This is a genomic window from Ornithinibacillus liuyingii, from assembly GCF_055550225.1.
Genome location: NZ_JBPWOS010000014.1, coordinates 57,672 through 114,863 on the forward strand (window position 1 = coordinate 57,672; position 57,192 = coordinate 114,863).

Annotated in this window: 53 protein-coding genes, 1 pseudogene and 1 other annotated feature (1 of these 55 cut by a window edge); of the genes and pseudogenes, 25 read left to right on the forward strand and 29 right to left on the reverse strand. The window is 37.7% G+C overall.

The window, feature by feature from the left end; all coding sequences use genetic code 11:
- On the reverse strand, positions 1–538 hold the 5' portion of the coding sequence (locus ACSKT4_RS17025) for a class I SAM-dependent methyltransferase (protein ID WP_186869648.1). 137 nt of this gene lie to the left of the window's left edge; the window shows 538 of its 675 coding nt (coding positions 1–538); the start codon lies at positions 536–538; its stop codon lies beyond the left edge, outside the window.
- Positions 539–610: 72 nt separating this feature from the next.
- The gene (cspD, locus tag ACSKT4_RS17030; RefSeq protein ID WP_186869647.1) at positions 611–808 is read right to left on the reverse strand and encodes a cold-shock protein CspD; all 198 of its coding nucleotides are present in this window, start codon (positions 806–808) and stop codon (positions 611–613) included.
- A 393-nt stretch (positions 809–1,201) separates the two neighbouring features.
- Between cspD and trhO the strand changes: the two genes are divergently transcribed.
- A complete protein-coding gene (gene trhO / locus ACSKT4_RS17035; protein ID WP_186869646.1) occupies positions 1,202–2,170 on the forward strand; it encodes an oxygen-dependent tRNA uridine(34) hydroxylase TrhO in 969 nt (322 codons plus the stop codon).
- 88 nt (positions 2,171–2,258) lie between these two features.
- Entirely contained in the window at positions 2,259–2,735 is a 477-nt protein-coding gene (locus ACSKT4_RS17040) for a glutathione peroxidase (RefSeq protein ID WP_186869645.1), read from the forward strand.
- Positions 2,736–2,769: 34 nt separating this feature from the next.
- On the opposite strand, the gene ACSKT4_RS17045 is transcribed toward ACSKT4_RS17040, so the two are convergent.
- The 9 genes from ACSKT4_RS17045 to ACSKT4_RS17085 all read right to left on the reverse strand — a co-directional run bounded on the left by ACSKT4_RS17045 (position 2,770) and on the right by ACSKT4_RS17085 (position 13,715).
- A complete protein-coding gene (locus ACSKT4_RS17045) occupies positions 2,770–3,492 on the reverse strand; it encodes an amino acid ABC transporter ATP-binding protein (RefSeq protein WP_186869644.1) in 723 nt (240 codons plus the stop codon).
- Positions 3,485–4,144, reverse strand: coding sequence for an amino acid ABC transporter permease (locus ACSKT4_RS17050; protein WP_186869643.1), 660 nt, complete (start codon positions 4,142–4,144; stop codon positions 3,485–3,487). The genes ACSKT4_RS17045 and ACSKT4_RS17050 overlap by 8 nt, the downstream gene beginning before the upstream one ends.
- A 30-nt stretch (positions 4,145–4,174) precedes the next feature.
- A complete protein-coding gene (locus tag ACSKT4_RS17055) occupies positions 4,175–4,942 on the reverse strand; it encodes an ABC transporter substrate-binding protein (RefSeq protein WP_211742373.1) in 768 nt (255 codons plus the stop codon).
- Between the two features lie 66 nt (positions 4,943–5,008).
- Positions 5,009–6,166 carry a M20 family metallopeptidase gene (locus tag ACSKT4_RS17060; RefSeq protein WP_186869642.1) on the reverse strand — a complete coding sequence of 386 codons (1,158 nt, stop codon included), beginning with the start codon at positions 6,164–6,166 and terminating at the stop codon, positions 5,009–5,011.
- Between the two features lie 899 nt (positions 6,167–7,065).
- Positions 7,066–8,505 (reverse strand): proline--tRNA ligase, encoded by a 1,440-nt coding sequence (gene proS, locus ACSKT4_RS17065; protein WP_186869641.1) that lies wholly within the window; start codon positions 8,503–8,505, stop codon positions 7,066–7,068.
- A 228-nt stretch (positions 8,506–8,733) separates the two neighbouring features.
- Positions 8,734–8,963: a binding site (T-box leader), on the reverse strand.
- Between the two features lie 251 nt (positions 8,964–9,214).
- Positions 9,215–10,723 carry a PASTA domain-containing protein gene (locus ACSKT4_RS17070; RefSeq protein ID WP_186869640.1) on the reverse strand — a complete coding sequence of 503 codons (1,509 nt, stop codon included), beginning with the start codon at positions 10,721–10,723 and terminating at the stop codon, positions 9,215–9,217.
- Entirely contained in the window at positions 10,716–11,387 is a 672-nt protein-coding gene (locus ACSKT4_RS17075; RefSeq protein WP_211742349.1) for an ABC transporter ATP-binding protein, read from the reverse strand. The genes ACSKT4_RS17070 and ACSKT4_RS17075 overlap by 8 nt, the downstream gene beginning before the upstream one ends.
- 15 nt (positions 11,388–11,402) lie before the next feature.
- Positions 11,403–12,866: an ABC transporter permease gene (locus tag ACSKT4_RS17080; RefSeq protein ID WP_465823689.1), complete on the reverse strand. Its 1,464-nt coding sequence runs from the start codon at positions 12,864–12,866 to the stop codon at positions 11,403–11,405.
- A 363-nt stretch (positions 12,867–13,229) separates the two neighbouring features.
- On the reverse strand, positions 13,230–13,715 hold the full coding sequence (locus tag ACSKT4_RS17085; protein ID WP_186869638.1) for a DUF456 domain-containing protein: 486 nt from the start codon (positions 13,713–13,715) through the stop codon (positions 13,230–13,232).
- 247 nt (positions 13,716–13,962) lie between these two features.
- On the opposite strand from ACSKT4_RS17085, the gene ACSKT4_RS17090 reads away from it, so the two are divergent.
- Together ACSKT4_RS17090 and ACSKT4_RS17095 are read left to right on the forward strand one after the other, a co-directional pair.
- Complete coding sequence (locus ACSKT4_RS17090) at positions 13,963–14,535, forward strand: M15 family metallopeptidase (RefSeq protein WP_186869637.1); 573 nt, start codon at positions 13,963–13,965, stop codon at positions 14,533–14,535.
- 100 nt (positions 14,536–14,635) lie between these two features.
- Positions 14,636–15,607 (forward strand): ring-cleaving dioxygenase, encoded by a 972-nt coding sequence (locus ACSKT4_RS17095; RefSeq protein ID WP_186869636.1) that lies wholly within the window; start codon positions 14,636–14,638, stop codon positions 15,605–15,607.
- 278 nt (positions 15,608–15,885) lie between these two features.
- Here ACSKT4_RS17095 and ytzI read toward each other — a convergent pair whose 3' ends face one another.
- The gene (gene ytzI / locus ACSKT4_RS17100; protein WP_186869635.1) at positions 15,886–16,062 is read right to left on the reverse strand and encodes a YtzI protein; all 177 of its coding nucleotides are present in this window, start codon (positions 16,060–16,062) and stop codon (positions 15,886–15,888) included.
- Positions 16,063–16,426: 364 nt separating this feature from the next.
- Here ytzI and ehuB point away from each other — a divergent pair, with 364 nt between their 5' ends.
- From ehuB to ehuA, 4 genes are read left to right on the forward strand one after another with little or no spacing between them, the layout of a single operon-like run.
- Positions 16,427–17,287 (forward strand): ectoine/hydroxyectoine ABC transporter substrate-binding protein EhuB, encoded by an 861-nt coding sequence (gene ehuB, locus ACSKT4_RS17105; RefSeq protein WP_186869634.1) that lies wholly within the window; start codon positions 16,427–16,429, stop codon positions 17,285–17,287.
- A gap of 50 nt (positions 17,288–17,337) precedes the next feature.
- The gene (gene ehuC, locus ACSKT4_RS17110) at positions 17,338–18,030 is read left to right on the forward strand and encodes an ectoine/hydroxyectoine ABC transporter permease subunit EhuC (RefSeq protein WP_186869633.1); all 693 of its coding nucleotides are present in this window, start codon (positions 17,338–17,340) and stop codon (positions 18,028–18,030) included.
- On the forward strand, positions 18,027–18,740 hold the full coding sequence (gene ehuD / locus ACSKT4_RS17115; protein WP_186869632.1) for an ectoine/hydroxyectoine ABC transporter permease subunit EhuD: 714 nt from the start codon (positions 18,027–18,029) through the stop codon (positions 18,738–18,740). Before ehuC ends, ehuD begins: the two co-directional genes overlap by 4 nt.
- Complete coding sequence (gene ehuA / locus ACSKT4_RS17120) at positions 18,740–19,558, forward strand: ectoine/hydroxyectoine ABC transporter ATP-binding protein EhuA (RefSeq protein WP_222619011.1); 819 nt, start codon at positions 18,740–18,742, stop codon at positions 19,556–19,558. Before ehuD ends, ehuA begins: the two co-directional genes overlap by 1 nt.
- A gap of 49 nt (positions 19,559–19,607) precedes the next feature.
- On the opposite strand, the gene murB is transcribed toward ehuA, so the two are convergent.
- The 3 genes from murB to ACSKT4_RS17135 form a co-directional block, all read right to left on the reverse strand.
- Positions 19,608–20,522, reverse strand: a complete 915-nt coding sequence (gene murB, locus ACSKT4_RS17125; protein WP_436262597.1) for a UDP-N-acetylmuramate dehydrogenase — start codon at positions 20,520–20,522, stop codon at positions 19,608–19,610.
- A gap of 227 nt (positions 20,523–20,749) precedes the next feature.
- Positions 20,750–21,115: a YbaN family protein gene (locus tag ACSKT4_RS17130; protein WP_186869630.1), complete on the reverse strand. Its 366-nt coding sequence runs from the start codon at positions 21,113–21,115 to the stop codon at positions 20,750–20,752.
- Between the two features lie 72 nt (positions 21,116–21,187).
- Positions 21,188–22,006: a histidinol-phosphatase HisJ family protein gene (locus ACSKT4_RS17135; protein ID WP_186869629.1), complete on the reverse strand. Its 819-nt coding sequence runs from the start codon at positions 22,004–22,006 to the stop codon at positions 21,188–21,190.
- A 115-nt stretch (positions 22,007–22,121) separates the two neighbouring features.
- On the opposite strand from ACSKT4_RS17135, the gene hisZ reads away from it, so the two are divergent.
- The 10 genes from hisZ (at position 22,122) to ACSKT4_RS17185 (ending at position 35,503) form a co-directional block, all read left to right on the forward strand.
- The gene (gene hisZ / locus ACSKT4_RS17140; protein ID WP_186869628.1) at positions 22,122–23,348 is read left to right on the forward strand and encodes an ATP phosphoribosyltransferase regulatory subunit; all 1,227 of its coding nucleotides are present in this window, start codon (positions 22,122–22,124) and stop codon (positions 23,346–23,348) included.
- Positions 23,336–23,962 (forward strand): ATP phosphoribosyltransferase, encoded by a 627-nt coding sequence (gene hisG, locus ACSKT4_RS17145; protein WP_186869627.1) that lies wholly within the window; start codon positions 23,336–23,338, stop codon positions 23,960–23,962. Before hisZ ends, hisG begins: the two co-directional genes overlap by 13 nt.
- A gap of 1 nt (position 23,963) precedes the next feature.
- A complete protein-coding gene (hisD, locus tag ACSKT4_RS17150; RefSeq protein ID WP_186869626.1) occupies positions 23,964–25,247 on the forward strand; it encodes a histidinol dehydrogenase in 1,284 nt (427 codons plus the stop codon).
- Positions 25,244–25,828, forward strand: a complete 585-nt coding sequence (gene hisB, locus ACSKT4_RS17155) for an imidazoleglycerol-phosphate dehydratase HisB (RefSeq protein ID WP_186869625.1) — start codon at positions 25,244–25,246, stop codon at positions 25,826–25,828. The genes hisD and hisB overlap by 4 nt, the downstream gene beginning before the upstream one ends.
- Before the next feature lie 14 nt (positions 25,829–25,842).
- Positions 25,843–26,448, forward strand: coding sequence for an imidazole glycerol phosphate synthase subunit HisH (hisH, locus tag ACSKT4_RS17160; RefSeq protein WP_186869624.1), 606 nt, complete (start codon positions 25,843–25,845; stop codon positions 26,446–26,448).
- Complete coding sequence (gene hisA, locus ACSKT4_RS17165) at positions 26,445–27,167, forward strand: 1-(5-phosphoribosyl)-5-[(5-phosphoribosylamino)methylideneamino]imidazole-4-carboxamide isomerase (protein WP_186869623.1); 723 nt, start codon at positions 26,445–26,447, stop codon at positions 27,165–27,167. Before hisH ends, hisA begins: the two co-directional genes overlap by 4 nt.
- Positions 27,157–27,921: an imidazole glycerol phosphate synthase subunit HisF gene (hisF, locus tag ACSKT4_RS17170; RefSeq protein WP_186869622.1), complete on the forward strand. Its 765-nt coding sequence runs from the start codon at positions 27,157–27,159 to the stop codon at positions 27,919–27,921. The genes hisA and hisF overlap by 11 nt, the downstream gene beginning before the upstream one ends.
- Entirely contained in the window at positions 27,921–28,553 is a 633-nt protein-coding gene (hisIE, locus tag ACSKT4_RS17175) for a bifunctional phosphoribosyl-AMP cyclohydrolase/phosphoribosyl-ATP diphosphatase HisIE (protein ID WP_465823690.1), read from the forward strand. Before hisF ends, hisIE begins: the two co-directional genes overlap by 1 nt.
- 1 nt (position 28,554) lies before the next feature.
- Positions 28,555–29,628 carry a histidinol-phosphate transaminase gene (hisC, locus tag ACSKT4_RS17180; RefSeq protein WP_465823691.1) on the forward strand — a complete coding sequence of 358 codons (1,074 nt, stop codon included), beginning with the start codon at positions 28,555–28,557 and terminating at the stop codon, positions 29,626–29,628.
- Positions 29,629–30,028: 400 nt separating this feature from the next.
- Complete coding sequence (locus ACSKT4_RS17185; protein WP_465823692.1) at positions 30,029–35,503, forward strand: DUF8202 domain-containing protein; 5,475 nt, start codon at positions 30,029–30,031, stop codon at positions 35,501–35,503.
- Positions 35,504–35,817: 314 nt separating this feature from the next.
- On the opposite strand, the gene ACSKT4_RS17190 is transcribed toward ACSKT4_RS17185, so the two are convergent.
- The 8 genes and pseudogenes from ACSKT4_RS17190 to fni form a co-directional block, all read right to left on the reverse strand.
- A complete protein-coding gene (locus ACSKT4_RS17190) occupies positions 35,818–36,504 on the reverse strand; it encodes a SurA N-terminal domain-containing protein (RefSeq protein WP_465823693.1) in 687 nt (228 codons plus the stop codon).
- A 166-nt stretch (positions 36,505–36,670) separates the two neighbouring features.
- Positions 36,671–37,612, reverse strand: coding sequence for a siderophore ABC transporter substrate-binding protein (locus ACSKT4_RS17195; RefSeq protein WP_186869617.1), 942 nt, complete (start codon positions 37,610–37,612; stop codon positions 36,671–36,673).
- A gap of 380 nt (positions 37,613–37,992) precedes the next feature.
- The gene (locus ACSKT4_RS17200; protein ID WP_186869616.1) at positions 37,993–38,748 is read right to left on the reverse strand and encodes an iron ABC transporter ATP-binding protein; all 756 of its coding nucleotides are present in this window, start codon (positions 38,746–38,748) and stop codon (positions 37,993–37,995) included.
- Entirely contained in the window at positions 38,742–39,692 is a 951-nt protein-coding gene (locus ACSKT4_RS17205; RefSeq protein WP_186869615.1) for an iron chelate uptake ABC transporter family permease subunit, read from the reverse strand. Before ACSKT4_RS17205 ends, ACSKT4_RS17200 begins: the two co-directional genes overlap by 7 nt.
- The gene (locus ACSKT4_RS17210) at positions 39,682–40,635 is read right to left on the reverse strand and encodes an ABC transporter permease (protein WP_186869614.1); all 954 of its coding nucleotides are present in this window, start codon (positions 40,633–40,635) and stop codon (positions 39,682–39,684) included. The genes ACSKT4_RS17205 and ACSKT4_RS17210 overlap by 11 nt, the downstream gene beginning before the upstream one ends.
- A gap of 193 nt (positions 40,636–40,828) precedes the next feature.
- The gene (locus ACSKT4_RS17215) at positions 40,829–41,548 is read right to left on the reverse strand and encodes a DsbA family oxidoreductase (protein ID WP_186869613.1); all 720 of its coding nucleotides are present in this window, start codon (positions 41,546–41,548) and stop codon (positions 40,829–40,831) included.
- Between the two features lie 77 nt (positions 41,549–41,625).
- Positions 41,626–42,468: pseudogene (locus tag ACSKT4_RS17220) on the reverse strand (MBL fold metallo-hydrolase).
- A 212-nt stretch (positions 42,469–42,680) separates the two neighbouring features.
- Positions 42,681–43,739 carry a type 2 isopentenyl-diphosphate Delta-isomerase gene (gene fni, locus ACSKT4_RS17225; protein ID WP_186869611.1) on the reverse strand — a complete coding sequence of 353 codons (1,059 nt, stop codon included), beginning with the start codon at positions 43,737–43,739 and terminating at the stop codon, positions 42,681–42,683.
- A gap of 139 nt (positions 43,740–43,878) precedes the next feature.
- Between fni and ACSKT4_RS17230 the strand changes: the two genes are divergently transcribed.
- Entirely contained in the window at positions 43,879–44,418 is a 540-nt protein-coding gene (locus ACSKT4_RS17230; RefSeq protein ID WP_186869610.1) for an HD domain-containing protein, read from the forward strand.
- A 102-nt stretch (positions 44,419–44,520) separates the two neighbouring features.
- Entirely contained in the window at positions 44,521–45,144 is a 624-nt protein-coding gene (locus ACSKT4_RS17235) for a hypothetical protein (RefSeq protein WP_186869609.1), read from the forward strand.
- 49 nt (positions 45,145–45,193) lie between these two features.
- Here the strand turns inward: ACSKT4_RS17235 and rsgA are convergent, their stop codons facing one another.
- Complete coding sequence (gene rsgA, locus ACSKT4_RS17240; protein WP_186869608.1) at positions 45,194–46,252, reverse strand: ribosome small subunit-dependent GTPase A; 1,059 nt, start codon at positions 46,250–46,252, stop codon at positions 45,194–45,196.
- A gap of 340 nt (positions 46,253–46,592) precedes the next feature.
- Positions 46,593–47,417, reverse strand: coding sequence for an aldo/keto reductase (locus tag ACSKT4_RS17245; protein ID WP_186869607.1), 825 nt, complete (start codon positions 47,415–47,417; stop codon positions 46,593–46,595).
- Positions 47,418–47,564: 147 nt separating this feature from the next.
- Between ACSKT4_RS17245 and ACSKT4_RS17250 the strand changes: the two genes are divergently transcribed.
- The 3 genes from ACSKT4_RS17250 to ACSKT4_RS17260 all read left to right on the forward strand — a co-directional run bounded on the left by ACSKT4_RS17250 (position 47,565) and on the right by ACSKT4_RS17260 (position 50,826).
- A complete protein-coding gene (locus tag ACSKT4_RS17250; protein WP_186869606.1) occupies positions 47,565–48,350 on the forward strand; it encodes a helix-turn-helix domain-containing protein in 786 nt (261 codons plus the stop codon).
- 99 nt (positions 48,351–48,449) lie between these two features.
- The gene (locus tag ACSKT4_RS17255; protein ID WP_186869605.1) at positions 48,450–49,349 is read left to right on the forward strand and encodes a DUF899 family protein; all 900 of its coding nucleotides are present in this window, start codon (positions 48,450–48,452) and stop codon (positions 49,347–49,349) included.
- A gap of 40 nt (positions 49,350–49,389) precedes the next feature.
- Positions 49,390–50,826 (forward strand): amidase, encoded by a 1,437-nt coding sequence (locus ACSKT4_RS17260; RefSeq protein WP_186869604.1) that lies wholly within the window; start codon positions 49,390–49,392, stop codon positions 50,824–50,826.
- Positions 50,827–50,858: 32 nt separating this feature from the next.
- On the opposite strand, the gene ACSKT4_RS17265 is transcribed toward ACSKT4_RS17260, so the two are convergent.
- A complete protein-coding gene (locus ACSKT4_RS17265) occupies positions 50,859–51,071 on the reverse strand; it encodes a hypothetical protein (RefSeq protein WP_186869603.1) in 213 nt (70 codons plus the stop codon).
- Positions 51,072–51,167: 96 nt separating this feature from the next.
- Entirely contained in the window at positions 51,168–51,677 is a 510-nt protein-coding gene (locus tag ACSKT4_RS17270) for a GNAT family N-acetyltransferase (protein ID WP_186869602.1), read from the reverse strand.
- Positions 51,678–51,987: 310 nt separating this feature from the next.
- Here ACSKT4_RS17270 and ACSKT4_RS17275 point away from each other — a divergent pair, with 310 nt between their 5' ends.
- The gene (locus ACSKT4_RS17275; RefSeq protein WP_186869601.1) at positions 51,988–53,769 is read left to right on the forward strand and encodes a methyl-accepting chemotaxis protein; all 1,782 of its coding nucleotides are present in this window, start codon (positions 51,988–51,990) and stop codon (positions 53,767–53,769) included.
- A 43-nt stretch (positions 53,770–53,812) separates the two neighbouring features.
- Here the strand turns inward: ACSKT4_RS17275 and ACSKT4_RS17280 are convergent, their stop codons facing one another.
- On the reverse strand, positions 53,813–54,385 hold the full coding sequence (locus ACSKT4_RS17280; RefSeq protein WP_186869708.1) for a DNA-3-methyladenine glycosylase I: 573 nt from the start codon (positions 54,383–54,385) through the stop codon (positions 53,813–53,815).
- Complete coding sequence (locus tag ACSKT4_RS17285) at positions 54,369–55,220, reverse strand: sulfurtransferase (RefSeq protein WP_186869600.1); 852 nt, start codon at positions 55,218–55,220, stop codon at positions 54,369–54,371. The genes ACSKT4_RS17280 and ACSKT4_RS17285 overlap by 17 nt, the downstream gene beginning before the upstream one ends.
- Positions 55,221–55,374: 154 nt before the next feature.
- Here ACSKT4_RS17285 and pepT point away from each other — a divergent pair, with 154 nt between their 5' ends.
- Positions 55,375–56,604, forward strand: coding sequence for a peptidase T (gene pepT, locus ACSKT4_RS17290; protein ID WP_186869599.1), 1,230 nt, complete (start codon positions 55,375–55,377; stop codon positions 56,602–56,604).
- Positions 56,605–57,192: the final 588 nt, after the last annotated feature.

Genomic DNA, 57,192 nt, shown 5'->3' on the forward strand with positions numbered 1-57,192 from the left:
TTGCAAGCTTTTGAAATTCCCAAGGCATCATCGAATTACTAATAGTCTTTTCACCATACACTTTCCGAAAACCAGTCGCCCTTGGTCCTGCAGTTGGACCTAGGATTCCTACACAAAGAAGTCCTCCCTTTCTTAACACCCTTTTTAATTCCTGTAGCGCAATAGCTGGTACTTCAACCCATTCTAATACATTAATACTTAAAATAGCATCTACCGATTCTATTTCCACTGGTAGGTTCGATGCATCTGCGACGTAAAAAGGAATGGTAGTGCCACGCTTTTTAGCATAGGCAATCATCTCTTCTGAAATATCTACACCAACAGGATCATAGCCTAATGCATGCAGCTTATAGGTTCCATAGCCGTCCCCACAACCAACATCTAATACTTTAGCTTGGCTATGAAGGTGACTAGTTAAAAATGGAATGATATCTCTTCTACTACCACTATCCCACATGCTTTTGCTTCGACTATTCCAAAAGTCTGCCCGATCATTCCATTCTTGCTTTGACTTTACGGTCCAATTAAAGGAATTCATCCCCTCACCTCAGCTTATACTATATAAAAAGGCTTATCTCACTTGAGATAAGCCTTGTAGTTGTGTTTTTAATTAAAGTTTAACAACGTTAGCTGCTTGTGGTCCACGGTTACCTTCAACGATTTCAAATTCAACGTCTTGACCTTCTTCAAGAGTTTTGAAACCTTCAGATTGAATAGCTGAGAAGTGTACGAATACATCGTCACCGTCTTCGCGCTCGATGAAACCGAAACCTTTTTCTGCGTTAAACCATTTTACTTTACCAGTCATTTATATGACCTCCTTATCAAATAGCTTGCAAAGTACAATTGAACCCTAATACTTTTACACCTACTTCGGATAAAGAGATCGTAAAGTATTACTAATTTCAATTACCTTTTGCTACCTATACTTTACCCCTTTGAATAGAAAAAATCAAGTGAATGAGAATGTTTTACTTAAAAAAATTCAAAAAATTATTAGACAACTTGAATTTTATGCAAAATAAAAGCAATTGAATAATAAACAAGTGAAAACGTAACAAAACAGATAAACTTACTACTCAAAAAGCAGTTGAATTTCCACTAAAAACTTGTTAAACTATACACTTGCAAGATTATAAAAAGTAAATAGCGACTACCAACATTTATATCTTGCAAATATGAATGATAGGTGGTAATGAAAATGGGAGATTATCGAGTTTTATTATACTACAAGTATGTAGACATCGAAGATCCGGAAACTTTTGCAAAAGAACATTTAGCCTTTTGTAAGGAAGTCGGATTAAAAGGAAGAGTATTAGTTGCGAAAGAGGGAATTAACGGTACTGTATCTGGAACCGTGGAAAGCACAAACAAGTACATGGAAATGATGCACAATGACCCTCGCTTTGCTGATTTAACATTTAAAGTAGACGAGCATGAAGGTCATGCCTTCAAGAAAATGCATGTTCGCCCACGTAAAGAGTTAGTAACGCTTCGTTTAGATGAAGAAGAAAATCCTGATCCAAAAGAATTAACTGGTGAATTCCTAACGCCAAAAGAGTGGCGTGAAGCAATGGAACGTGATGACGTTGTTATAGTGGATACTCGTAATGACTATGAATATGAATTAGGTCATTTCCGTGGTGCACTTAACCCTGACATCGATAACTTCCGCGAGCTACCAGAATGGGTACGTAAAAACAGACACCTTATTGAAGGTAAGAAGATTTTAATGTACTGCACAGGTGGGATTCGCTGTGAGAAATTCACTGGTTGGATGATTAAAGAAGGTTTTGAAGATGTTGCACAGCTTCACGGCGGGATTGTAACATATGGTAAAGACCCTGAAGTTCAAGGTGAGCTATGGGATGGGAAATGCTATGTGTTTGACGAACGTATTGCTGTAGACATTAACCGTAAAGAACATGTTGTTGTTGGTAAGGATTACTTCGATGGGAAGCCATGTGAACGTTTTGTAAATTGTGCTAACCCTGAATGTAATAAACAAATTCTCTGCTCAGAAGAAAATGAGCATAAATATATGCGTGGTTGTACACATGAATGCCGTGTACACCCAAGAAATCTATATGTACAAGAGCATAACCTAACTCAAGAGGAAATTGATCGCAGACTAGCAATCATTGCCCTAGAAGAAAAGGTAGCTCAATAAGTGGTGAAAAGACGACCAATGGTCGTCTTTTTTATTTTTATTAATCCCATCCATTTGCTATGATGAATTTAAGGAGGGGAATTATACCATGAGTATATATGAATTTTCCGCAGTCACATTGCAAGGTGCAACTAAGAATTTAAGTGATTATAAAGGTAAAGTTTTACTGATAGTGAATACCGCAAGTAAATGTGGATTTACTCCTCAATTTGAAGGACTACAAAGACTATATAAAACCTATCAGAATAAAGGTTTGGAAATTCTCGGCTTTCCTTGTGACCAATTTGGTAATCAAGAGCCAGGCTCAGGAGAGGAAATAGCAGAGGTTTGCAAAATGAACTATGGGGTTACATTCCAAATGTTTGAGAAAATCAATGTAAAGGGTCCAGATGCGCATCCATTGTTTAAACATTTAACAAGCGAGGCAAAGGGCTTTTTGTCGGAAGATATTAAATGGAATTTTACTAAATTCTTAGTCGATCAAAATGGCAATGTCGCAAAACGCTTTGCCCCACAAACAACACCCGATAAAATAGAGAAAGACGTTGTTAAGTTATTAGGATAATAAAACGCGGGTGAGACTTGCTCGCCCGCGTTTTTTAAAGCACTTTCGATAAAAAGTCTTCTGCTCTTTTTGTCTTTGGCTTAGAAAAGAAATCCTTTGGCTTCCCTTCTTCTACTATCTGACCTTCATCCATAAAAAATATTCGATCCGCTACTTCTTTGGCAAAATTCATTTCGTGTGTGACAACAACCATTGTCATACCGGTTTGTGCGAGGTCCTTCATAACGTCTAATACTTCCTTCACCATTTCTGGATCAAGCGCTGAAGTGGGTTCATCAAATAACATAATTTCCGGATCCATCGCCAAAGCTCTTGCAATAGCTACACGCTGCTTTTGTCCACCTGACAAACGATTTGGATAGGCATTTACTTTTTCAGCCAACCCAACTTTTGCAAGTAGTTCCTTCGCAATCTTCTCGGCTAGATCCTTTTTCATATGCTTTACTTTTATTGGAGCATACGTAACATTTTCTAATACAGTCATATGAGGAAACAAATGAAAATGCTGAAATACCATGCCAATATTTTTTCTTATCGCTAATTTATTCACTTGAGGTTTGGTTATTTCCTTATCCTTGATCCAAATAAAGCCACCTGTTGGGTCCTCTAATAAATTGATGCAACGTAGAAAGGTTGATTTACCAGAACCAGAAGGACCAATTATAGCAACAACCTCTCCTTGATCAATCGTAGTAGTAATGTCTTTTAATACTAGGTTATCTCCAAATGATTTAGTAAGATCGATTGTCTTAATCACTTTGCCTCATCCTCCGTTCGACCCAACTACCGATATTAGTTAGGATAAATATCATGACCCAATAAATAAGACCAGCAACTAACAGTGGTTCAAAGTTACGATAAAGTTGCGCTCCGACAATCTCCGCTCGTCGCATTAAATCCATATAACCGATTGTAGAAACTAGTGCCGATTCCTTCGTTAACGTAATAAACTCATTCATTAATGCAGGTAATATATTTTTGGTTGCTTGTGGAAGGATAATATTTACCATCATTGGTCTAAACCCTACACCTAGCGCCTCCGCTGCCTCTACTTGTCCTTTATCAACAGCCATAATACCTGCCCTGATAATTTCTGATACATACGCAGCAGAATTAAGTCCGAATGCTAGCACTGCACTTAAAAACACTGGTATATCATAGGCAAATAATTGTGGAACAGCATAATGAATGATCATTAATTGTAATATTAATGGCGTCCCACGAAAAATCGATGTATAACAATCCGCTGGCCATTTCAGCCATTTCTTTTTACTAATTTTAAATAAAGCTAATATTGTTCCTAGTATGAAACCAACGATAATGGATACACTAACAAACTTTAATGTTGCTCCAATTCCTTCTAAAATAAAAGGAATTGAAGGCACAATCTGGCTAAAGTCCAAATTCATGCCTTCACACCTCACTCTCTCGCTGTAAAATTACTTATACTCAGATAACCATTTATCTTCTAAAGCTGTTAGTGTTCCATCCTCTTCAAACTGTTTTAAAATGGCATTGACCTCTTCTACCAGCTCACTCCCTTTTGGAAAAGCAATTGCCATCCCTGGAGAACTAGTGGTTGGGTCATCAAATCCTGTAAAGCCTTGAGAGGTAATGTATCCTGTAGCTACGGTTTTATCCATATATGCCACATCAATACGATTAGAGTTCAATTCCTGAACTAAAATATTGGCACTATCTACTTTTTTCACTTCAAACCCGTATTCCTCCGCTAATTTTTCAGCACCCTCTTCTTGAATCGTCCCTAACTGCACACCTACTACTTTTCCTTCTAAGTTAGAAAGGTCTTCCATTTGCTGATCTGCTTTTGCTATAAACATTTCCCCTGAACGATGATACGGTTCAGAAAAATCAACATTCTCCCGTCTCTCCTCTGTTGCACTCATGCCAGCAAGTACGATGTCCACACGTTTTGCTTGCAGGGAACCAATCAACCCATCAAAATCCATATCTTGAATCTTTAATTCATAACCTAATTCATCTGCAATAGCCTGCGCTAATTCCACATCAAAGCCCGTAAAATTACCTTGTTCGTCATAGGATTCAAATGGTGGAAAATCTGCAGATGTAGCCATTTTCAATACCTTTTTCTCCTCTTTATTAGTAGAGCTCGCTTCTCCTGCGTTACAAGCAGCTAAGAAGGTAAGTAGTACAATTCCCACCAAAGTAAGTAGTGTTTTTTTCATCATGAATTCTCTCCCTTTATAAACATTGATAATATTGATTAATTATGCATAAACACGTATAAAAAATCACCTTGTTTCAAATTCACTCTTGATTGACTCTAGTAAATCTTTATTGGTAATAATATCAAACCCTGTTCCAGCCAGTGCCAATGCACCAGATTTAAGAGTTTTGTACCCATCCTCTGTTATCGTTTGCTCGGCAAATTGCTTTGTATGTGCAACTAGACCAGGCTTATTTAACCCGATATAAGGATGTATAGCAGGAACAACCTGACTCACATTGCCCATATCAATCGAGCCGTACGATTGCTTGGCTGCTAGTATAGGTAAATCACTAGTTTGTGCTAAATTTTTTGTAAAAGCATCTGATAAAGACTGGTTTGTAATCATATCGTCATAACTAAGTTCATAATTAGATATCTCCAAAGTCGTTCCTGCCATTAGTGCTGCACCGGTGGCTATATTCTTAACCTTTTCAACCACTTCATTTAAATAAGAACGTGCTTTAGCTCGAATATAAAATTGTGTCACTGCATAATCAGGAACGACATTTGCCGCTTTTCCTCCCTCTGTTATAACCCCATGGATACGTACATCGGTCGGAAGGTGTTCCCTTAAAGCATTTATACCGTTGAACAATTGAATAACACTATCTAGTGCATTAATCCCTTTCTCTGGGGATGCAGCTGCATGAGAGGCTTTTCCAGAATACGCAAATTGAATCGCATCCATGGCAAGGGACTCTCCACTAACATAAGACTGATCACTAGGATGTAATATCATCGCAACATCCATATCGTCAAATACTCCTTGCTCATTCATCGGTACTTTAGCACCATTTGTTTCTTCTGCTGGTGTACCAAGAACAACCACACTTCCTCCGATTTCCTCAATTACTTTACTAAGTGTGATTCCTGCTCCAACACTCATCGTCCCAATTAAATTATGCCCACAGCCATGACCAATCCCCGGAAGTGCATCATATTCAGCAAGGTAGGCAATTTTCGGACCAGGCTTTCCACTTGTATATTCCGCCTTAAAGGCAGTTGGTCGTCCAACAATTCCTGTTTCAATAGAAAAACTATGTTTCTCCAATAGAGAGGTTAGAAGTTTCATAGATTCATACTCTTGATCACCTAACTCTGGATGATCATACATTTGCTTACAGATACCCCATAAATCTTGTTCAATACCTTGGAGTTCATCCTTCAATAATTGTTTCATGTCTCATTCACCTTTGTGTATTATTATTAATTAATATGTATATTTATACCACTTTATTGATTTTTATTCAATACTTTTTTTGAAATATCTAGTGTTTGTTTAAACGTGGGGATTAAATTACGTCGGGTTAAACGGAGAAATCTTCTACTACTTACTAGAATAGAGGGCTACCAATTTAGTAGAAGATCACAGTAAAATATCCAATATATCATTTTGGTCATTGAGACGTACACTCGGTTACCTTTTCCCGCTTTTCTTCCTCATCTAGGTCACTGAGATGACTCCTCTGTTACCTTTTTCCGCTTTCCCTCCTCATTTTGGTCACTGAGATGACTCCTCTGTTACCTTTTTCCCCTTTCCTTCCTCATTTAAGTCACTGAGATGACTCCTCTGTTACCTTTTTCCCCTTTCCTTCCTCATCTAGGTCACTGAGATGACTCCTCTGTTACCTTTTTCCCCTTTCCTTCCTCATCTAGGTCACTGAGATGACTCCTCTGTTACCTTTTTCCCCTTTCCCTCCTCATCTAGGTCACTGAGATGACTCCTCTGTTACCTTTTTCTGCTTTCTTTCCTCATCTAGGTCACTGAGATGACTCCTCTGTTACCTTTTTCCCCTTTCCTTCCTCATTTAAGTCACTGAGATGAACACTCTGTTACCTTTTTCCCCTTTCCTTCCTCATTTAAGTCACTGAGATGAACACTCTGTTACCTTTTACTGCTTTTCTCCCTCATCTAAGTCACAGAGGCTCTCTCGCTGCTTCTAATAACAAAACTACCATCATCCCCGCTCGTCCCATAGAGAATAGACTTTCCGCATTCTGGCGGGAAAGATTCCTATTCTATGCTTTCCTATCCGTCAAAAAAGGGCCTGGGAATTCTCCCAAGCCTTTGCACTATTATTAATATGCTTTTGCCCAATACACCATTTCTTTGGCTTCTTTACCACAGCATACACATGTATCTGCAACTTTTTCTGCTTCAAACGGAATACAGCGGGATGTCGCAGTTGTTTCTTCTTTAATTTTTTCTTCGCATGCAACGTCTCCACACCACATTGCTTTGATAAATCCACCTTTTTCATCAAGCGTTTGTTTGAATTCATCCATTGTGGTTGCGACCGTAGTCTTTTCATTACGATGTGCTAGTGCTTTATCGTAAAGATTTTGTTGGATTTCTTCAAGCAATGCTGGTAAACGGCTTTCTAATTCATTTAGAGCGACAAATTCTTTTTCGCCTGTATCACGACGAACTAGAACCACTTGCTTTTTTTCTATATCTTTTGGACCCATTTCAATACGAACTGGGATTCCTTTCATTTCATACTCATTAAACTTCCAACCAGGCATTTTATCACTTGCATCAATATCTACTCGTAGAATCGATTGTAGTTGATCTCGTAAATCGTATGCTTTATCTAATACGCCTTCTTTATGCTGAGCAATTGGAACGATCATTGCTTGAGTTGGTGCGATTCTTGGCGGAACGACTAAACCACGATTATCGCCGTGAACCATAATTAACGCACCCATAATACGTGTTGAAAGACCCCAAGAGGTTTGGTGGACATATTGGCTCTTTCCATTTTCATCTAAATAGGTAATATTGAATGCTTCAGCAAAGCCTGAACCAAAGTGGTGAGAAGTTCCAGATTGTAGGGCTTTCCCATCATGCATGAGTGCTTCAATGGTTAATGTATATTTTGCACCGGCGAATTTTTCCTTATCGGTTTTACGTCCACGTAGGACTGGAATTGCGAGGTACTTTTCTACTAAATCAGCATATACCTCTAACATGCGATCTGTTTCTTGTGAAGCATCTTCATCTGTCGCATGTGCTGTATGACCTTCTTGCCAATGAAATTCAGATGAACGTAAGAATGGGCGTGTTGTCTTTTCCCAACGTACGACATTCCCCCATTGGTTGTACAGCTTCGGTAGATCACGATAGGAGTGAATGTTTTTAGCGTAGTAGTCACAGAAAAGTACTTCTGAAGTTGGACGTACTGCGATTTTTTCTACTAATTCTTCATCTCCACCATGGGTTACCCATGCAACCTCTGGAGCAAAACCTTCAACATGGTCTTTCTCTTTTTGAAGTAGGCTTTCTGGAATGAATAGTGGGAAGGCAACATTTGAGTGACCTGTTGCTTTAATCATGCGGTCTAATTCGTCTTTGATGTTCTCCCAAATTGCATAGCCATATGGCTTGATGATCATCGTTCCCCTAACTTGACCATAGTCTACTAGCTCAGCTTGTTTTACAACATCTGTATACCACTGTGCAAAGTCGTCTTCCATAGCGGTAATTTTCTCTACAAACGCTTTGTTTTTCTTACCCATAATAACACCTCGTTTTATTTATAGTATTTCTTATAAAAGATAGCTTCTTAGCTTAATCAACGGACGGATGGTGATCCAGGCTCTTTTACTTATCACTTTCCGAAGAAAAATCTAGGATGAAACGTTACAAAGACATAGAGAGGTCACACCAATGTTAATTCTCTTACTAGTCTACGTAAATCAACTACATGAGAAAATTTTTATAAACACAAAAAAACCTCTATCCGTATAAGGGACCGAGGCTTGGTGGTACCACCCTTGTTTACTTCATACTTACGATAAGTAGAAAGCACACTTAGCTTGATAACGGTCAAGGACCGCGCACTTCTTCTTGGGTCATTCTCTTCTGAAGGCGAACTCCAAGGCAGGTTCCAATTTACGTCTATGGGAATTCTCACCAACCATTCCCTCTCTGAATAGACAGTCTAAATTGTACTAATCCTTATCAACGTTTCTAGATATTTTGATATTAAGTTTAATATAAGTTGCCATTTGTAGAAAGTCAAGTTTTCAGGAGAAAATGTTTGTGTCAAGTTTTTCTCAACCTAATTGTTATATACTATTTTCGGTACTTTATTTTTGTATACATAAATTGAGAAAAATAACCTCCATAATATTGGGAAAATATATTGCAATGCAAGTATAATTTCCATTAAATGAAAAAGCTGCCTTTGATTACAGGCAGCTCTTCCATCGAATCCAATCTTTATTACTTATCATCAATCTCAATATTATCCCCTTCTTCCAAAGGCGGGTCTTCTATAGGACCTTCTGGGTCATTCCCGAAAAAGTCTGTATTAGGCGGGGCTGAAGCATTATTGCTAACACGTATCTCCACTGTATATGTCATCGGCACGAATTCATTAAATTTACTCATACCTACCACAGTCCCCTTTACTTCCGGGGCATAGACATACTTAACAATATATTTAATATCAGCGCCTTTTGATTGATATTCGTCAAAAAACAACCTTGGCAAATCACCTTCTGATTGTCCACGAAAATCACCCAAATACGGTTTTCCTAATGAATAAGTAACCGTAACATTTTTATTATCTTTATCCGTTAATTTTGTATCTGCTTTAACAGACTGTGAAATTAGTCTTCCATAAGAAACCTCTTCGTTAAAGACTTGTTTCACTGTCACCTCTAGATCCGGGTAATTGGTAGCAGCTTCGTCCGCAGTCACTTCTCCAAAATTAGGAACTACTGTGGCTTTACCTGCCGATACAACTACTTTCATTTTATCTCTTTTGGCAATTTTTTCCTCTGGGTCTTCGCTTTGGCTAATAATTATTCCTGCTTCAACACTATCAGAGTCTGCTTCTTCATATGTCATATCAATTTCATTGGCTTCTGCCCATTTTTCCACTTCTTCTTTAGTAGCTCCCGTAAAGTTCGGTATGGTGATATTCTTTTCGAAGACTTCTTTCCCCTTAGAATAGTAGACGGCAGCACTGTCTTTACGCATATATTCTGATGGATCAATTTCACTATCCTTAATGGTTAGCTTAATAAATTCGCCTTCTTCCAAATCATCACTATACTCTGTGACCATCTGCAGATTTTCCGCTTTGTTTTCATCAATCCAATTCCTGGCTTCCTCTTGACTCATTACTGAAAAGTCAGGAAGCGGAATAACCTCTTCTGGATCCGGACCTAAACTACTAGTTAATTGGAGCGTCTTCCCTTTTCTAATTTTGTCACCAGCAGATACACTCTGTGAAATAATCTTATTTGCATCATGTTCCATACTATATTCTTGTGTTAATTCAATTTCTACATCATTTTCTTTCGCCCAAGTGCGAGCATCTGAAACAGGCTTGTCCACAAAATCTTCCACCTTCACATGGACGAGCATATAATATACGAAGAAAATTACTATACAAGCTAAGACAGATCCTGAAATAATTAGCCACATCCGAAGTCTTTTTTTCCTAGCATAGTCTAGATCAATCTCAACATCTTCTTCCGCATCCTGTCGTCTAACGCTTCTAGAAGATAAAGGGCCCGAATTAAGCAGGGCACCATGATCAGGCACTGTTTCTTCCGATTCCACAGCAGAGGCTTGTTCTTCCTGCTTCTGCTGTGGTTCTGATTCTAGTTCTGGCAGAGTCTCCTCTTCCTTTTCTTGCTCTTCGGTTATTTTTTTATCTTCTTTTTCATTCACCAAATCATCATATTTATCTTTGTTAAATTTTGATAAGAAGTCACTCATAGGAAGATAGTACACCCTTCCTCAAATGAAAAGCCTGATCAGACTGCTTAGCAATTTCATTGGAGTGTGTAACCACAATGACACATTTCCCATGTTCATGTGCCAATTTTATAAAGATATCAATAATCTCCTGCTCCATCTCTTCATCAAGGTTTCCTGTAGGCTCATCAGCAAGAATTAATTCCACGTTTGTGGCCAGCGCACGAGCAATAGCTACACGCTGCTGTTCTCCCCCAGAAAGTTTATTAACGCGACGATCTGCTTTGCTTTTTACAATACCGATGTAATCTAGTAAATTATAAGCCACTGTCTTTGCGTCTTCTGGAACTTCATTTTCCGTAATCGACATTGGAATCAGAACATTCTCCACCGCTGTAAAAGTCGGGATTAAATTGTAGCTTTGAAAAATAATCCCGATGTTATTACGGCGATACTTTTCGTAGCCAATTTTTTTAATGTCCTCTTCGTTAAATAATACGGACCCACTATGCGGAGAATCCAAGGCACTGAGTAATGATAGTAAGGTGGTTTTACCTGAACCAGACTGCCCTAAAATCGTATAAAACTTACCCTTTTCGAAAGAGACAGATGTATCTTTTAATATATAACGACGCATGTCTCCATCTTGATAATAATAATTTAAGTCCTTCGCTTCTAATATCATAATCTCACCCCTCTATTACATCAGTATTTTCTTCGGATTAAGTCTAACAATATATATTAACGGGATAACTGTTGAAATTAAAATCGTCAATAGGCCGATTCCATAGAATGCTAGAATGTAGCTGGAATTAAGGGTAACCTCATAAGAGGCTAACACATCATCTGTTGTCAAATCCGATTCAAACATGCCACCATAATAAATATAATCGTTATAATGATCATCAGTATCTGCTTTCACCATCGCATCGGATACTTGTGCAGCTAAGAAGTTTCCGCTGAATAAGGATATCGTAATACCAATGACCGCAACAACCATTACTTCAATTAGAATTTGCCCAACTACACGGCCCCGTCGTTCTCCTAACGATAAGTAAATACCTAACTCGCGCTTTCGGTCTCTTAAGAATAGTAGGACTACTAAACCTGTGATAAGCACCGTTGCAACTACTGCAGCTATTAGAACATATTTTGATAGATTGGACATGGACTTCACTGGACCTGCAATGCTGTCATAGTGATCCGTAGCACTGACTATAGTATAAAATTCTGGCAGTAAAGGAAGGGCCTCTTCCTCAAATGCCTCCTTATCTTCAGGACTGTTTAAAACAAATAGTGGTGTATAATATTCGAAGACTTCCTCTTCCCCTTGCATCATTTCTGCATACTCTTCATCCGTTTTCAAATACTCTTCCCACTGGTAGACCATTTCACTACGGACAATCTCATTTGGAACATACACGGTATTTTGATAGTCGATATCCATCCAGTCGAACATACCATCTGAATCTACCTCTACATCTTCTTTAACAGATTGAGATTCAAATAATCCAATTATTTCTAATACGACATCACGAGAAGTAACTAACTCCTCCACACCTGTCTCATCATCATATGTATAGACCGCATTAGATAACGTAAAGGTATCTCCGACATGAAGATTATTTTTTTCTGCTAATTTTGTTGATATAATGGCAACAGCTGTACCTTTATCCACTTCTTCTTGGGTAAAGACACGACCATCAACTAACTTGCCCTTCTGCTCTTCAAAATCAAGGACAGGGGCATAGTTAATTCCTTTCAGCGTAAAATCCATGCTAGGTCCATATTGGACAAGTTCCTCTTCCATATCTCCCTTATAACTTTCTATGCTTTCAGATCCTAGCCTGTTTGTCATATTAAAATCATAATATTTTACATAGGATAGCTCACCAATTTGTTTAATCAAATCAACGCCTATGTTTTCCATTTCTACATTCATCATTTCTTCTTCGCTTAGCTTGTCATATTCTTCCCAATCATATTCAACTGTAGCAGAAGCTCCAAGCCTATCTTTAATGTTATTCTCAACATTACCAGTAGCTTGTTGAATAGAAATTGCACCAGATATCAGGTTTCCTAAAATAAAAATAACGGCTAATAAAATTAATGATTTACCTTTCTTTCTCGTAATACCTAAAAATCCACGTTTAATAAAATTCATTACAAACCCCCTCACAAAAAAATATATTTTCGATTTTTATAGATTCTATTTCTCTATTAATATTATTTAGAATGGTTACCTTTTATCCAAGCGCATTCCTGGATAAAACCTCTCACCTCATTTTTTAATGATGTAGTATTTTTGTAACATAATTGTATTATATTGGTAATAAGACAGAAAAACAACAAAAATTTTGTAAAATTCCCGTAATTCGCCCATCTAAAAAGAGCCTTGAAAAAATGGGCTGTCTCAGATAATTTTCTCTAAGATAGCCCATTTTATTTAACTATTTCCCTTTCTTAATGCCGCTACAATATTATCCTTCTTTATTTTAGAAGTTGACTAAATCAATGCAGCTTACCACTAAAAAATAATCATAAAAACAAATATAATAATCATCACCATCTGGATAATTACTTTTGCAACTGTTCCGCCTAAGAAGCCAAGCAAGGAGCCAATGGAAGCCATAAACGCCTCTTTCAACGTTCTTTTTTGCATCATTTCAATCACAAGAACTGCGATAAATGGAATGATGATGATTCCAAATGGAGGTATAATAAACGACCCTACAATTACAGCTATCGCAGCAGCACGTTCCCCCCATTTACTGCCCCCAAACTTCTTGACAAAGTAACTATTGGCAACAATATCTGCTACAAATAATAGGACGGTTAATATTGCTACTGCAATCCAGAAAAGCCATCCTAATTCATCACTATTGATTCCGAACTGATACAATAAAAACCCAATCCAAATTAATAGTACAGAAGGAATAATCGGATAAATAACACCAATAAAGCTAACGATGAATAATACCACTATTAAAATCCAAAGAATCACATCTAACATGGACTATCCCCCTACCACATTATTTTTCTTTCATTCTAAGCATGTTGGAAAGCTTTTTTCTTTATTCGTATGAATACGTTTATAGTTTCCCTAATGGTTCCAAACACTTACTATAGAAGTAGTACTACACCATCAAAGCAATAAGTCCAAAACATAGATCAACTAGTGAGCAAATCACTTAAATTCATTCTAATATAAGTCAATGAAATTGGATAGCTAGTTTATACCACGATAAAGGAGATTGTAAATGAGAACGTTGGGGCGAGTTACGATTACATTCGGAATCATTGTAATTGCATTAGGTTTAGTTGGGTATTTACTTTATCACTATTTAGGCTTTAGTCGTTATGAATTTCACGGAAAAAATGCTCCCATCCCAACAGAGCTCCACCCTATAGTCGACGAAAAGGCAAAGCAATTAGTAGAACAAGCCAAACAACAAGGAATAACCATTATCATTACCGAATCCATTCGCTCATTTGACAGGCAAAATGAACTTTATGCCCAAGGGCGTACGAAAGAAGGAAATATCGTAACATACGCTCAGGCTGGGGAATCCTACCATAACTACGGACTCGCAATTGATTTTGCGATAATGGATTCAGATGGTAATTTAACATGGGATATACAGTATGATGGGAATAATAATACGATTCCCGATTGGGACGAAGTGGTAGCCATTGCCAAGGAGTTAGGCTTCGAATGGGGTGGAGATTGGACAAGATTTAAAGACTATCCTCACCTACAAATGACATTCGGACTATCCATTCAACAGTTAAAGCTTGGAATTAGGCCAAAGAATGAGATGCCTACGGAGTGATGTTATCCCTAAAATTCCTTATTATATAGACATTACATCCATATTCTAGTAAAATAAAAATATCTCGAATTCGAGATAAATTCACATGGAGGTTATGAATATGTATTTAAAAGGTATCCATCATGTATCGGCAATTACTGCTAACGCGAGTAAGAACTATGAATTCTATACCAAAGTACTTGGGATGCGCCTGGTGAAAAAGTCCGTTAACCAAGACGACCCGTCGGTATATCATTTATTCTATGCAGATGAAGTAGGTAGACCAGGAACAGACCTAACCTTTTTTGAAATTCCCAATGCTGGTAGGACACATCCTGGAAACAATAGTATTACAGGGACCTCTTTACGTGTGCCTAATAATAGAGCATTAGCCTATTGGATCAATAGATTTAATCAATATCAGGTAGAACATGATGGAATAACGGAAGAAAATGGACGTCAAGTTATCCATTTCCGTGACCATGAACATCAACGTTTAACCCTCGTTTCCGATGAGAATAACCAAGGAGTTGCTGGTGGGAAACCTTGGAAACAAAGTCATGCGTCAGTAGAAAATGGAATAATTGGGCTAGGACCCGTTAAACTAACCGTTCCTAATGCAGAACCAACTATTGCTGTCTTAACGGAAGTACTTTCCTTTAAACAGGTAGCAAGCTATCCCTCACCTATTAAAGACCAAGAAGACATCCTTGTATTTGTGACTGGTGAAGGTGGAACAGGGGCAGAAGTCCATTTAGAAGTTAGAAAAGACTTACCTCGAGAAAGACCTGGTCGTGGAAGTGTTCATCATGTTGCGTTTCGTGTAGAAAATGATGAAGAACTAGAAAAGTGGCGACAAATCTTGATTGAAAATCGCTTACCAAATTCGGGGATTGTGGATCGATATTATTTTAAAGCATTATATTTTAGAGAACCTAATCGCATCTTATTCGAACTATCTACTGATGGACCTGGCTTTGCTACCTATGAAGATGTGGACCATCTCGGTGAACAACTGGCCCTTCCACCATTCTTCGAGGATAGACGAGAAGAAATCGAATCAAAGTTAAAACCATTAGATACTACTAACTAGACGTAATGTTAACTTGTAAAGTACGCCCAGTGGCAAGGTAGCACGTAACCTGCTTCGGAAAGACCGGTAATAGTGAATCTTCTATACACGAGAATACTCTCAACAAGGCATTTCGGTGACTCCATGAGGTCTTTTCCGAACAGGTGTATCCAAGCTAGCAATAAACACAAATTAAGATCTCAAGTGTCCTCTAAAATCTGTTTCTGTCAAAAGATCTAATCTACTTGTCCAAAATAAAAAAGAGCATAAAACCGAACTTGATTTTACACTCCACGCTATTAGCTATGATCACGAGAAGATGAATTTCCTTGATTACGCTCCGCTTCTTCTTCTACATTCGATGGAAGAGGATCCACTTTATGTTTATAACTATATCCCTTATCCAATGTTAGAATCGATAGATATAAAACAATTCCCGTTATAAGAATACATATAACCGCCACAACCCAAATCACTTTCTTACGCCTCCTTTACGTCCAAACTCTGTTGCATCTATTCTAACATAGTTTCGGAAAGAGTAAGTTACATATTATGGACTGTTTTGTCGAAATTTAAGGATTCTTTAGGATTATTCAACATGAACTAGTATCTTTAAGAATCAAAGAGCTCTTCCGCTTTTACATATTTTTAATCAGATTAAATTTAAATTATCAGAACATATCCAATTTGAGTCCAATTCTTAATATCGATAACATGTAAATTGTAGCTATTTACTGAGAAAAATCTTAGTTCTTTGTTCATTTTTTTACATAGGATTCATTACACAATACATCTGACTAACCGTTGGAGTATTCAATTTATAGGAGGTTTTATTATTTTATGAAGAAAATATGGTTAATTTCAGTCCTGTTCATCATGATAGTGTTTTTAGCAGCATGTGGTTCAGATGGAGGAGATAAACTAGCCAAGCTTCAAGACGAAGGAAAAGTCACCATCGGATTTGCCAATGAAAAGCCCTATGCTTATGAGGAAGATGGTGAATTAAAAGGAGCGGCAGTTGATATTGCTAAAGCAGTATTTGCTGAACTTGGTGTAGAAGAAGTGGAATCCGAACTACTAGAGTTTGGACAATTAATCTCCGGGATTAACGCTGGACAGTTTGACGTTATTACTGCTGGAATGGCTATCCAACCAGACCGTTGTGAAAATGTTGCGTTTGGAGAGCCGGAGATGATGTATGGGGAAGGATTAATTGTCCAACAAGGGAACCCTCTTAATCTAGAAAGCTATGAAGATATTGCCAATAACCCAGATACTATTATCGCGGTCATGCAAGGAGCAACAGAAAATGAATTCCTAATAGATTCTGGTGTTGATCCAAGTCAGATTCTTTCTGTACCCGATATTCCAGCATCTATTGCCGCTGTCCAATCAGGGCGTGCAGATGCTACTACTGGAACAGAAATGACGATTAAAGATGCATTAGCCTCTGCAAACACAGATGAATTAGAATTCGTAGAAACATTTGAACAACCAGACGTTGAAGGTGTTCCTAGCTATGGGGCAGCAGCATTTAATCAAGAAGACACAGCATTAGTTGAGGCTTATAATGAAATACTTGCTGATTTAAAAGCTGATGGTACAGTTGCTGAGCTACTTGAGAAAAATGGCTTCAGCGAGCAGATGAACATGGTTCCAGGGGATATTACAACTGAAAAAATCTGCAACGGTGAAATCTAGAAATTTATCTACAGGGCTCCATAGGGTTTCCCCACTCAGGGGTCAATCCTATGGAGTTTTTATATGGAGGAGTGATTAAAATTAATGCCATTATAGAAGTTTTCCCAGTATTGATAAGGGGTATCCATATTACCATTACAGTATTTATCTTATCTGTAATTTTCGCTTATCTATTTGCCTTTATTGCCGGCTTTTCCCGATTATCCAACAATAGAATGGTTCGAGGAATTACTGGTTTCTATGTAGAGATTTTCCGTGGTACCTCCTTAATTGTACAGTTATTTTGGCTATACTATGCTATTCCAATGCTATTTAATATTGGAATTGATAATAAGCTTATGGCGGGAGTATTAGCAATATCGCTTAACTATGGGGCCTATATGTCTGAAATTGTTCGTGGATCTATTTTAGCAGTGGATAAAGGGCAAACAGAGGCTTCTATCGCCCTTAATCTCTCGCGTATTCAACGAATAAGAGTTATTATTTTCCCTCAGGCACTGCGAATGATGTTACCGGAGTTCGGCAATTATTCCATTCAAATGCTCAAAGCTACATCCCTTGTTTCCTTGATCGGGATGACAGATATTCTATATCACGGTAATATTCTAAGAAGCACTGATTTATCTCAAGCACCAACCGTTTACTTCTTGTTATTAGTATTCTATTTTATTATGGCACTGCCACTAATTCTCCTTACTCGTAAATGGGAACAGATATCCAAGAGAGGAGTGGCTAGTACATGAATATAAATTGGAAATGGGATATGTTTTTTGAAGCCTTTCCTTTTATCTTACAAGGAATAGGAGTTACAATAGGATTAACATTTGCTTGCTTTTTATTTGCTTTACTATTTGGTTTCGTGTGGGTCTTTCTGAGGAGGATAAAATTCAAACCAGTCAACTGGCTCGTCACATGGACGATGGAATTCATTCGTTCCACCCCACCTTTAATTCAGTTATTCTTTATCTATTATGCATGGCCAATGATGCCTGGAGTTGGCGTATCACTATCCTCATTCGAAAGTGCTATAATTGGTTTAGGTATCCATTTTAGTACATATATTGGCGAAGTCTATCGTTCCGGGATAGAGGGTGTTGATAAGGGACAGTGGGAAGCATCTACCGCGCTCAACTTTTCAACGGGACAAAAGTGGACGAAAATCATTCTCCCACAAGCCATTCCACCTACCATTCCAATGATAGGAAACTATCTTATTATTATGTTTAAAGAAGTTCCACTTGCATCAACCATTGGGGTAGTGGGCATCTTAGCCTTAGCACAAACTTACGGAGCTTCTAACTTCCGAATGCTTGAGGCTTATACGATAGTAGCACTGATATTCCTCGTGCTAAGCTATCCTTCTGCAATTTTAATCAATAAACTAGAAAAGAGGATGAACCGGCGCTTTGATAAGAAAGCAGCGATTCAAGAAAACAAAGGAGCGGTTATTTAATGGTTGATTCCGTAATAGAGAATGAAAGTCGATTAACCTTTCCAGCTGATACTAAGCCAATAGTGGAATATAAGAATGTCCATAAATCCTTTGGAGATGTAGAAGTATTAAAAGGGTTAAACTTAGAAATTTATCCAGGGGAAAAAGTCGCGCTAATCGGTCCAAGTGGTTCTGGAAAAACAACGATTATTCGCATGCTAATGACATTAGAACAACCAACATCTGGAGAAATCATATTTGACGGCAAAAATCTATGGCATATGGAAAAGAAAGGGAAGCTTGTTCCAGCAAATGAAAAGCATTTACGAGAAGTCCGTGGGGATATTGGGATGGTGTTCCAGCACTTTAACTTGTTCCCTCATATGACGATTTTACAAAACTGTATGACAGCGCCTATTCATGTGAAAAAGGAATCCAAAGAGACGGCAAGGAAGCGTTCCATTGAAATGCTTGAGAAGGTTGGGCTAGGTGATAAATTAGACAATTATCCAAGTCAGCTATCTGGTGGTCAAAAGCAACGTGTTGCAATGGCTCGTGCCTTAGTAATGCGTCCTAAAATAATGCTGTTTGATGAAGTAACTTCTGCCTTAGACCCAGAATTAGTTGGCGAAGTGTTAGAGGTTATCCGTGATATTGCGAAAGAAGGAGAAATGGCGATGGTGCTTGTTACCCATGAGATGGATTTTGCACTGGATGTCGCAGACCGTGTCATCTTCTTAGATAATGGCGTTGTCGCGGAGCAAGGAACACCAAGTGAGGTTCTAGAGGAATCACATAATGAACGCTTGCAGCAGTTCTTACATCGTTTTAGGAGTTAATTGCTAGAAGCATAAAAGCTGTACGTGTAATGACCCACGTACAGCTTTTTTATTCTAAATCCTCACCGATAATTCTTACTTCACGTTCTAAACTAACGCCAAACTTTTCCTTCACGGTAGCCTGAACATGACGGATTAAACGAATATATTCGTCAGCAGTTGCATTGTCTTTATTAACAATAAAACCTGCATGCTTTAAAGAAACCTGTGCACCACCTATTTGTGTACCTTGTAGTCCACTATCTTGAATTAGCTTCCCAGCAAAGTAACCAGGAGGGCGCTTAAATACACTTCCACAGGATGGATATTCAAGTGGTTGCTTCGACTCGCGTTTGAAGGTTAAGTCATCCATTACCGCCTTTATTTCATCATAATCCCCTAACTCTAAGGCAAAGGTGGCTTCTAGTACAATATAGCCGTTATCAGCAATGTTACTAGTACGGTATGCTAAATCTAACGCTTTAGCAGGTAATGTTAGTACCTCACCATACCGATCTACGACAACCGCACTTTCTAAACAGTCCTTTATTTCTCCACCATAAGCACCAGCATTCATATATAATGCCCCACCTACAGAGCCTGGGATACCACAAGCAAATTCTAACCCGGTCAAGCGTTGGTTTAGAGCTTCTCGAGACGTATCAATAATACGTGCACCACTCTGTGCAACAACCTTTGTCCCAACGGTTTTAATCTCGTTTAATTTATATAAATTCATGACGATTCCGCGGATACCGCCATCTTTTACAATTAAATTAGAACCATTTCCTAGTAACGTAAATGGTACTTCTTCCTTATTCGCAAGCTTAACAATCTCACTTACTTCTTCATATGTTTCTGGTGTAACGAGCCAATCGGCTGCTCCACCAAGGCGTGTATAAGTATGTTTTTTTAAAGGCTCATTAACCAATACATTCTTCTCTGATGTAATGTTAATTAGCTTTTCATATACATGATGATTGATCACTACAAATCATTCCTTTAATCAAAGTCCAATTAGATAAACTCACATTATCAACATATGTGCGTTATTCTTATGCAAGTTGGAAAGATTACCCGAACTTCCCTATCTGCAAAAAAATCATCTTTAATCATTGTAAGTTATTTTTCGTTTTCATGCCACTTAATTGCGAATGCACTATTTTTATATGCCCTTTCCATTAATTGCATGCCAACTATTCGTAATGAGCCTTAAATTAACGTCTTCTGCTTTAAAATATACCAAGTAAAAAAAGCGGCAACACCAGCTAGAATAAGCTTCACTGCGATAAGTGGAACGACAAAAAAGATGGTAAATAGCATAGAAGTCCACAACAATATTACACCAGTAATCTTCGCAGATAAAGGAATTCCCTTACCCTCTCGGTAGTTTTTAATATATGGGCCTAGGTGCTTTTGTGTGATTAACCATTCATATAGCCTATCTGAGCAACGCACAAAGCACGTTGCGGCAAGAAGCAATAAAGGTGTCGTTGGGATTAGTGGGACTATGATACCGATAATTGCTAATCCTAGAGATATTAATCCAATAATAAGTAAACACATTCTTCTTATCATCTGTTAAACACCCACTATATTAGTAGTTACTGCTTAACACCATCCTATCATTTTAATCCTTTACTTCTTGCGCTACTTGGAAATATTATGTGACATCTTCCCCCGTTGCTCGATCCTGTGAAAGCTTGGTTCCCCTTTATCAAAGGTCGTTATATAGTTGAAGCCTAATGATGACAATATTTCTAAAGAGGCCTTAAATTCATACCCTAATGTATCGGCTCTATGAGAGTCAGAACCAAGAGTTATGATCTCCCCTCCCAATTCACGATACAGCTGTAAAATATCATTACTCGGCATTCCGCTATCCAATCCATATCGAAAGCCAGATGTATTTAACTCTATCCCCTTCCCCTTTGCTATAACTAATTTTAGAATTTCCGCAATTACTTCATGGAAATCGCTATTACTCCCCTGTTTGTATCGTTTTACTAAATCAAGATGGCCAAGAACAGAGAAATTGTCAAAATGCTGAATACAGTACAATAATTGCTCATAATAGGTCATATAAGCTTCCTCTATTGTTCTATTTTGAAAAAATTTACCAGAATGCAAATCCGTACGATCTGTTGTATGCATAGAACAAATTACAAAGTCAAAGTCCTCCTGCCTAACTAACTCCTTATACCGGTCTAAAAGCTGTGGCTCGACCCCAATTTCTATCCCTTTCTTAATAGTAATCCACTTCTGATATCTTTCCTGCATTTGTTTTATACTGCGATCGTATGACACTAAATCAAACTCAAAGACGAATGATGGATCTGGATAATCATAATCTATATGCTCGGTAAAACAAATTTCCTTTAACCCCATCTCAATCCCTTTCTTAATAGTTTCCTCCATCGGCGTTGTACAATCCGCCGAATAATCACTATGTACGTGATAATCAAACATTAAGATTCCTCCCCATGACTTGACATTTACTTCCTTACCTTATAGAATACAATATAACTTTAGTTAGATAAAGTGATAAAGTGATAAATTAATAAAGTTTTAAAAGGAGTCTGTTATGCAACCCTATCCAAAACCATTTTTAAACATACAGGAATATGATGTGCAAGAATCCTTCATTCAAGTATTAAAGAATCGCTTTAAGCAGTATGGCTTTAACCAAGTTAAAACACCTGCCTTTGAAACGTATGATCTCTATTCATCTGTTCAAGGTACGATTGCGCTAGATGACATGATTAAGTTCATTTCACCTGATGGAAAGGTTCTAGTTTTGCGGCCTGATGTTACCATTCCAATTACACAATTAGCCATATCACAAAATGACGAATTCGAAAAAGAAGCACGCTACTCATACATACTTGATGTCTTTAGAACTTCTTTTCAAGCCAAATATGGTTATGTCAAAACACAAGCAGGTGTAGAGCTACTTGGAAATCCTCACGCCGAAGCAGATATGGAAGTAATTTCTCTTGCTATTGATTGTTTACTAGATTTAGAGTTTACCAATTTCAAGATAGAAATGGGGCATGCGGGGGTCGTAAATGAGATACTCCGAATGCTATCTCTTTCCAAGGAACAAGAGGATCAATTTAAGCAGCTCATCATCTCGAAGAACTTTACTGGTCTAGAGGAGTTCTTATCTAGGCTCGACATAGAACCATCCATGAAAGAGTCATTGCTAACGATCCCTCTTCTATACGGTAAACCAGATGAGGTGTTGAATAAGGCTTTATCACTCTCCCTCACGAATAAGATGACGAGTGCACTGCATCGATTAAAAGAGGTGTTTTCTATGCTAACCGAATATGGTTTTCGTGATTATATCGTCATCGATTTAGGACTGATTAGCAGCATGAGCTATTATTCCGATATCACCTTTCAGGGATATATTGAAAATATTGGCAAGCCCGTCTTATTTGGTGGAAGATATGACAATCTAGCTGAACAATTTGCCAGCCCAATACCAGCTATCGGATTTGCTTATGATGTTGACACCCTTCTCTCTGCAAGATCCAATCCGCTTCCAGTAAGAGAGCAAGTAGTCATTCGATTTGATGAGCAAAACATATCGGTGGCCATGCAATTAACTAAGCGGTTAAGAGCGTTACACTATCGAACCATTCTATCAAATAGAAATGAAGGAGCTAGTGGCACGTACGTCATTACCATTACAGAATCTGATAAAACGGTCATGTACGAAGGAGAGACCGAGCCATTTAACAGCGAGGAACAACTTCTACTACTATTACAATCGCTAAAGGAGGAGAATACATGCAACCGATAACGCTAGCTCTAGCAAAAGGTAGGACGATAAAAGGCACTATTCAATTACTCCATAAAGCTGGCTATAATTTTACAGACTTACAAGAGAATAGTAGAAAGCTCGTCTTCTTTGATTCGAAACAGGAAGTGCAACTGATCTTCGTAAAGGCTGTGGATGTCCCAACTTATGTGGAAAAAGGAGCGGCTGATCTTGGAATTGTTGGAAAGGATAATATTTTGGAATCCGCCAAAGATGTCTATGAAATGCTAGATTTAAAGGAAGGGAAATGTAAATTCGTCATTGCCGGTAAGGAATCCGCTACCCTAAACAAAAATCGACTAGTAGTAGCATCCAAATATCCATATATCGCAAATAGTCATTTTCAAAAAAAGGGTATCCAAGTAGAGACCATTAAATTAAATGGCTCTGTTGAGCTAGCCCCACTAATTGGTATGGCAGATGTCATTGTCGATATTGTAGAAACAGGTAGAACATTAAAAGAGAATGGACTTATCGTTTTAGAAGAGCTAGATGAAATAAGCACTAGATTAATTACGAACAAGGCTAGCTTTGCAACGAAAACGACTAGAATAGAGACGTTCATTCGCAATCTACAACAGGCTTTGGAGGGATAAGATGAAGATTATATCTGCAAATCAATTTATGATGCATAACCGTCACAACCTAGACCTCACCCAACAAGGGGTAGCGCTAGACGATACAGTTAAATCCATTATAGATAAAGTTAGAAAAGAAGGTGACAACGCCGTAAAAGAATTTACCGAGCTATTTGATGATGCCGTAATTGATAAGTTAACCGTTTCAGATTCAGAAATGGAGAAGGCAAAGAATATGGTAGGAGATCAGTTCGTAGAATCGCTACAGCTCGCTGCTAAAAATATTGAGGCCTTCCATCGAAACCAACAAGAAACATCGTGGTTTACGGACAACCCAAATGGCATCACATTAGGACAAAAGGTTACACCGATTGAGAAGGTAGGAATTTATATCCCAGGTGGAAAAGCGAATTACCCTTCTTCTGTTTTAATGAATGCAATCCCTGCCAAAATTGCTGGCGTAAGCTCCATTAGTATAGCAACTCCCCCAAGGCCAAATGGAAGCATTAATCCATATGTCTTAGTAGCTGCCTCTCTTATTGGAGTTAATCGGATATATAAAATGGGTGGTGCACAAGCCATTGCAGCACTTAGTTATGGAACAGAAACAGTCGAAAAGGTCTATAAAATCGTCGGACCAGGAAATACCTATGTGGCACGTGCTAAAAAATGGGTCTATGGTGATGTGGCTATTGATATGATTGCTGGTCCAAGTGAAATTTGTATCATTGCTGATGAATCTGCAAACCCTTCTTATGTTGCTGCTGACTTACTATCACAGGCAGAGCATGATGAGGAAGCAAGCGCTATTTGCATTACGACTAGCTCCACATTAGCTAATGAGATTGCCGCTGAGGTAACCAAACAATTGAGCGAATTAGAACGTCGTGAAATCGCACAGAAATCCATTCAAAATAAAGGGTGCATCATTCTTGCTGATTCTGAAAAACAAGCGTTTGATTTAGCTAATCAAATAGCCCCTGAGCACTTACAGCTTATGGTATCCAATCCTTCAGCTAAACTCAGCCTAATAAAAAATGCTGGAGCCATATTCTTAGGTCCGTTTTCACCGGAACCACTTGGGGACTATCTCGCTGGTCCTAATCATACCTTGCCAACGAGTGGGACGGCGAAGTTTTCCTCACCACTTGGCGTGTATGACTTTATCAAGCGATCGAGTATTATCAGCTATTCTAAACAAGCATTACTAGAAGTAGCAGACACGATTGATTGTCTAGCTAGAACAGAAGGACTAAAAGGACATGCCATGTCTATCCAAATACGAAGGGACAGTGTTTTATGAGAAAGAGCTCATTATCGCGAAAAACAATGGAGACATCTATCCAATTAGAGCTATCTCTTGATGGAAACGGAACAGCCAGCATATGTACAGGAGTCGGGTTCTTCGACCATATGCTTACTCTATTCGCCAAGCATGGATTATTCGATTTATCCCTCGTATGTGATGGTGACTTAGAAGTCGATCAGCATCACACCGTGGAGGATATTGGTATTGTGTTAGGAACGGCATTTAACCGTTGTATTGGGGATAAAGAAGGTATTAATCGTTATGCGTCTGTCACAACACCAATGGATGAAGCACTGACTACTGTAACGATAGATATTAGTGGAAGACCTTATTTGGTTTATAACGTAGAAGGATTAAAGGAAAAGGTCGGTAATTTTGATACAGAGCTTGTAGAAGAATTTTTCCAAGCTTTCGTTAATCAAGCACAGATTAACCTACATATTAATCTACTTTACGGAAGCAATACACACCATATATTAGAATCAATTTTTAAAGCCTTTGGTCGCGCATTGGACACGGCCAGTATCAAAAATCCAAGAATTGTTGGGGTACCCTCTACGAAGGGAATGCTTTAATAAGGAGGGTTCATATGATAGCCATTATTGATTACGGGGCGGGAAATATTAAAAGTCTTCAATTTACACTATCCCAGCTAAACCTAGAAAATACGCTTACACAAGACGAAGCGCTTATCAGAAACAGCCAAGCTATTATACTACCAGGCGTCGGATCGTTCCAAGATGCCATGAAGGAATTAAAGAGAGCTGGCCTAGACAAGATTATCCGCGAAGAGGCAAGCACAGGAAAGCCTATTCTTGGTATCTGTTTAGGTATGCAGTTATTCTACCAAACGAGTAATGAAGGTGGACATTCTGATGGACTTGGATTGTTAGAAGGAAATATCGAGAGAATTCCTTCTTCTGTTAAGGTACCACATATGGGCTGGAATACACTTCAGCTAAGAAAGGGAAATGATATTACGATGAATCTCCCTGACAATGCGTACGTATATTTCGTCCATTCCTACTTTGCCAATAAGGTAGATGGTAATGACGTTATTGGTAGCTGCACATACGGAACGAAAATACCTGTACTTGTACAAAAAGACAATATCATTGGCATGCAATTTCACCCAGAAAAAAGCAGTGAAGTTGGCTTACAGCTTTTAAACAATTTTAAGGAGATGTACCTATGATTCTATTTCCAGCAATCGATTTATTAAATGGCAACTGTGTGCGGCTAACACAAGGGGATTATGCGAAAGAGCAAATCTATAGTGGCAATCCGAACGAGATTGCCAACCAATGGATTTCCCAAGGAGCAGAAGCATTACATATCGTCGACTTAAATGGTGCAAAAACAGGTAAATCAACCAACCAAGCAATCATTCAACAGATCACTTCCAATACGAATGTTCCAGTCCAGGTTGGGGGTGGTATCCGAAGTATCGAGCAAATCGAAGACTATTTAGCTATAGGTGTTGATCGCATCATACTCGGTACCGCAGCCATACAGAACCTCCCTCTTATTCGTCATGCCGTGAGCACCTTTAAAGAAAAAGTCGCTGTTTCCATCGATGCCCGTAATGGCTATGTTGCGACGGAAGGATGGCGAAAAACAAGTAATGTATTAGCCGTAGATTTAGGAAGGCAGCTTGAGGCAATTGGTGTTCAAACGATTATCTATACAGATATTTTAAAGGATGGTATGTTACAAGGTCCCAACTTCAGCGAAATTGAAACCATCCAAAAGGCAACCTCTATGCGTGTGATTGCCTCAGGAGGAATTTCGAATGTGGAGGATGTCATAAAACTAAAAGAAATGGATGTCTATGGCACCATTATCGGAAAGGCTTTATATGATAATAGTCTGAATTTAGTAGAGCTACTGGAGGTAACAGCAGATGTTGGCTAAACGAATTATCCCTTGCCTTGATGTCGATAAAGGAAGGGTCGTAAAGGGCAAGAAATTTCAAGATATTAAGGATGTTGCAGATCCAGTTGAACTGGCAATGCGCTATAACAATGAAGGCGCAGACGAATTAGTCTTTTATGATATTACAGCATCGAACGAAGAACGTAATATTTTTTTAGATATGGTAGAAAGGGTTGCTGCAACGATTAATATCCCATTTATGGTCGGTGGCGGTATTAGAACCATTGATGATATTTATCGAGTCCTCCATTCAGGAGCTGATAAAGTATCCATTAATAGTGCCGCCATCACGAACCCTACACTTATAGAGACAGCTGCTGCTAAATTCGGCACCCAATGTATTGTGCTATCCATTGATGCTAAAGAAACCGAACCTGGGAAATGGCATGTCTATCAAAATGGTGGCCGAACTAATACCGGAATAGACGCACTAGAATGGGCCATTCAGGGAGAGCAATTAGGTGCTGGTGAGCTTGTTATTAATTCTATCGATGTAGATGGGATAAAAAACGGTTATAACCTAACCCTTACCAAGGCAATAGCTGATCAGGTTAATGTACCGATTGTTGCTAGTGGTGGAGCTGGAAGCCCTGTACATTTTCAACAAGTGTTACGTGATAATATCGCAGACGCAGCACTTGCTGCTTCGGTTTTTCACTATGATCTAATTAATATAGCGTCCCTGAAACAGTATTTAGCTCAACAAAATATCCCAATAAGGAGTGTTTCTTAATGGATCCATTAGATATAGAGAAATTATTTGTAAAAATCAGCTTAATCCCTGCCATTATCCAGGATCAATCCTCTGGAAACGTCTTAATGTTAGCTTATATGAATCAAGAGTCCTTACAAAAAACAATCGAAACCAAAGAAACATGGTTTTACTCAAGGAGTAGAGAAGCACTTTGGAATAAAGGAGCAACATCAGGAAATAAACAAATTGTCCATCAGATTACGTATGATTGTGATGCCGATAGTCTCCTCATCACCGTAGATTCTAAAGGACCAGCTTGTCATACTGGAGAGGAGACTTGTTTTCACCATACGTTATATCAAGGAAAAGATCCTTCGTTTCCGATTATTCAAAAAGTAGCTTCCCTGATTAAAAGCCGGAAGCAGGAAGCCAATACAGATTCCTATACAGCGTATTTATTCCGCGAAGGCATCGATAAAATTCTCAAGAAAGTAGGAGAAGAAACTAGTGAAGTGATAATTGGAGCAAAAAACCAAGATAACGAAGAAACAGTTTGGGAGATAGCCGATCTTACCTACCATATATTAGTTCTAATGGAGCAAATAGGCATTACAGAATCTGATATTAAAGAAGAACTAAACAAAAGGCATCTTGCTAAAGAGGGGAAATAGAATGAGTAAGTATTGGAGTTCCATAGTGAATCGTACAGAGCCTTATGTTCCTGGTGAACAAATAAATGATTCCTCCTTGATCAAGCTAAACACAAATGAAAATCCGTATCCACCTCCTGAATCGGTTATAAAAGCCATACAGGATGAAATTGGGGAGTCCCTGAAGTTATATCCTTCACCAACTGTTGATGAATTAAGGGAAGCCATTGCTAAAGCATATGATGTAAGAAAAGAAAATATATTTGTAGGAAATGGCTCGGATGAGGTGCTTGCCTTTTCCTTTATGGCCTTTTTTGAACCAGGAGTAACAATACGTTTCCCAGCTATTACGTATAGCTTTTACACTGTTTATGCTAAGCTCTTTAACATACCTTATGAAGAGGTTAGATTAAATCAGGACTTTACATTAAATACGCATTCCTTATTCCATTCAGAAGGCGGGGTAATTTTCCCTAACCCGAATGCACCTACAGGCATACTATTACCTATCGAGCAAGTAGAGGAAGTCCTCTTACATAACCAGGAAAAAGTCGTCATCATTGATGAAGCATATAGTGATTTTGCAAAGGAGTCAGCTGTACCACTTATACAGAAATATCCTAATTTGCTTGTGATACAAACGACTTCAAAATCTAGGTCACTGGCAGGACTTAGAGTTGGCTATGCAATCGGAAGCCCAGAATTAATAGAAGGCCTAAATAAAATAAAAAACTCCTTTAACTCGTATACGATAGATCGACTTGCTATGGCAGGCGCAATAGCTGCTATGAATGCAGACTCTTACTACAAAAAGACAACAGCCAAAGTGATTGAAACGCGGGAATGGCTTAGTGAAGAACTATCTCAACTAGGATTTCACGTATTACCTTCTCAAGCTAACTTCATCTTTATTTCTCATCCAAATAAGAAAGCGAAATCGTTATATGCTCAGCTAAAGGAGAACGGTATATTAGTTAGACACTTCTCAAAGGCAGCTATTGAAAATTTCATTAGAATAACGATAGGCACAAAACAAGATATGATTACATTGTTAGAGAGACTGAAAATCATCTTGAAAGAAAAAAGTACATGGTAAAAAGGACCATGTACTTTTTTCTATCAAAATAATTCTAAACAAATTACCCCATCTATCTTCCTCCACTCTTGATTTTAAGAAATCAAAAGTGATCTTTTAACACCTTTTTATTGCCATCCACAATAGCTAAAGAAGCCACCTTCTGTTAGCTTTCCCAATAATTTAACAATGTATAGATTTTGTATAGGGGAGGTTAGTATGATAACGCTGAGGTATTTTGTAAATTAAAGGGGGTTGGAGGGCAATTACACTATTAGAAATGATATTTCTAGTGTGAATATAACGAGTGGTCGGAATTTGTCTATATATCTCTATATATGTAGAAATGTGCAATACTTTTTTTTATTTAATTAGTTTTAATGAAGCTACACAAATAAATCTTTGAAAGGGAGGAACTAAAATGCAAAGCTACGATATTACTTTTCGGAAGATAGGAATTATGTACTTAATTTTTTTACTAGTTTTCACGGGGATAGGAGGAAACATAGGAATTCCTGTCAGCTATGCCGCTGAAGAAGGCACCTACGTCTCAAGCGATGGCGATGACACCACAGGTGATGGAACTCGAGAAAATCCTTATGCTACCTTACAGAAAGCTTTTCAAGCAGCTAATGATCAAGGAACTATCTTTATCATGGACGATATTACATTAATGCATCCATTCCCTACTTTGAAAGTGGCTAAGAGCGTTACAATCACCACAGCCCCTGAAGCCACAAATACTGCTGTGATTAAGCGTGGAGCGGTAGGTGGTACTGGAACAGGAACACTTTTTGATTTGGAAAACTCTCACCTTACATTGAGAAATATTGTTATTGACGGTAGCTTTGGGGAAGGTCCGTCTCAGGGAAGAATAATAAATGTTAATGCCAATGCAAAATTGACCATTGAGGATGGTACGATTTTACAAAATAATTATTCTGAGTACCCAGGTAGTGCAGTCATCCTCAATGGTGCGAATGCAGTTCTAGAAATGACGGGTGGAGAAATTACCGGTAATAGTCATAGGACTTTTGGTGCGGTACTGATCAATTTTTCTCAGACAAGAGTTATTATGACTGGAGGCAAAATCACGGGCAATAATGGCGGAGGAGTCCATGTGCGAAATAATGTTACTGGCGATTTTATCTTATCCGGAGATGCGGTCATTACAGATAATACAATAGAGGGATTGGAGCGAAATGTCTTTTTGGATGGCCCTAATTCTCTTACGCTAAGCAGTAATTTTACCGGGAAAGCAGGTATTACTGCGACAAACAGGATGACAAAGGGAAGTACATTTGGCTTAGCAAACGAAGGAACTTTCACGGGGCTAGAGAATCTGTTTGCCGACAATGACTCATCTCTATTTACTGTGTATGGTGGAGGTAATGCATTAGAATGGAACTCGATTGATAAAACGCTGTTGCAAGAGAAAGTAGATGAGATTAATGGCGAAGATCTAAACGAATTGAATTACACAACTGAAAGCTGGCAAGCATTACTAGAAGCGCTTAACATGGCTCAAGAAGCGTTGGATAACGGCGAATCTACTCAGGAAGAAGTAGATCAAGCCCTTGCCAACCTGGAAGCAGCAAGAAATAACTTACAAGTTCCCCTTGTTACGCCAGGTGGAGTTGGAGATGGACTTACATCTTGGGTAGATGTAGGGAAAAGTTCAGTAAGGGATAATAGTGATAGAGTAACCAAATTGCAGGATTTAGCATTTGATAGAACTTGGGATGTGGTTGGAACTTCTGCACAGCCTTACAATGCCTCGAATATTAACTTTAATCCAGGGCTTACTCTTGATAGCACTGTAGGCTATTACGCCACTTCCAGGTTTGGTCAGAATGATACAGCTAGGGAAATTTTCTCAGTCCAGATTAGTAGAAATCATACTGGTTTTCCATGGGAATTTGGTAGTAATCACTTGGGATCACAGTATGGTCTTAACAAATCACAAATTAGGACATCATTTTTCTCTACAAGTAATAGAACGGTTAATTTACCCGATAAGTATAATTTGCTAGAAAGTCGCGTATTAAATATTAGAAGCTCAAATGAAGAATGGTCCCTTTCTCTAGACGGTAATCAGCTCGCATCGTTCGATAATAATGCTGTGCAATGGTCTTACCCAAATTTAAGTACCTACTACATCGGAGCTGGTCATAATAGTCGTTATAACGGTTCAATTTCAGAAGTTATTTTATTCAATAGGGTACTAACTTCAGTTGAACGACAGCAAGTAAATAGTTACCTTGCGATTAAGTATGGGTTGACTTTAGAAACCGATTATTTGGACAGTAATGAAGGAATTATGTGGTCTGCTGCTGCTAACGAAGATTATAGTAATCGCATTACCGGATTAGGACGAGATGATAATGGTGCCCTATATCAAAAACAGTCTGTCTCTAATGAGAAAGATTCTATTGTAACCATTGCACTTGGAGACACTATTCAGAACTCCAATGAGGAGAATGGAAACACTATATGGAATGATAAATCATTCTTTCTATTTGGAGATGACGGAGCAAGTACTGAATTTATCAATCCAATCGACAAGACTGATGAATCATTAAAACGGATGGAACGGGTTTATAAAGTTCAAAAAACAAATTGGCAGGATACGAATTCTGCCGGTGAGGATTCAAAAATCACGTTACAGATTGAAAAGGTAAAAGGTGCTGATGAGTGGCCACTTTATGTCATTGTTAGCTCGGATGATCACTTTGGTGCTGAGGATTCATTTTATCTCATTGAAGATGGTAAAGTCACCATTGACACCAAGAATTTTGGTCCTGTTTCCTATTTCACTATAGCTGCAACTGTACCACAAATTGAAGGGGGTTCCCTAGAGCAGACGGAAACAGAAGGTACTCGTATCGCTTTAACTTTTGACCATGAAGTTAATCTTTCAAGCTTAGATGGTTTTACCATCACTGTTAACGGCGAAGAAGTGGCTATTAATGAAGTTACTTTTGAGGTTGACCCTAATAATCAAAAACAGCTAGTTCTTACGCTACCAGACGGAACTCATGTGACAGATAAAGAAGTTAAAGTACTATATGATGGAAAAGGGAATTTAAAAGGGACAAACAGTGTACCTGTAGACGGATTTGAGCAGATTGTAACAGATGAATTTGCTTCCTCATTACAAATCACGAAACCTAGTGAGATTGCTAAAACAAGCAAACCAATTATAGAAGGTACTGCAAGTCCAGAAGCAACAATATCAATTGTTATTAAAGATTCTGAGGGTAACATAGTAGAAGATGCTGGAGGCACTACAACGGTGGATGAAGATGGAAATTGGTACTTCACTCCGAATATTGATTTAGAAGATGGACCGTATACCGTTGAAGTGACCGCTTTAAAAGATGGTAGAACTGCCACAAAAGCAAAGGAATTTATAATAGAATCAGTCGACAAAACTGCATTGGAAAGTAAAGTCGAGGAGATTAAAAATCTTGATGCAGCAGACTATACCGAAGAAAGCTGGCAAGAACTAGACAAAGCTCTGAGCAAAGCACGAGAAGTATTGGACAACGATGAAGCTATACAAGAAGAAGTCGATATAGCATTAGAGCAGTTAAATAATGCCTATGAAAGTTTAAGCAAGTGGGTACCAGAGTTACTATCTGTTGAGGTTAATGTACAGGATAAAATCGAGTTGATCTTTGATAAATCAATTGATTTAGATAATATAGATGGATTTACTGTTGAGGTCAATGGTCTAGAAATTAGCATAACTGATTTTGAAATAAACGGAGAAACTCTTACATTGCTGTTAGATGGAAAAGTAGAAGAAGGAAATAGCGTAAAAGTAATCTATAAGAAGGAAGAAGGGAACTTAAGGGGCACAAACGGTGAGCCAGTCGCTAGCTTTGAAAAGGAAGCAACAAATAATGTTCCAGTCAATAAAACAAGCTTGCAATCAAAAGTTGAAGAAATTAACACAGAAAATCTTCAAGATAAAGACTATACGGAAGAAAGCTGGCAAGAATTACAGTCTAAATTACGAGAAGCGCAAGAAGTATTAGAGAATCCAGATGCATCTCAAGCGGATGTTAATGAAGCTTTAGATAAACTAGAGCTAGCGTATAATTCTCTGACCAAATGGGTACCAGAGTTAGAAACAACAAAGGCTAATGAACTAGATAAAATTGAATTTACGTTTGATAATCCAATTGTATTAGATAATTTAGATGGATTCACCATTGAAGTGAATGGTCAACATGTGGTAGTAACCGACTTTAAAGTAAACGGAGATAAATTAACCTTACTACTACCAGAAGCAGTAGAAGGCGGTTCCGCTGTAAGAGTAACCTATGACGCGGATACAGGTAACATAAGAGGCACAAATGGTGAACCAGTAAAAAGCTTCGAAAAAGAATTGACGGTAGTTGACAAATCTGCATTAGAAGCAGAAATCGACTTGCGAGAAACACTGAATGAGAAGGATTATTCTCAAGATAGTTGGGAAGCATATGAAACTGCATTACAAAATGCTAAGTCTGTATTTGATAATCCTGAGGCAACTCAGGCAGAAGTGGACGCAGCTCTTAAAACTTTAGAAGAAGCTTATCTCAATTTATCGGTCGACAAATCTAAGCTACAAGCTAAAGTGGAAGGAGCCGATAGTTTAGTAGAATCGCACTATAGTACGGATAGCTGGGCCACTTACCAAGAAGCTTTAGAAAAAGCTGAAGCAGTTTTAGCGGATCCAAATGCGACTCAGACAGAAGTGGATGCAGCTCTTAAAACTTTAGAAGAAGCTTATCTCAATTTATCAGTCGATAAATCTAAGTTACAAGCTACAGTGGAAGAAGCTGATAGTTTAGTAGACTCACACTACAGTACGGATAGCTGGACCGCTTACCAAGAAGCTTTAGAAAGAGCTGAAGCAGTTTTAGCAGATCCAAATGCGACTCAGACAGAAGTGGATACAGCTCTTAAAACTTTAGAAGAAGCTTATCTCAATTTATCAGTCGATAAATCTAAGTTACAAGCTGAAGTGGAAGAAGCCGATAGTTTAGTAGAATCGCACTACAGTACGGATAGCTGGGCCACTTACCAAGAAGCTTTAGAAAAAGCTGAAGCAGTTTTAACGGATCCAAATGCGACTCAGACAGAAGTGGATGCAGCTCTTAAAACTTTAGAAGAAGCTTATCTCAATTTATCAGTCGATAAATCTAAGTTACAAGCTAAAGTGGAAGAAGCTGATAGTTTAGTAGAACCGCATTACAGTACGGATAGCTGGACCGCTTACCAAGAAGCTTTAGAAAAAGCTGAAGCAGTTTTAGCGGATCCGAATGCGACTCAAGCAGAAGTGGATGCTGAATTAGCGAAGTTAACCGAGGCTTACTATAACTTAACAGTTAATAAAAAGGGTCTACAAGAAAGAGTAAATGAAGCAAAATCGTTAACACCTAGCGATTACAGCGAAAAAAGCTGGAATGTTTTCGAAAAAGCTCTAATAGAAGCAGAAAAGGTGTTAAATGACTCAAATGCAACTCAAGATCAAATCAACGATGCCTATACTAAATTAGTAGAAGCTTATCTAGGATTAACTGTTGACAAGCAAGCACTAAAAGAGCAAGTAGAATTAGGAGACAAATTGGATGCTTCCGACTATAGTAAACAAAGTTGGGCAGCCTATCAAAAAGCATTGAAACAAGCAAAAGACGTTCTTGCTAATCCAAACGCGACTCAAGCAGAAGTGAATGAGGCATTAGATCAATTATTGAATACTAAGAATAACTTAAAAGAAATAACAGTTGAAAATAAATTACCTCAAACCTCAACTAATTTATACGAATGGTTGTTATTAGGAATATCATTATTATTAGTTGGATTTGTTCTTATTATTACTCAAAGAAGAAGAAAGGCATAAAAAGTCGAAATAAATAAGCTGACCCAAGGCCCCTAGTTATATGGCCTTTGGGTCGCTTTTTTTACAAACTAAAATCTCCCAGAAACTAAGAACATTATTTATATGACGTATTTTATTTGTAAGATGAATCTTAAATTAAAAAAGTAACAAATAAAGTCTACTTTTCCTTACAATAATAACTTAAGGTTAATGCCTATTTGACTTCAAAAAATAAAAAATGGACAGATCAATTCTGTCCATTGGGCAAAGATCCTGAAACTGCTTGCGTATATTCTTTTACTTATACAAGATTATGTGCAGGCTGTTTCATGTATTTAAATATGCTTCTCAATATTCGCATCATCCATTAATTCTTCTACTTTAGCCTGTAAAGCATCTGCTTCACGTTGTTGCGTTAGCTGCTGTTCGATGATTGGTTCTGCTTGCTCGAACTCCATGATATTTTGCATATCTTTCTTTAATTGATCATACGTCTCTTTTATATCATCTTCTGTTACTTCAGCAATCTCAATTTCTTCCTCAATAAATTGACTTAAAATTTGTGAAAAACGAATTTGTTCTTTTAAGGAATCCTCTGTTAAGTTATAGGTTTCTAAATAAGCCTCAAATTGCTCTTCATTTTCTGATTTTAACGTATCCAACTCTTCTTGTACGTTTTCCTCCGAAACTTCTATTCCTAGTCTTTCTGCTTCTTGCTTAATTAACTCTTGGGCAATAATCTCATTAAGCGTAATTTCCTTAATGTTTTCTTTATCTTCTATATCTTGTCCAAATTGAGAGGCACGAATTTTTGTTTGTAAATAAATCGTATTATAGTGATCACCTGATACTTCTGTATCATTAATGCTAATAACTACATCGTCATCTGCTACCTTTTCATCTTCTTCCATCGTAATATCCTGAGGCTGTACGGTCTCTTGTGCTTTCTCTTCCTTATCACCACACGCAGCTAATATAGCGATTAAACCTATCATCATGAAGCTTAATATTAATTTTTTCATGTTATACCTCATTTCCTAAGTAGTAGTTCTATTCAAACATAATTTGGACTATGAATGCAAGAAACTGCACCATTCTTATACGAAAGATCTTGAAGTATTGCCTATTACAGGGACACATAGATCATGAAAAAAGCAATCCCAATTTTATTAGGATTGCTTTTTTCTCTTATTCTAAGCTATCACTGATTTCGTTCACCATTTCCTCAACTGAGACCAATCCGCCTCCAGATAAGTACCAGAAATCAGGATTTAAATAAACAATATTATCATTTTGGTATGCTTTTGTATTCTCAACTAATTTATTTTCTACAAGTTGTTTCGCTGTACTATTACCTTCAACTGCTGCACTACGGTCAATAACATACAGCATATCCGGATCTTTCTCCACTACATATTCAAAGGATACATTCATACCATGTGTAGAAGCTTCAATGTTTTCATCAACTGGCTTAATACCGAATACATCATGAATTAAACCAAATCTTGAATTAGCACCATAGGCACTAATCTTATCATCATTCGCCAAGATAATTAAACCATTCACATCGCTAGCTTTTGCTTTTTCTTGTAAGCTTGCGATCGAATCTTCAATTGCTGCTAGTTGCGTTTGTACTTCGTCTTCTTTATCCCATATTTTTCCGATTATATCGAGGTTTTCTTTAAATGAATCCATGTAACGAGTCGTATCTACACCAAGATAAATAGTTGGTGCTAGTTCCGATAATTGGTCATAAAGTTCTGCCTGACGACCAGAAATAATAATTAGGTCTGGATCAATTTCTGCAAGCTTATCAAAGTCTGGCTCTTTCAAAGAACCAACATTTTCATAGTCATTACTCTCATACTTCGATAGATATTCAGGAATAGATCCTCCTTGAGGTACTCCCAACACATTAATACCTAGCTTGTCTAAGCTATCTAAAGTACCAAAGTCAAATACTACTACTTTCTCCGGATTTACTGGTACATCCGTTGTATCCAGCTCATGCTTAATACTAATCTTTTCTGCTTCAGCAGATTGCTTCGATCCTGTATCCTCTGAATCACCACATGCTGCTAATACGGTAAACAATATACTAATACTAAATAGTATTAAAATTTTCTTCATAAGGTATTTCTCCTTTTATGTTTATATTTATTAAGCTAATGTTGTATTACTTAGAATAGGGAAGAATTATGTCCCCCAAAAAGATACTGTTTCTATTTTTTTACCGCTTCATTATGTAATACGTGTCTTCCAATAATTGGCAGATGAGCCACTAGCGGAAATTGGAGCGCTCTACAATTTCCCAAAATAGAATCATTGGAATGAAACACGAAATCCGGGCATAATCATTTACCAACCAAAAAATATAAGGTATGATGAATTTGTGAGTTCCCTTTATAGTGGTTTGGTGATAAATGTTACCCTTCCATTATGAAGGGCTTTTTTATTTGGCGTAAAAAGATTCTCTCTATTCTTTTCACACAACATTAGATCTTAACCAATTAGTAATAGACACAGATTCGCTTATCGCCAACTTCTTGGATTTCAATATCCATGTCATATAGTTCCTTCAGAACACATGCGTCAATAACATCACACGCACGTCCCTGTTTCACAATCTTCCCATCCTTAAGTGCGACAATATTGTCTGAATAGCAGGATGCGAAGTTGATATCATGAATTACAATTAGAATCGTTTTTCCTAATTCATCAACTAACCTTCTTAAAATCTTCATGATTTGTGTTGAATGGCGCATATCTAGATTATTCAGTGGTTCATCCAGGAAGATATATTCTGTATCCTGAGCAATAACCATAGCAATATGAGCTCGCTGTCTTTGACCACCACTAAGTTCATCTAAATATTTATTTTCTAATTCCATAAGCTCCATATAGTTAAGAGCTTCGTCAATTTTCTCTTCATCTTCCTTCGTTAGTTTTCCTTTTGAATACGGAAATCTACCAAAAGAAACTAATTCGCGAACCGTTAACTTCAGATTAATGCTGTTCGATTGCTTTAATACAGATATTTTCTTTGCCAGCTCATTACTATCTGTTTTTAAAACATCTTGACCATCGATTTGAATGTTTCCGGAATCTTTTGCTATCAATCGAGTAATTATCGAAATCAAGGTACTTTTACCAGCACCGTTAGGGCCGATAAACGATGTCATCGTACCCTTTTCAATTTTCAGGGTAACATCATCGACGACCTTTTTACGGTTGTATGTCTTCAACAGATTTTTAACCTCTACCATGATCGATTCTCCTTTAACAAAAGATATAGAAAGTACGCGCCACCAATAAAGTTAATAATGACACTAATAGTTGTTTGGAAGGTAAATATCTTTTCGACAATAAATTGCCCTCCAACAAGTGCAATAATACTAATGAATACAGACGCTAGTAAAATATATAAATGACGGTATGTCTTCAAGAATTCATATGTTATATTGACTACTAATAGTCCTAAGAATGTTATCGGGCCAATTAATGCAGTTGCAACGGCTGTTAGAATGGAAACAATGATTAGAAGCCGTTTAATGACATAATCATAGCTTACCCCTAAATTAACCGCATCATCTTTTCCAAGCGCTATAACATCTAAATATTTATAGAACCTTATAAAGTACAGTAATACGAGAACAATGATTCCAATAGAGAGGTAAACTAAATCTTTGTTAACGTTATTAATACTTGCAAATCCTCTATCCTGGGCTACCATAAATTCATTTGGATCAATCAAAACCTCAAAGAATGATGTAAAGCTATTAAAGAACGTCCCCAAAATCATTCCAATTAGTAGGAGAAAGTATATATTATTTTTCTCTCCCTTAAAAAGGAACTGGTAAAGTAATAATGAGAATACAATCATTGCTGCAATAGAAACTAGGTAGTTAATACTGCTGTTCATCATAATAAGAGAATTAGATCCAAAGACAAAAATAATAAAGGTTTGGATTAGCATATATAATGAATCTAATCCTAGTACGCTTGGTGTGAGTATTCGGTTGTTTGTAATCGTCATAAATACCGTTGTGGCAAACGCAATAGCTCCACCCGTTAACACGATTGCTAGGACTTTTATAATTCTTCTTGGCAATATGTAACCTACATTGCCTTTTAAATCATAGAGAACATACAATACGGTTAATGCGATTGCTACGATAGCGAGAATGATTGTTTTTTTCTTATAGGCCATATTTCTTTCTCCTTAATAATAGGTAGATAAATATCGCACTACCTATTACACCAACCGTTAGGCTAATTGGAATTTCATATGGATAAATAATCGTTCGACCAACAATGTCACAGATCAGTACAAAGATGGCACCAAGAAATGCCGTGTGTAGTAGTGTTTTCTTTAAATGATCACCTTGATAGATCGCCACGATATTCGGAATAATTAATCCTAGAAATGGTATCACACCAACGGTTAGTACGACAGATGCTGTTACAAGTGCCACAACAACCAATCCAATATTGACTACTTGCCGATAATTAAGCCCTAGATTCTTTGAGAAATCCTCACCCATACCGGCTATAGTGAATTTATTTGCGTAAAGGAACGCTAACACTAAAATCGGAATACTAATATAAATAGCCTCATAATTCCCACTCATAATCATGGAAAAATCGCCTTGCATCCAAGAAGACATGTTTTGTATCAAATCATTCTTATACGCAAGAAACGTAGCCATGGAGCTGATAATATTCCCAAACATTAACCCAACTAACGGAATAAAAATAGCATCCTTAAATTTGATTCGGTCTAGTAGCTTCATGAAGATGAATGTGCCAATTAATGCAAAAGCAAAGGATACTAGAATTCTTTGTAGTGGACTAGCCGCAGTGAATACTAATAATGAAACTAGAACACCTAATCTAGCAGAATCCAATGTACCTGCAGTAGTTGGAGAAACAAACTTGTTTCTACTAAGCTGTTGCATAATAAGCCCTGCAACACTCATACTCATACCCGCAATTAAGATACTTACTAACCTTGGCAGTCTACTAACTAATAGAATTTGAGCCTGATCTTCTGTCAGACTAAACAAGTCTAGTGGTGTAACATCGGAAACTCCGATGAAAACCGATACAATAGACAAAACAATAAGCACGATAACCAAGTAACGTAATTTCATATGAAAAATCCTTTAATAATAATCATTATTATATTTAATTAATTCTAAATAAGAATGAGATTCATTATCAATTAAAAACCTCTATGTCGAGTATAGCACATATGGATAATCCGTCAATAAAAATAGAGCTACATTTTTCAACATTATATAGAAAAAAAGCCTGCTAGTTCTTTAGCAAGCTATAAAACAAATATTAGTCTTCTACTTCACAACCCTCGCCTGTGCAATAAGAAGTCTTAGACTCTTTTGGGTTGATGTTTTGTAAGGTCGGTTGTTTACTTTCTTCTTCCCATACTTTTTCTAATACTTCTTGAAACACCTCTTTAGGTTGGGCACCAGAAATAGCATATTTTTCATTAAAAACAAAGAATGGTACTCCACTAACCCCAATTTTCTCTGCAAGTTCTTCATCATCGCGTACACGTTTTGCATAGCGATTGGTTAATAGCAACTCCTCGACCTCTTCCAGATCCAATCCAACTTCGGTTGCGAGCCTTTTCAATGTAGAATAATCACTAATTAATTCACCATCAGTAAAATACGCATGCAATAGTTTTTCGGTTATTTCTGTACCTAAATGCTTCGTGTCCGCATACTTAGCCAGTCGATGGGCATCAAATGTGTTCGCATGTTGCATCGTTTCAAAATTATAGGTTAAGCCAACAGACGCTGCTTGTTTATCTACATTTTCATTTAATTGCTTAGCTTGTTCTATAGGCATCCCTTTCTTCGCTGCTAGAAATTCATGAATACTTAACTCTGTCTTAGCATCCGCATCCGGATACAACTCGTAGCTTCTAAATACTATTTGCACATTCTCACGGTATTCAAACTCATGTAAAGCTAACTCCAGCCTTCGCTTTCCTATATAACAAAAAGGACAGACAAAATCTGACCAAATTTCTATCTTCATTTATTACCGCACCTCTTTCCACTTACCAGTATTTTAGCACAACATTATTTTACATCGTAATGTTGTGCTTATCGTACTTAAATGTATTTCCCATAATCCGGCACAGCAACCTGATCAAAATTCTTCACGAGCTCATGTAATCCCTCTGTTAATTCATCTCCTTGTAGAGACACACCATGACCAGGGATAACCATTCTAGGGTGTAGTGATTGTAATCTTTCGACTGAGGTTTTAGCAGACAGCCAATCCGTTGTTAAATAGCGAGGTGGTCCACATACCTCTGGCTTTTGGGTAAGTACCTTATAAAAGGAATCCTGTCTAACACTAACAAATGCATCACCAGAAATTAACAGGCCATCTCGTTCACGAAAGAGTGATACATGACCAGGGCTATGTCCAGGAGTGTGAATCCATTTCCATTCCTCTAGTCCAGGTAGCTGACCGTCTTTTGGTAATGGTTTCAAGTAGGGTTTAATATTGATTGGTTCATTCGGGTATATGGCAGATAGTTTAGCAAGCATTCCACCTTCTACTGTAGAATCCGGTTCTGGATAGCTTAGCTCCCCAGTCAAATACGGAAATTCCGCTTCATGTGCATATACAGGAACATTCCAGCCATCTAATAAATCCACTAACCCTCCTACATGGTCAAAATGGCCATGGGTTAAAATTATGGCTTCCGGTTGACTACCCTCACCAAACCGCTCTGCTGCTTAATTGATAATTTCCGGTGCGGATTTAGGCATTCCAGCATCAATTAAATACCATTTCCTATCGCCGGGATTGCCAAGGAAAATAATGTTTACAATTTGGTTGGTATAATAATAAACATCTGTCGCCATCTCATGACCAATCCTACTCTGTAGCGATGTCATCGGAATATACTTAGAGTCACTGCTTTCAAAAATATCCTTATCCATTCAAAAGCTCCTTTTATCTAGTTTAAGATTAGTATTTGTTCGAGAGCTAGAACTATATAGGAAATTGATGGAAAAGGGGAAATTCCTGAAAATGAGTAGTGAAGTCCTGAAGTTAACCTGTCAAATCCTGAAAGAACATCAAGAAATCCCAAAGAATATGTCAACCTTCCCTTTCAACATATAAAAAAACAAGACTAAACGATCATAATCGCTCAGTCTTGCTCTTCCAGTAAAGATTTACCCATAATTGTAACTCGGTTCGTGTTCTTAAGCGCATTTAGGTTCTTAACTCCGATTCCGAACATCGTAATCTTTAGTTCAAATTCTATTTGTTCCATTACTTTAACAACTGCTTCAACTGAATCCGTTGCCGCTTGTAGGAGAGATCTAGCAAATCCGATCATATCTGCACCAATCGTAATTGCTTTTGCAGCATCAAGCCCTGTTTTCATTCCGCCACTAGCAACTAATGGGACTTCAGCTAATTCACTTCGTACAGAAACGATACAATCCTTCGTCGGAATCCCCCAGTTATTAAATGCCTCTGCTGCCGCCTTACGTAATGGGTCTTTCGAACGAAGCTTTTCTACCTGACTCCAGGAGGTTCCTCCAGCACCTGCGACATCCACGAATGCTACCCCAGCATCATACAATTTCTTAGCAACGGTGCCATCTATCCCAAAACCTACTTCCTTTACACCAACAGGGACTGTTAGCGATTTACATACTGCTTCTATTTTTGGAAGTAAATGTTCAAAGTTTAAATCCCCTTCATCTTGTATCACTTCTTGTAGTGTATTTAAATGAAGATATAGCGCATCAGCTTCTGTCATGTCTACAATCCTTTGGGCATGCTCTACACCATATCCATAGTTAAGCTGTACTGCTCCAAGATTTGCTATCAACGGTACAGTTGGCGCTTGCTTTCGTATTAAAAAGGACTCCTGATGCTTATCACTTTCTAACAATGCCCTAGTAGATCCAAGTGCAATTGCCCATCCCCTTTGTTCTGCTGCTAGTGCTAAGTTCTGATTTATTTCAGTGGCTAGCTCCGAACCACCTGTCATTGAGCTTACAAGAAACGGTGCACTTATTTCCTTTTGTAAAAAGGACGTATTAATTTCTATATTAGAGAAGTTAATTTCCGGTAAAGCATTATGTATAAAAGAAATTCCTTCTAATCCGGTAGATTTATTAACACCTTCGACTTGATCGGTGAGACATAATCGAATGTGTTCTGTTTTGCGTTTATTAATACCTTGTTCAGCCATATCCACACTTCCAATCCACGTTATCTATTTACAGTTTACTTGTTTCTTACTTTGAATGAAAGTAAAGTGATGATGATGTAAAATGCTCCTTTGATTCTTTATAATGAAGAAAAAGGGATCTTGAAAGGAGATATATTCATTGAAAGAGAAAGCGAGAGAATTCGCGACACTTGCCCATGCAGGACAAAAACGGAAAAATTCTAATGCCGACTATATTACTCACCCGATTCGGGTTGCAGAAAGACTTGAAAAAGAAGGCTTCTCTGATGAATTAGTTTGTGCAGGTTACCTTCACGATGTTGTAGAAGACACGATTTATGAAATAGAGGATATTGAAAAGCATTTTGGTAAAAGGGTAGCCGAAATCGTGGCTGCTCATACAGAGAATAAATCAAAGTCATGGAAAGAACGTAAGCAGCATACGATTGATACGATAAAGCATGCTGATAAAGAGATTAAATATTTGATAGTCGCTGATAAACTAGATAATTTACAAGGGTTAGAAAAAGACCTCATGGAACAAGGACTAAAAGTGTGGGACAGCTTTAATGCAGGGATAGATGAGCAAAAATGGTATAACGAATCCATTGTCCAAAATATGCGTTACGGTCTAGCTAATCATGAAATCCCACATTATTTCCAGGAATATGAGCAATTAGTCCGCCGCTTTTTTCAATAACATCCAACTTTTTTCCTACCAAGTAATGGTAATATAGAATCATTCTTCCATAAACCGACCAATTCCGACTAAATGTTTCGTATTATGGAGATATAACAATTTATGGAGGCTAAATTTATTATGGAAAATGAAGTAAAAACGGATAGTGTAGTAAATGAACAGAAAAAGAAACCAAAGTCGGGACAAGTCGATAATTACTTTCAATATGTCTTAAATACATTAAAAGATCCTGACTCCATTCTTACCGAAGAAGCAAAGGGAAAACATCAATTTGGACTTATTACGATTATTGCATTTCTTGTTCTAATTTTTCTTAGTAATTTCTTGAGTTTTTTCGAATACTTGGATGTGGCAAGATATTTTGGATTTAGTGATTACTTTAACTACTTCCATCGTACTATATCTTATGCAATTGCTCTTGCCCTTTTAATTTTAGTGTACCAAAATGTCGCTAGTAAAAAGGGGCTTAAATATGATTGGAACTTTTTCTTTGAAAAATTAGGAGCCTGGTTGGTTTTACCAAGTATATTTTTGCTCCTATCCATACCATTCGATCTCTTAAATATTACCATTCACTCATGGATTAGTTCCTTAGCAACTATTTTCTTAAATATAGCTGTATTCATGATTTCATATCTTTATGTTGCTCGTCATGATATCAAAACAGCTGTACTTTTCCTAACTGGATTCTATGTTGTGTACCGATTAATTTTACTTATTCTGTAGGAAAAAATTACAAGGGCGTTGGCTACTTAGCCAACGCCCTTTATCACGATTACCGAGCTCTATATTTATAAGAGTCTTTTTGCTGTTTGCTAATTTTCTTCCATTTACTCTTTTCTTCTAATTTCGCCTTTTGATTCTGTTTTCGTTTTTCAAAGGCAATTTCTCGCTGAAGCTTCAAATAACTGGCATATCGTTCTTCTGAAAGTTCTCCCGTTCCCAAAGCCTCTTGAATACGGCAACCTGGCTCTGTTTTATGTGCGCAATCGGAGAAGCGACATTCTTTTTCTAAGACTTCAACATCCTGAAATGTCGTCTCCATTGCAGATTCCCCATCCCAAAGCTGAATCTCGCGCATACCAGGAGTATCAATTAACATCGCACCATTAGGCAGCATAAACATTTCTCTGTGTGTCGTAGTATGACGACCTTTACTATCATCTTCACGGATACCTTTGGTTTCTTGAACCTCATATCCGACGATAGCATTAATCAACGTAGACTTTCCAACACCGGAAGAACCTAATAAGGCACCTGTTTTTCCTGTTGTTAAATGGTTCATCAATTCCTCTATACCATCACCTGTTAGGCTGCTTATAGCAAGAATTGGTACTCCGATTGCCACTTCTTTAACAGAAGAAATAGCCTCTTCGATTTCATCTTCTGATGCCTGATCTTTCTTCGTTAATAACACGATAGGCATTGCACCACTATCATAAGCTAGCAAAATATAACGTTCTATTCTTCTTACATTCAAATCATGGTTCAGTGAATTTACTATAAAAGCGATATCAATATTTGCTGCCACAATCTGAGGGTCTGTTCGTTCACCGGCAGCTTGCCTAACAAATTGACTTGCTCTAGGTAAGACACGTTTGATTACTGCTTTTCTCTCTTCTGATAACTTTTGAACCTCTACCCAATCCCCAACTGCAGGAAAATCTAATGGACTTGTTGATTCATTTAAAAATCTCCCACTTAAATGGGCTTGATAGTCTAGTTCACCGTCAGAAGCTCGAAAGCTATTTTTCTGCACGGTAAGTATACGAGCCACGTTCTCTTGATCTACATTAAATTCATTTTTCCAACCTAGCGTTTCTAGATTATGCAATATAAAATTCCTCCTTGAAATAGACGGAGGATACGAGCATTACACCGACCGTTCCTCCAATTTAAAAGTTTTACTAAGATTTCGTTTAGGCATTTTCATTTCTCTCATAAAACATCACTCCTTTTAAAATGGATGAACCAAGTAATTTCTTTTTTAGTTTACTACATTATCTATAAAATAGTTACTATTATTTTAAAAATCTTATAATTTAAAATCCAACTACTTTATCTTACTTTCATAAGAGAAAACTATACTAGTATACAGCTGAGGCTATTACATGGTCCGTTCTGCTGAAAAAAAATAGAGATGCAAGGATGGTCTCCCTGCATCTCGTTCTTAATTATTTTACATGAAATTCAGCTGGATCTGCTCCGCTTCGAAAATCTTTATTTAAATCAGCAATTTTGTTCATATCAGCTTCACTTAACTCAAAATCAAACACATTAAAGTTTTCTTCAATTCGGGAAGGCGTTACAGACTTCGGAATCACGATATTATCATATTGTAGGTGCCAACGAAGAATAACTTGGGCTGGTGTTTTTCCATGTGCTTCCGCAATTCCCTTAATTACTTCATTTTCTAACACTTCTTTACCATTCATTAGTGGGCTCCAAGCCTCTACGAAGATATCATGCTCCTTACAGAAAGCCTTTAATTCTGCTTGCTGTAAATACGGATGGCATTCTACTTGGTTCAGAACTGGAACGACTTCACACTCATCTAAGAGACGTTGCAAGTGCTCAATATGGAAGTTACATACACCGATTGATTTCACTTTACCATCTTTGTATAACTTTTCTAATGCCTTATATGTTTCCACATATAAATCATCATTTGGCATTGGCCAGTGAATCAAATATAAATCCACATAATCAAGGCCTAATCTTTCTAGACTAGCTTCAAATGCTTTTATTGTACTATCATAGCCTTGATCGGAGTTCCACACTTTTGTTGTAATAAATAATTCCTCACGTGGAACACCTGCTTCAGCAATTGCTCGACCTACGCCTGCTTCATTTTGGTAGATCATTGCTGTATCAATAGAGCGATATCCGACTTTAATAGCTTCTTTTACAGCTTTTTCCGCTTCATCGTCTGATACCTTCCAAACCCCAAATCCGAGTTTCGGCATTTGTAAACCATTGTTTAATGTTACATAATCCATACTCATCGCTCCTTTATGTAGAAATATATACCATTTTAACATAACCAATTTTCCTAGAAAAATATCCTGATTTCAAAAAAGGATTTCATGAAATAATGTCGAATTTTTATTTAAAAGTGAAAAGATCTCATGGTAAGGTGACAATGGATGACGAACGAGAAAAAGAGAATAATCCTACAAGCAATCGAATATATGAATGATCATTTAGATGAGGAAATAACCTCAGAAAAATTAGCAAATCATGTCGGTTATAGCCCATTCCATTTCAGCAGAGTATTTAAAGAGGTTACAGGTGTTCCACCTCGTCATTATCTTTCTGCACTACGGATTGAAGCAGGAAAGGAAGCGCTAGTAAATCCTTCTGACTCCATCATCAAAGCTGTACTTGGTGCTGGATTTCGTAGTGCTGGATCTTTTAGCTCTAAGTTTAAACAATATGTTGGTTTATCACCAAAACAGTTTCAGAAAAATATAAAGCCACTCCATCGCTTCATGAACGAATACGACGTCTCAACTAATCTACTACCATTAGAAGCGTTAGAACCATCTGTTACATGTAGAATCATAGTACCACCTTCTTTTAACGGGCTTATCTTTATTGGACTTTTTTCTAAACCAATACCTGATCAAGCTCCCATTATCGGAACCGCCATAAACCATCAGCAGACAAGCTGTACATTCTCAAACGTCCCAAAGGGAAAATATTATGTCCTTGCTGTAGCGATAGCCAAAAGTTTAAATCCATTAAACTATTTCTTATTGTCCAATGCGTTAAGAGGGATTGCAGAAAAACCTGTCGATACAGAACATCATCGTACTTCCTTTACAGAGGTCACCTTAAGAGAAGCCCTTCCATATGATCCACCCATTTTAATTAATTTGCCTAAACTTCTCTTTGATACAACAAAAGCAAACCAGGAGAAAAATAAATGATTACTTCATGATAATGTTGTAGAAACACTTTTACTTTGTCATAGAAGACTGGTAATTAAATTGAAATTGTAGAATTTAAAGAGAAGGAGTAGATGTATAATGGAAACATTAGACTTACAATCAGAGATTAAAGCATTGGAAAAGGAAATTCATGAAAAAAAGATTAAATTAATGGAACTAAGAAAAACAGTTCCTCGACATGAAGTGAAAGACTATCAATTCCTTGATTCCTTAAACCGAAAAGTTAGCTTACTAGAATTATTTGGTGAGAAGGATGAACTGATTGTTATTCAAAACATGGGGAAATCATGCTCTTACTGTACCATGTGGGCAGATGGCTTTAATGGTATATACCATCATATAATCGATAAAGCAGCCTTTGTCGTAGCTACTCCTGATTCACCAGAGATTCAGAATGCTTATGCTGCAGAGCGTCAATGGCAATTTCCAATGGTGTCAACAAAGGATACGACCTTTAAGGAAGACTTAGGCTTTGTTAAAGATGGCTATCAATACCCAGGGGTTTCTACGTTCCAAAAGGATGAAGAAGGAAGAATCTATCATATTGCTGATGCACCGTTTGGACCTGGGGATGAGTTTTGCTCTGTATGGTATCTATTCGACCTACTTCCTTCTGGTCAAAAAGGGTATCATCCAAAAAGGAAAATTAATAAACGATCCAATTTTGATTTAACGAATAATATCGCCATCCAAGTAAATAGCCAACCAGAAGCCATAGCGTTTTATACAAATGTTTTGGGCATGGAAAAGGTCTACTCATCTAATTCCGAAACACAACTAACTTTTGGTGGATGGAATTTTTACCTGGAGGAGAATGAAGAAAATAAAGTCTTTTTCGAGTTAGCCGTTAAAGACTTCGAAAAAACGAAAGAACTTCTTGTATCAAATGGCTGTTCCATCACTAAAAATTATAATGAGAAAAGCCTATTGATGACCGATCCATATGGGTTACATTTTCACATTTTCGAACAAGTGTAATCTTTTTTAAAACTACTAGCGAGACTATAGGAGGATACCGATGACAAAACCTATTACGGAAGCAACTGTATTAGAATTACAAGAGGCAATGGAAAATGGCAGCTTAACAGCTAAAGAAATTACATTCGCTTTTTTAGAACAAATTGCTAAGTACAATCAAGATGGTCCTAAGTTAAACGCCATTATTGAGATAAACCCTGATGCCCTGTATATTGCAGAAGCACTTGATTTGGAGCGAAGGGAAAGAGGTAGCCGGGGCCTATTACACGGTATCCCTGTTTTAATTAAAGATAATATTGATACCGCAGACAACATGCACACAACTGCAGGTTCGATTGCTTTAGCTGACCATTTTGCAAAAGAGGACGCTTTTCTCGTGAAGCAATTAAGAAAAGCTGGGGCAATCATCCTGGGTAAAACGAATTTAACCGAATGGGCAAACTTCATGACGGTAGGGATGCCGAATGGATATAGTTCAAGAGGGGGACAGGTTTTAAATCCATATGGTCCAGGGGAATTTGATACAGGTGGCTCTAGTGCTGGTACTGGTGCTGCTATTGCGGCTAACTTTGCTCCATTAGGTATAGGAACTGAAACGAGTGGCTCCATTCTAAGCCCAGCAAGCAGTAATTCTATCGTTGGAATCAAACCGACAGTTGGATTAATTAGTCGGACAGGGATTATTCCAATATCCAGTTCTCAAGACACTGCGGGCCCAATGACAAGAACAGTCACAGATGCTGCATTACTACTTGGAGCATTAACAGCTTTCGATATAGAAGACCCAGCAACAGCAACCAATCCAAATCGCCTTCAAGATTATACCGCTTATTTAAATAAGGATGGATTAAAAGCTAAACGGATCGGTGTATCTCGAGCTTATCTGGAAGGACTGCCAGAGGAAGAACTCCGATTAGTGGAAAAGGCACTAGAAGATATACAGGCACTTGGCGCAACCGTTATTGACCAAGTAGACTTACCAACAAATTTCCCTCCTATAACGGTCATGCTTCACGAATTTAAAAACGGCCTGAACGCCTACTTGAAAAATGTTAATCCGAGTTTACCAGTGCATAATTTACTGGATATTATCCAATACAACCAAAAACATGCAGAGACTGCACTGAAATATGGTCAAAAGCTTTTACTTGAATCTGAGGAAAAAACCGGAAGATTAATCGAAACAGAATATATTAAAGATCGCTTAGAGGATCTTAGACTTTCACAAGCAGATGGCATTGATAAAGCGCTGACCGAACACGGCTTGGATGCATTAATATTCGCAAATGAAGATGGATCAGGAATTGCGGCCAAGGCAGGCTACCCATCCATCACCGTTCCATGCGGCTATACCGATGCCGGCAAGCCAGTTGGTATTACTTTTACAAGCAAAGCCTATACGGAGACAGAACTGATAGAACTTGCCTTTGCCTATGAGCAAGCAACGAATCATCGAAAATCACCACAGTTGAATTAAAATATGAAAAGCAATCCTATATTGGGTTGCTTTTATACTTGTCCCCAAAGAGTTACGTTATCTGGCTCAATCTTCTCCCCTCGTTTAGTTTTGTATTGGGAATAGAGAGGTTCCTCTTCTGTTACCTTTTTCTTTCCAGCAATACATTTGGGGTATAGAGAACACCCCTCTGTTACCTTTTCTCCTCGCTCAATCGAAATTGGGCACTGACACTCTTCCTCTGTTACCTTTTTCTCCTCGCTCAACCGAAAATGAGCACTGACTGCTCCTCTCTGTTACCTTTTTACCATTCTCTAATGGTAAAAAAATAAGACTACTATCCATTCTAAGTAGTCTCACATCTATTCTTCATTCCATACAATTTCTCCACATTCTTCTTCATGGTCAATTTTTACGTCAAAATTATGCTTTTCATAGAAATGCTGTAATCTGTCGACATGGTCAAAATCTCGCTTCACTAAATCACCAGTTATATACTGTACATTTTCTTTCTTCGCCATTTCTTTTAAGTGATCCATTAGCACTGATCCATATCCTTTGTTTTCCTCGCCTTTAATAGCAGCAATATGAATCGTACTGTCATCCTTTATTTCCGCTTGAAGTGCAGAGTTCCAACTTCCCCGGTAAGGACGCTTACAGCTGTGTAGCATAAGTTGCCATGTATCCTGTTCGCGGTCAGCATAAACAACTACCCATTCATCCTGTGGTGTTTGGTCTATGCTAATTACTTCTGCCTTTTTAGCAATTTCTTTTATATTATGTTGCATGCGAAATAACTGTAATTCCAAATTATCTAGTTCTTCCTGCAGTTCTTCCTTATCTTTTTCTTCTTGTAAAAATGCAGATTTCATTATCCATCTCCACCTCCTGTTTTGTCATAACATGTAAAGAACACACAGTCTGCTATTTTACTAGAAAAGCTAATCGAATTCAACACGCGAAAAATTGTCGAATATTTTCTAATAATACTTTAGAATTAGAAAATACAACCGATATAATGATATAAGAAAAGGGCGCACAGTTTTTACATACATAAATCGAGTGGAGTAGTAGGAGAAGAAATCAGTCTTAACAAATTAGTCTTTGGATTCCATAGGCTAGATATCAATACGATATAATTTCTTCTTTATATTGGAACATATCTATAATTGGGGGATATATATGAAAAAAAATAAAAAGATAAAACTACCAAAAATAAAAAAAGAGAAAAAACAACATAAGCCAAAAACTAATAAGAAAACTCTTTTTAACTTCCAAAACGTTAACATTAGTCGTAAGTATTTATTAGTATTTTTAACTACAGTGGTTCTTTTCTTATTCTCAAGTGCATTAATATACCTACAACTCCAAAAGAGTTCTGCCGATGTGGAAGCAATCGACGAGTATAGTGCTCGTGTCAATGATATGGCAGACTTATCCGCATTGATTCAAGTGAAGGATGTTCAAATTGCGGATTATTTGCTTTCTGGTAGAAGCCGATTTGCTGACGCCTTTAAAGAATATGAAGCTCAGTTTGAAGAGTTAAAAGCAAAAATTGAACCTTCCTTAGTTACAACTGAACAAAAAGAATTATTCCAACAAATCTCCGATAACGATAAGAAAATAAATGAAATGTTCTACGGGGATATTACAGACGCTATAAATAATAATCAAGAATACATGGCGATGTCGATTAGAACACGTTCATCCGAGCTTCGTTCCGAAACGGTAGAACTTGTCGAACAACTAATGGAAACTGTCATCGCTGACCAACAAGAAGTGGTAACAAGTTCTAAAGGTGGAATTAAAGCTAGTACCAACACCTTAATCATAGCAAACATAATAGCAATTATTCTTGGTGTTGTTCTGTTAGTACTAGTAAGTAAACGAATCGCTACCAACTTACAAAAAGTGGTTGACCTGACAACAGAAGTAGCAAATGGTAACCTACAAGCTAAATCAGTTGATTATAAAGGAAAAGATGAAATTGGACAGCTTGCTACTGCCGTTAACCAAATGAAGGATAATATTCAAGGGATACTTTATAAAGTTGCATCAGCTGCCAATACTCTTTCGACTAGAAGTGAAGAATTATCCCAATCAGCGGATGAAGTGAAAGAAGGTAATGAACAAATTGCTTCCACGATGGAAGAGTTATCTTCTGGATCTGAGAATCAAGCAAATAGCGCATCAAACCTTGCTGAACAGATGAATGATTTCGTTCAAAAGGTACGAGTATCAGAACAGAACGGTCAGCAAATTTCCGGTACATCTCAAGATGTTCTTGTCTTAACGAACGAAGGACAAGAATTAATGAAGTCATCTGTTGTTCAAATGAAGCAAATTGATTCCATTGTATCTGAAGCAGTAGAAAAGGTTAGAGGTCTTGATCAGCAATCAACAGCCATTTCAAAACTAGTATCGGTAATTAAAGATATTGCTGATCAAACAAACCTTCTTTCCCTTAACGCAGCAATTGAGGCTGCAAGAGCTGGAGAACATGGTAAAGGTTTTGCCGTTGTTGCAGAAGAAGTTAGAAAGCTGTCAGAGCAGGTTGCTAGTTCCGTAGGGGAAATTACTACTATCGTAAGCAAAATCCAAAGTGAAACAGCACATGTTGTTACCTCATTAAACAGTGGCTATACCGAGGTAAAAGAAGGTACTGCTCAAATTGAAGAAACAGGAAATAACTTTACAACGATTCATAACTCGGTGACAGATATGGTTAACAAAATCACGGATATCTCGGCAAACCTACGAGAAATTGCTAATAATAGTAGTGATATGAATAATTTAATTGAGGAAATCGCGGCAGTATCGGAGGAATCTGCAGCCGGTGTGGAACAAGCAGCAGCATCTGCACAACAAACATCAACTTCCATGGAGGAAGTTTCCCATAGCGCAGAAGAATTAGAAAAAATTGCTGAACAATTAAATAATGAACTAAAAGTGTTTAAACTATAAAAGGAAAAGCTACTTTCCAATAAAGAGAAAGTAGCTTTTCCTTTTATCCTTCATACAAATAACAATCCACTGTATGATCATGAACCATGCCTGTTGCTTGCATATAGGCATAACAAATTGTAGGTCCAACAAACTTAAATCCTCTACGCTTTAAATCCTTACTCATCGCTTGAGACTCCCTCGTCTCCGCAGGTACTTGGTTCGAGCTCTCCCATCTGTTTTTCAATGGTTCTCCTCCAACGAAGCTCCAAATATAAGAATCAAAGCTACCGAATTCCTTCTGTATAGCAAGAAAAGCCTTAGCATTTGAAATGACGGAACGGATCTTCCCTTCATGTCGAATAATCCCTTCATTTTCTCGTAATGACTGGATTTTTGCTTCATCATAAGCAGCAATAACCGTTGGATTAAATTGATCAAATGCCTGTCGGTAATTCTCCCGTCTGCGTAGAATCGTAATCCAACTTAGACCAGCCTGTGCCCCTTCTAACGTAAGCATTTCAAATAGCTTTTGATCATCATGTACAGGTCTTCCCCATTCATAATCGTGATAATCGCGATATAATTCATCGTTCTCGGGTGCCCATGCACATCGCCTTTTACTCATCTGTTTCATCCTTTGTTTCAATATTATGTTCCTCATAAGAAATCCAATCACTATAACTACCAGGATAAAGCTTTACATGTTTAAAACCCGCCATTTTAAGCGCCATAATATTTGGAGTCGCTGACACCCCTGAGCCACAGGAAACGATAATTTCTTTATTCTTATCTAACTTAGCGAATTGCTTTTCTAACGATTGCCTATTCTTCCAGTTACCATTTTCATCTAAAACATCCATCCAAAAATAATTCTTCGCACCTGGAATATGTCCGGCCTTTTGATATAATGGTTCTGTTTTTCCTAGATAGCGGTCCTCACTTCTAGAATCGATAAGGACAGCCTGTTTATTATCTTTTATCCCTCTTACAAAGGCTATATCTACTACCTGATCTGGTCGAACATTAGGAATAAATATTTTCTGTTTCTTTACAGGGATATCAGCAGTGACAGGTTGTCCAGCTTGAACCCAAGCTTCAAATCCTCCATCCAATACATAAACATCTTGATGACCAAGGTAATGTAAGAGCCACCAAAATCGCGGTGCAAACATATCATTTCCTTTATCATACACTACGACAGTCGTATCTTGATCAATACCATTCTTTCCTAATTTATCTGCTAGTGTGGTTATATCAGGAAGTGGATGGTTCCCACCATGTTCACCGGCCTCACTAGAAAGGTCCCGTTCTAAATCAAAATATACGGCCCCTGGTACATGTGACTCCTCATAAGCCTTTCTTCCTGCTGTTGGATCCCCTAATTGAAAACGTGCATCGACCAAAACTATATCCTCAAGATTAGCTGTTAATTTATGTATTAGTTCTTCCACTTTCATAATATAGGTCATGAATTGTCCTCCTTATTATTCTCCATACTATATCATTCGCCACAATCTTATTATTTTCCTTTCTAGTACAACTTTTTAAATTTCCTAATTATTTCGAGTTACGGTATAATTATTTCATATTTAATCTACTATTCACAATAAGGAGAGACTGAGAATGAAGGAAGATATCATTAAACGATTTACTACATATGTAAAGATTGATACACAATCCAATGAAGATAGTGAAACAACACCATCCACACCAGGACAATTAGAATTAGCCAACTTACTTGTTAACGAGCTAAACGAAATCGGAATGCAGGAAGTGACCATTGATGAGAATGGTTATGTATTCGCAACACTTCCTTCGAACACGGATAAGGAAGTACCAACTATAGGCTTCCTTGCCCATTTGGATACAGCAACTGATTTTACTGGTAAACATGTTAATCCACAACTCATTGAAAACTTTGACGGCAATGACATTGTACTGAACAGCGAACGAAATGTTGTGTTATCCGAAAAAGAATTCCCTGAACTACCTAGCTATAAAGGACATACACTAATCACAACAGATGGTACAACCTTACTAGGTGCTGATAACAAAGCAGGTATCGCTGAAATTATGACAGCAATGGACTATCTGATCAAGCATCCAGAAATTAAACATGGCAAAATCCGTGTTGCCTTCACACCGGACGAAGAAATTGGTCGTGGCCCTCATAAATTTGATGTCCAAGCCTTTAACGCTGACTTTGCCTATACAATCGATGGTGGACCACTTGGTGAGCTTCAATATGAAAGCTTTAACGCTGCTGCCGCAAAAGTGACCTTCAAGGGAAACAGTGTACATCCTGGGACAGCAAAGAATAAAATGATCAACGCTGGTAAAATGGCAGCGGAATTTGTAAGTAAGTTTCCGGAACAAGAATCACCAGAGCAAACGGAAGGGTACGAAGGCTTCTATCATTTAATCTCCATTACTGGTGACGTTGAAAAAACACGTGTTTATTACATCATTCGTGACTTTGACCGCGACAGCTTTGAAAATAAAAAAGCAACCATGACGAAATTCGTAGAAGAAATGAAAGCAAAATACGGGGAAGATAATGTTGTACTTGATATGAAGGATCAATATTACAACATGCGTGAAAAGATTGAGCCTGTTATGGAAATTGTCGACGTAGCAAAACAAGCTATGAGAAATTTGGATATTGAGCCTGTCATCGAACCAGTACGTGGTGGAACAGATGGTTCCCAACTGTCCTACATGGGATTACCAACACCAAACATTTTCACTGGTGGCGAGAACTTCCATGGAAAATTCGAATATATTTCTGTAGATAACATGGAAAAAGCTACGAATGTAATTGTAGAAATTTGTAGACTATTTGAATCCAAATAACTTGTATTTATACCAAAAGCAGCTATCAAGAAGTAGATTTTCTCTTGATAGCTGCTTCTTTTGCATTACTCGAAGCTCTAGGAATCCTAGCCTAGGAGATGAGGCTGGGACAAAACGAAAACAAAGGTAATAAAAAACGAACAATCACCACATTAGCCCCGGAAATATACGGAGACTCCTGTGGGAGGAAAGGCATCGGTGAGACCCCAGGGGAGCATTAGCTCTGAGGAGGCTCACCAGCAACCCGACGGTAAAGAAGACACTGCGAGGTCTTTTCGAGCAGCTGTCGCACTTATACTGTGATAAAGTGTAAAGAAGACACTGCGAGGTCTTTTCGAGCAGATGTCGCACTTATGCTGTGATAAAGTGTAAAGAAGACACTGCGAGGTTCTCTCGAGCAGATGTCGCATTGTACTGGAAGCAACGCAAGTATATTTCCGGGGCTGGTCTGATGCTAACTTTCATGTTTGGTTTATCCTATGTTAGAAATAGTTTTGTCCCAGCCTTGTATATTAAGTACTAGAGGTTCGCTACCTCTAGTGCTTTTTTAGTATAGTCATTTATACTAAAAGCAACGCTGTGGATTAG

Bases quoted from the DNA above. Each gene is read 5' to 3' on its own strand.
- hisG (WP_186869627.1), top strand. From the start codon at position 23,336: ATGCAACCGATAACGCTAGCTCTAGCAAAAGGTAGGACGATAAAAGGC.
- ACSKT4_RS17060 (WP_186869642.1), bottom strand. From the start codon at position 6,166: ATGAAACAATTATTGAAGGATGAACTCCAAGGTATTGAACAAGATTTA.
- trhO (WP_186869646.1), top strand. From the start codon at position 1,202: ATGGGAGATTATCGAGTTTTATTATACTACAAGTATGTAGACATCGAA.
- pepT (WP_186869599.1), top strand. From the start codon at position 55,375: ATGAAGGAAGATATCATTAAACGATTTACTACATATGTAAAGATTGAT.
- ACSKT4_RS17050 (WP_186869643.1), bottom strand. From the start codon at position 4,144: ATGAATTTGGACTTTAGCCAGATTGTGCCTTCAATTCCTTTTATTTTA.
- hisH (WP_186869624.1), top strand. From the start codon at position 25,843: ATGATAGCCATTATTGATTACGGGGCGGGAAATATTAAAAGTCTTCAA.
- ACSKT4_RS17205 (WP_186869615.1), bottom strand. From the start codon at position 39,692: ATGGCCTATAAGAAAAAAACAATCATTCTCGCTATCGTAGCAATCGCA.
- ACSKT4_RS17260 (WP_186869604.1), top strand. From the start codon at position 49,390: ATGACAAAACCTATTACGGAAGCAACTGTATTAGAATTACAAGAGGCA.
- ACSKT4_RS17085 (WP_186869638.1), bottom strand. From the start codon at position 13,715: ATGTTAGATGTGATTCTTTGGATTTTAATAGTGGTATTATTCATCGTT.
- ACSKT4_RS17095 (WP_186869636.1), top strand. From the start codon at position 14,636: ATGTATTTAAAAGGTATCCATCATGTATCGGCAATTACTGCTAACGCG.
- cspD (WP_186869647.1), bottom strand. From the start codon at position 808: ATGACTGGTAAAGTAAAATGGTTTAACGCAGAAAAAGGTTTCGGTTTC.
- fni (WP_186869611.1), bottom strand. From the start codon at position 43,739: ATGGCTGAACAAGGTATTAATAAACGCAAAACAGAACACATTCGATTA.
- hisC (WP_465823691.1), top strand. From the start codon at position 28,555: ATGAGTAAGTATTGGAGTTCCATAGTGAATCGTACAGAGCCTTATGTT.
- hisB (WP_186869625.1), top strand. From the start codon at position 25,244: ATGAGAAAGAGCTCATTATCGCGAAAAACAATGGAGACATCTATCCAA.
- ACSKT4_RS17280 (WP_186869708.1), bottom strand. From the start codon at position 54,385: ATGAAACAGATGAGTAAAAGGCGATGTGCATGGGCACCCGAGAACGAT.
- hisZ (WP_186869628.1), top strand. From the start codon at position 22,122: ATGCAACCCTATCCAAAACCATTTTTAAACATACAGGAATATGATGTG.
- ACSKT4_RS17235 (WP_186869609.1), top strand. From the start codon at position 44,521: ATGGAGGCTAAATTTATTATGGAAAATGAAGTAAAAACGGATAGTGTA.
- ACSKT4_RS17200 (WP_186869616.1), bottom strand. From the start codon at position 38,748: ATGGTAGAGGTTAAAAATCTGTTGAAGACATACAACCGTAAAAAGGTC.
- ehuD (WP_186869632.1), top strand. From the start codon at position 18,027: ATGAATATAAATTGGAAATGGGATATGTTTTTTGAAGCCTTTCCTTTT.
- ehuB (WP_186869634.1), top strand. From the start codon at position 16,427: ATGAAGAAAATATGGTTAATTTCAGTCCTGTTCATCATGATAGTGTTT.
- ACSKT4_RS17080 (WP_465823689.1), bottom strand. From the start codon at position 12,866: ATGAATTTTATTAAACGTGGATTTTTAGGTATTACGAGAAAGAAAGGT.
- ACSKT4_RS17185 (WP_465823692.1), top strand. From the start codon at position 30,029: ATGCAAAGCTACGATATTACTTTTCGGAAGATAGGAATTATGTACTTA.
- ehuC (WP_186869633.1), top strand. From the start codon at position 17,338: ATGGAGTTTTTATATGGAGGAGTGATTAAAATTAATGCCATTATAGAA.
- ACSKT4_RS17070 (WP_186869640.1), bottom strand. From the start codon at position 10,723: ATGAGTGACTTCTTATCAAAATTTAACAAAGATAAATATGATGATTTG.
- hisIE (WP_465823690.1), top strand. From the start codon at position 27,921: ATGGATCCATTAGATATAGAGAAATTATTTGTAAAAATCAGCTTAATC.
- ACSKT4_RS17215 (WP_186869613.1), bottom strand. From the start codon at position 41,548: ATGAAGATAGAAATTTGGTCAGATTTTGTCTGTCCTTTTTGTTATATA.
- ACSKT4_RS17040 (WP_186869645.1), top strand. From the start codon at position 2,259: ATGAGTATATATGAATTTTCCGCAGTCACATTGCAAGGTGCAACTAAG.
- ACSKT4_RS17210 (WP_186869614.1), bottom strand. From the start codon at position 40,635: ATGAAATTACGTTACTTGGTTATCGTGCTTATTGTTTTGTCTATTGTA.
- ACSKT4_RS17275 (WP_186869601.1), top strand. From the start codon at position 51,988: ATGAAAAAAAATAAAAAGATAAAACTACCAAAAATAAAAAAAGAGAAA.
- ehuA (WP_222619011.1), top strand. From the start codon at position 18,740: ATGGTTGATTCCGTAATAGAGAATGAAAGTCGATTAACCTTTCCAGCT.
- ACSKT4_RS17255 (WP_186869605.1), top strand. From the start codon at position 48,450: ATGGAAACATTAGACTTACAATCAGAGATTAAAGCATTGGAAAAGGAA.
- ACSKT4_RS17270 (WP_186869602.1), bottom strand. From the start codon at position 51,677: ATGAAATCTGCATTTTTACAAGAAGAAAAAGATAAGGAAGAACTGCAG.
- ACSKT4_RS17245 (WP_186869607.1), bottom strand. From the start codon at position 47,417: ATGGATTATGTAACATTAAACAATGGTTTACAAATGCCGAAACTCGGA.
- ACSKT4_RS17130 (WP_186869630.1), bottom strand. From the start codon at position 21,115: ATGATAAGAAGAATGTGTTTACTTATTATTGGATTAATATCTCTAGGA.
- ACSKT4_RS17250 (WP_186869606.1), top strand. From the start codon at position 47,565: ATGACGAACGAGAAAAAGAGAATAATCCTACAAGCAATCGAATATATG.
- ACSKT4_RS17195 (WP_186869617.1), bottom strand. From the start codon at position 37,612: ATGAAGAAAATTTTAATACTATTTAGTATTAGTATATTGTTTACCGTA.
- ACSKT4_RS17090 (WP_186869637.1), top strand. From the start codon at position 13,963: ATGAGAACGTTGGGGCGAGTTACGATTACATTCGGAATCATTGTAATT.
- hisF (WP_186869622.1), top strand. From the start codon at position 27,157: ATGTTGGCTAAACGAATTATCCCTTGCCTTGATGTCGATAAAGGAAGG.
- ACSKT4_RS17285 (WP_186869600.1), bottom strand. From the start codon at position 55,220: ATGACCTATATTATGAAAGTGGAAGAACTAATACATAAATTAACAGCT.
- ACSKT4_RS17055 (WP_211742373.1), bottom strand. From the start codon at position 4,942: ATGAAAAAAACACTACTTACTTTGGTGGGAATTGTACTACTTACCTTC.
- ACSKT4_RS17135 (WP_186869629.1), bottom strand. From the start codon at position 22,006: ATGTTTGATTATCACGTACATAGTGATTATTCGGCGGATTGTACAACG.
- ACSKT4_RS17190 (WP_465823693.1), bottom strand. From the start codon at position 36,504: ATGAAAAAATTAATATTAAGCTTCATGATGATAGGTTTAATCGCTATA.
- hisD (WP_186869626.1), top strand. From the start codon at position 23,964: ATGAAGATTATATCTGCAAATCAATTTATGATGCATAACCGTCACAAC.
- ACSKT4_RS17075 (WP_211742349.1), bottom strand. From the start codon at position 11,387: ATGATATTAGAAGCGAAGGACTTAAATTATTATTATCAAGATGGAGAC.
- proS (WP_186869641.1), bottom strand. From the start codon at position 8,505: ATGGGTAAGAAAAACAAAGCGTTTGTAGAGAAAATTACCGCTATGGAA.
- hisA (WP_186869623.1), top strand. From the start codon at position 26,445: ATGATTCTATTTCCAGCAATCGATTTATTAAATGGCAACTGTGTGCGG.